We start from the raw sequence: 55,894 nt of genomic DNA on the forward strand, positions 1-55,894 counted from the left end.
CTTGGGTATGAGCATGGGCCAGTGGCTGTGCGTGCCGATGATTGCAGCGGGCGTCCTGCTGTGGGTCTGGGCGCAGCGCCAGCCCGTGGTAAGGCAAAAAATCAAGTAAAAATGGCCTCTAGCGCTTAACTGGTAAGCGCTGGATGCTATGAAAATGGTAGCTATTGCCGTTGCAAGGTAAGTGCTCTGCCGGTGGGTAGGCGGGGCGATGTGTTGACCCGCCTCCGCCGCGCTTCCCATGCGGCTTTTTACCGAAATGAAACGGCCCTCGTGTTGCATCTCTGCACCATGGGTGCACCGTTTGTCGCCCCATCAGCACATTTCAGGGTTTTCCTCTTGTGATTTTGCGTAATTATGAGAAATTACGAGCTATTCAGAGTGATGTTGACGTTTGGCAGCATTTGAAGCCGCGTTGGCAGCAATAGATGCAGGCGTATTGCCTGCGCACCCTGACACCCTGGAGTTTTCCCCGCACCATGCGCCCGGTTCCCAACTCACTGCACGACGAAGCCGCCTCGCGCCTGCGCGAGCAAATCTTCGCGGGCGCCTTGCCACCCGGGAGTTTTCTGGACGAAGCGGCCTTGTGTGAGCGGCTCGCTATTTCGCGCACGCCGCTGCGCGAGGCGCTCAAAGTGCTGGTGGCGGAGGGCTTGCTGCGCCACGAGCCACGCCGGGGATGTTTTGTGGCCGAGATCACCGAACGCGACCTGGATGACCTTTTTCCGGTGATCGCACTGCTTGAAGGCCGCGCAGCGCATGAGGCCACGCGCAAGGCGGTGGCGGCGGATGTTGCGGCGCTTGAGGTGTTGCACCAGCGGCTGCAGCAATTTGCGTCCGAAGGCCTGATCGCCGACTACTACGAAGCCAACTACGCCATTCACGAGGCCTTCATCACACTGGCGGACAACCGCTGGCTGGCCCAGGTGATTGGCGATCTGCGAAAGATCCTGCGCCTGGCGCGAGCGCAAACATTGCATGTGCCGGGCCGCCTGCAGCAAAGCCTGGCCGAGCACCTGGCGGTGTTCGCCGCGCTCAAGGCGCGCGACTGCGACGCCGCCGAAGAGGCCATGCGCAACCATCTGTTGCGCCAGCGCGATGCGCTGCGCGACGTAGCCCGCAACCAGCAATCGAGGCTCACCCCATGATCAACAGCACCCCCGAATGGATCACCCGCAGCGTGTCGCGCCTGCGCACGACAGCGCCCGCCGCAGACAAGCCCGCTGACAAGACCGGCGAGAAGGCAAGCGAGAAGGCGGCCGACAAACCGGTCCGCGCCGGGCTCGACAAATCGGTGACCGATGTGGTGGCCAAGGTCGCCGTACCGCGTTCCACCAACGAGCGGCTGCAGGCCACGCTGCGGCGCGGGCAGGAGGCTCTGTCGCCCCGCGCGCTGCGCCGCCTGCTGGCCGACCTGCAGGAGGTGGTGGCCCCGCAGGTGAGCGAGATCGAAGGCGGCCGCCGCGCCCAGGCCGTGGCCGAGTGGTATGCCAAGGCCGAGCCCGAAGAGCGCCGCGACATGTGGCTGCTGATGTGCGAGCAGTTCGCCCCCGACGCCACGCGCTTCAAATCGGCCCGCCAGCGCTACGAAGCGGCGGCTGGCACGGCCGAAGAAGGCCAGGCCGAGATCAGCCTGCGCCGCGCACTGGTGTCGCCGCGCACGCGGCTGCTGCAGCGTTTTTCTGCGTTCCCTGAAGGCATGCGGTTCTTGCTGGACATGCGTGCCGAGCTGCTGCCCCTGCTCAAGTCCGACAAGCGCCTGTTGGCGCTGGATGCCGAACTGGAGCACCTGTTCTCGACCTGGTTTGACGTGGCTTTTCTGGAGCTACGCCGCCTGTCGTGGGACTCGCCCGCCTCGCTGATCGAAAAGCTCATCAAGTACGAGGCCGTGCACGACATCCGCAGCTGGGCCGATCTGAAAAACCGGCTCGACAGCGACCGCCGCTGCTACGGCTTCTTTCATCCGCGTTTGCCCAACGAGCCGCTGATCTTTGTGGAGGTGGCGCTGGTGGACAAAATCTCGTCCAGCATCACGCCTTTGCTCGACGAAGCGGCGGCACCCGCTGACATCGGGCGGGCCACCACGGCGATTTTCTATTCGATCAGCAACACCCAGACCGGGCTGCGCGGCGTGAGCTTTGGCGATTCACTCATCAAGCATGTGGTGGAGACCCTCACGGCCGAATTTCCCCGGTTGCGCACCTTTGCCACGTTGTCGCCGATTCCGGGTTTCCGCGCTTGGCTGGGCAAGCATGCCGGTGCGATGCTGGAGCGCCTGGATGACAAGCGCCGCACCGAGCTGGGCCGGGCCGTGGGCTTTGAACCCCCGCAGGCCACCCATCTGCTGGCTGCGCTCGACAAGGCCACCGACCTCGATGCCCGATCGCCCGTGCGCCAGATGCTGATGGAGTGCGCCGCACGCTACCTGGCCCGTGAGCTGCAGGACGGAAAGCCAGTGGACCCGGTGGCCCGCTTCCACCTGGGCAACGGAGCGCGGGTGGAACGCCTGAACTGGGCGGGAGACCCGTCCAGCAAAGGACTGAAACAATCGTACGGGCTGATGGTGAATTACCTGTACGACCTCAAGCGCATCGACAAGCACCGCAGCTTGCTCGCGCAAGGCAAGGTGCCGGTGTCGGGGGACATCGACAGCCTGTGCCGTGACTGACCGCAGGCCCCGGTGCCGCGCAATGCCATCATCGTCATCATCGGCGCAGACAATGGCCGATGGACCCCCTCAGAGGGGAGCCAGCCGATGGTGGCAGGTGCCTGGCACGGTTTTGAACGGTGGGGCACCGTAGGCCTGCTTTCCTTTTTTACAACGACGACAGGAGACAAGGAATGAAAGACATGCGAATTCAGCGCCGTGAGGTGTTGCTGGGGGCTGCTGCCACAGGTTTGGGGCTGGCCACGGGCACGGTGCCTGCATGGGCCCAGGCATCGGCCTGGCCCACCAAGCCGGTGAACCTGGTGGTGCCGTTCCCAGCGGGCGGCGGCACCGATGCCTTTGCGCGCCCCTTGGCAGCGCAGTTCTCCAAGGCCACCGGCAAGACGCTGGTGATCGACAACCGAGGGGGCGCGGGCGGCACCGTGGGGGCCAGCTTTGCCTCCAAGGCCGCACCAGACGGCTACACGCTCTTCATGGGGGCCGTGCACCACGCGATCGCCCCGTCGATGTACCCCAAGCTCGACTACGACCTGGAGAAGGACTTCATTCCGCTGTTCTTGCTGGCCAACGTGCCCCAGGTGGTGGTGGTCAACCCCAAGAACGTGCCGGTCAACAACTTCCAGCAGTTCATGGACTATGTGAAGCGCAACCCCGCCAAGCTCAATTACGGGTCTGCGGGCGCTGGCACGTCGCACCACCTGGCGGGCGAGCTGTTCAAGCAGCAGACGGGCACCTTCATCACCCACATCCCCTACCGGGGTGCCGGCCCCGCGCTGCAGGACCTGATTGGTGGGCAAGTGGACATGATGTTTGACGGGCTGGGTTCCTCGGCGTCCCACATCAAAGGTGGGCGTATCAAGGCGCTCATGGTGTCGGGCCCCAAGCGCAATGCCGCGTTCCCAGACGTACCCTGCGCCGCCGAAGTTGGCCTGCCCGACTACACCGTCACCACCTGGTACGGCCTGTGGGCACCCAAGGGCACCCCCGCCGATGTGCAGGCGCGCATCGTGGACGAGGTGCGCAAGCTGGGCAGCGCCGACGAACTCAAAACGATCTGGGCCAACAACGGCGCCGAATACGGCGGCATGACCCAGCAGCAGTTTGCGGGCATGGTCAGCAGCGAGGTCAAGCGCTGGGCGGCGGTGGTGAAGGCCTCTGGCGCAAAGCTTGATTAACCCCCTGTGGCGCTTTGCGCCTTCCCCCTGAAGGGGGACGCCACCCGTGGCCCGGCAAAGCCGGTTCCACGGTGGCACACGCGATGGTGTAGCGCGGGCTTTCAGGGCTGAGTAATGTGCATAACTTGATAGGTTGCCGAGATGTCGGGTGAAGTGTTGATGGAATCGGGTGAGCGTGGAGTGGCGCACGTCACCCTGCGCCACTCCGGGCGGCTGAACGCCATGTCGCGTGGCATGTGGCGGCAGCTGCGTGTGGTGTTTGAAGACATCCAGCAGCGCAGCGATGTGCGCTGCGTGCTCATTGCGGGGGAGGGCGATGCCTTCTGTGCGGGCGGTGACATTTCGGAGTACCCCGGCTTTCGGTTTGACGCCGCTGCCTTGCGCGACTTTCATGAGAACGATGTCTGGGGTGGGCTCAACACCATGCTCCAGTGCGACGTGCCCATCGTGGCGCAGATCCGTGGCGCCTGCATGGGTGCCGGGGTGGAGATTGCCAGCTGCTGCGACATCCGCGTGGCGGGCAGTGGTGCGCGTTTTGGCGCGCCGATTGCCAAGCTCGGTTTCCCGATGGCCCCGCGCGAGGCGCAGCTGGTGGCGGGTGCTGTGGGTGACGTGACCGCACGCCAGATGCTGCTGGAGGCCGCCACCTTCAGCGCCCCTGACATGCTGGCACGCGGCTTTCTGAGCCGTGTGGTGGCCGACGACATGGTGGCCACCGAGGCCCTGGGCAGCGCACAGCGGATCGCCGCATTGGCGCCGCAGGCAGCCCGTATGAACAAACAGACATTTCGGGCATTAAAAATGCATCTGGCGCTTGATGGTAAAGCACAAGCAGCTATGAAAAATATAGTAAACGGGGCGCCTGACCCCTATGCCTACGCGGACAGCGCCGAGCACCGCGAAGGCATCACCGCGTTCCTTGAAAAACGCGCGCCGTTGTTTTGACGGGCCCCGCCCGCCTTGTTGATCCAAACCTTTAAAACCGTCCAACTGCCATGAGCCAAAACAACCTCTTCAGCGCCCTGCGCGCAGCCTTCCCGTCTGACCTGGACAGCACCGCCGTCGAGACCATGGCGGCAGACGGCACCCCGCTGTTCTACACCTGGCGCGACCTGGACCGCGCCAGCGCCCGCATCGCCAACCTGCTCGCATCGCTCAAGCTGCCCCAAGGCAGCCGCGTGGCCGTGCAGGTGGAAAAGTCCGTCGAAGCCATGGCCCTGTACCTGGCCACGCTGCGCGCGGGCTACGTGTTCCTGCCACTCAACACCGCCTACCAAAGCGCCGAGATCGAATACTTCATCGGCAACGCCGAGCCCGCGGTGGTGGTGTGCTCGCCCGGCAACTTCGGCTGGGTCAGCAAGATTGCCTTCACGCTGGGCACGCAGCATGTGTTCACCCTGGGCGACGACCGCACCGGCAGCCTGCTCGAGCGCGCCACCCACCACAGCGATGAGCACCAGGCCGTGGCCCGCAGTGCCGACGACCTGGCCGCCATCCTCTACACCAGCGGCACCACCGGCCGCAGCAAGGGCGCCATGCTCACGCACGGCAACATGCTCAGCAACGCCGTGATGCTGAAGGATTACTGGGGTTGGAAGAAGGGCGATGTGCTCATCCACGCGCTGCCCATCTTCCACGTCCACGGCCTGTTCGTCGCCATCCACGGTGCGCTCATCAACGGCAGCAAGATGATCTGGATGGCCAAGTTCGACCCCAAGGCCGTCATCGGCGCCATGCCCCGCGCCACCGTGTTCATGGGCGTGCCCACGCTGTACGTGCGCATGCTGGCAGAGCCCGGCCTGACCAAAGAGGCCGTGAAGAACATGCGCCTGTTCATTGCAGGCTCTGCACCGCTGCTCATCGAAACCTTCAAGGAATGGCAGCAACGCACCGGCCACACCATTCTGGAGCGTTACGGCATGAGCGAAACCATCATGCTCACCAGCAACCCCTACAGCGCCGACAAGCGATACAAAGGCGAGGATGAGCGCCGTGGTGGCACCGTCGGCTTCCCCCTGCCGGGCGTGAGCCTGCGCGTGCAGGGCGACGACGGCAAAGACCTGCCCGTGGGCGAGATCGGCGGCATCCAGGTCAAGGGCCCCAACGTGTTCAAGGGCTACTGGCGCATGCCCGAGAAGACGGCGGAAGAGTTCACCAAAGACGGCTACTTCAAGACCGGTGACGTGGGCAAGGTCGATGAGCGCGGCTACGTCCACATCGTAGGCCGCAGCAAAGACCTCATCATCAGCGGCGGCTACAACGTCTATCCGGCAGAGATCGAGGGCTACATCAACGACATGCCCGGCGTGGCCGAAAGCGCCCTGGTCGGCGTGCCGCACCCCGACTTTGGCGAAGTGGGCGTTGCTGTGGTCATCGCCAAGCCCGGTGCCAAACTGGATGCCGATGCCATCGTGGCCCAGCTTAAGTCGCAGCTGGCCAACTTCAAGATTCCCAAGAAGTGTTTTGTGGTGGCGGAGCTGCCGCGCAATACGATGGGGAAGGTGCAGAAGAACTTGTTGCGGGATCAGTACAAGGGGTTGTTTGCCTGAAGTTGAAAGGCTGACATCCAGGCCCGCCTTGGCGGGCCCGATCAGAACAAGCATCGGAATGCGTCCATCCGCAGAATTTTAGGTTTGCCTAAAAGGCGAGGGCATGCATACTGCCAGCGAAATAGCCGTGTCGAAATGCGTTGTCAGACTTCTGTTGTTTTGATTTTTTCGCCTAAATCTAGTTAGGCATTGCAATGGAGAATTTCGTGAGCCAAGAAGCACCGGTTCAAACTAGTGACCCATTCATTCAAAAACTTCATGAGTTCTACGGCTCCACCCTTTTCCAGCAGAAGGTCAGCTTTTGGAGCAGTGTCGTTGCTTCTGCGGCGGGCCTAATCGTTGTGATTCTTGCGTTCATTGCCTATTTCTACGACCGGAATAAATTGAGCGAATCCGTAGTTCTTGGGGTCGCTGGCGTAGTCGCGCAATTCATTTCAGCTGCATTCTTTTACGTACACAACAAGAGTACTTCGCAAGCCCTTGAAGGCTTCGGCAAGCTCGTGAAACTTCAAGATACAAAGCTTGCAGTTGATCTCGTCGCGCGTATGGACCCCAAGAACCACGACTATATGTATATGAGCATCATCAACGTCCTCATTCTTCGTAATGAACCAAATCGTGACCTCACTCCAGACCTTGTCCGAGCATTGCAGGAGACTGGTAAACAGAACAAGCCCTAACAATTTATTCAAGCCGATGCCGCTTTGCGTCTCGGCTTAACTCAGGCGTTAGGCCATGAAGAATCGCATCCCCTTCGCAGTGATCGCCTTGGCCTTGGTTACTGGCCTCGGGTACTTTGTGGCCGGCGAAAAAATCGATAGACAGCTTTGTGGTGTTCGAAATGGAAAGTGGGCATCCGTCGATGGGGTGTGCATAGCGCGGACTTGTTTTAAAAATGGAAGCTGTGGATCTTGGGCCAACCCGGTTGCTTCCTGCAAAAATCTTAGCGCGGGCTCTCCAAGATCAGCGGTGTATTTCCAATTGGGTATGCCAGAAAGCTCAACCGAATCTTTGGCGACATGGAGTGCAGCCAAGGGAAGTGACAAGAAAATTACCGCCGATTTTAAAGGAGACCGTCTTGCTTCGCTCAGTTGCCCCGCCTAACCCGGCAGTCAAGCTGACCCGCCAAAGGCGGGCAGCTTACTTTGTCCGTTATGCTTCAGCGAACCAAGTCAATGATTGAGCGTCTGGCGGAACTTCTGGATCTTCCCGATGCGGACTATTGGTCTGATGTTGGGTGTATCGAGGCGCGTTCCATCATTGATGCAGACCCGCAGTTGGTTATGTGCCAGATCAAAAGCCAATGGAGATCGTGGCCGGAACCACGACAGGAGCACCTGGCTTACATACTTGGCGAGGGAACGCATCCACTGGAAAGGGAAGTCCTCCTCGAGATGGCATCCTCTAGTGCTCCCGGCGTCGTTATGTCCGCCCGAGAAGCGCTACGTGGAATTCCTGGCAGTGAGGCATAACCTGGCAGTCAACCGGACACCCAAATGCTGCGCATTTGGGTTCCCTTCGCTGGCGCTTCGGTGCCGGTTACTTCTACGTTATGCCTCATGAGGTGGCCGCAATGAGCGTCTGGCAAGTACTTGGCATCGGCGAAGGTTTCGTCCGCTCCGGAAAAGTTGACTCGTTCGATTTGTCCGGATTTGTTCAAGCTCCCAGCGTACGTGAAGCGGCGAGCCGAGCCCTGTCAATTGCAAAGCAGCAGGTCGCTGAGCTGACTCAGATGAACGAAGCGGCTCAGCGCTGGCCGCCGATCAACTGGAACGAAATCCAAGAAGCGGACGCGCTCGCATTGAGCCCAGGGCAGCTAGACAAGGTTGAACTTCACTGGGCGAGCGATGCGGCATAACCATTCATTGCAGCCGACCTGCGCCAGCTTCGCTGGCTGGTCGGCTGAATTCAAACGTTATGTTTTATTAAAGTAATATCGTCATCCGAAATATGGGGAGTCTATGAACACTGGTCGCAATACACTTTTGATATTTATCGTTTCTGTACTTCTTAGCGCCTGTGTTGCGCCAACAACAATCGCTTCCAATAAGGCGGAAAATTACACTAAAGAGCCCAAACGTATTTTTGTACTGACCGATGTAGGTAGTGAATTTGGGAAAGATTTTTTCGATTCCTTCCAAGCAAAGCTGGGTGCTATTGCAAGAGATTGCGGTGCTGCTTTGGAGGTGAGTAGAATTTCTTCATTAGAGCTGGATGAGAAAGTTCATCTCAATAAAATGAAAACGTTTAAAGCCGATACTATTATGAGTGTTCGCCGAAATGGTGGAACAAGAAATGAATACGGCATTTTTCATGCAATCTATAATGTCAAATTGGTTGATGTGCAAACCAATAAAACGGTGTGGAGGGCAGATACGAATTTTTATCGCGGTGGAACTGCTATTCCAATAAAGGAGCGTGGTGAAGCTCTTGCCGTTGATATAACTAATAAAATAAAGGAAGACAAAATATTTCGCTCCTGCGAAATTATAAAATCTAAAACATAACAGGTCGCTCAACCTGACTCGCATATCCAGGCCGCCATTAACTCCAGCGCTTCGCCCTTCTCAAAGGTTTCTCTTTGGGGGTTTTGGCGCTCTGCTGGGCTCCGCCTGCGTTCGCTTCGTCAGTTTCAGGCTTTTTTGGCCTCTGGGTGCCTGTGCTGCAAGCGCTAAAAGCTATCAATATTGTAGCGCCGTGCACCCTTCGGTACCCAGCGCTTTTGCGTGGGCTGCGCCCTTCTCCAATTCAGGGCGCTCCCTTTTGGCCTTCGGGTCTCAATGTTCGTCGCAGCCGACCGCTACGCGGCGGCTGAACTCAGAGCGTTGGAGAGAATTCGATGCGCTTTGAGAGGTTCATGAATTGGTTTTGCTGCTTGGCCGTCGTTGACAGCATAAAGCTGTGTGCATCGTCATATGCGGTCCGTCAAATACCATCGGTAGCAATGCGGAATCAGTCCATTTCAGCCTCGTCAGACCCCATCAATGAATCGCCGCATCCTCGCCGTCGCCCTCGCAATTGCCCTGTTTGCGATTATTGGGGCATCCCTTGCACCCCTATTTTTGACTCCTCCGGTTCCCCAATGTGCCTACTTGAGCACACCGGTGCGGTTTACCAAAATTGATAGTCGCCCAGTGCAAGTACGTAGAGGAACGCGCCAGTTCATCGCCCAGTTTCCGGTGGTGGAATACAGCTACGTCGTTTCCGGCAAGGGCTACACCAGCACCAGGATGTTCTGCTCAGACAGTGATGGTTTCAGAGCGGATTGGTCCAAGGTGGACCGCTTCTTTCACATTGCCAGAAATGGCGGTGAACTGGTGGCGTGGTTTCCGCCGTCATCACCCGAGTCGGCGTGCATCTCCATCGATGCAGACTTCGATTACTCCGTGGTTTCCAGCACCTCTTCGCAGTGCCGGGCGCATTGAAATTTGCCCTTGGGTGGGTGGGTGAGGGGGCTTCGTGCCCGCGCGGGCGGATGCTGCCGAATGCTTCGTTGGCAGCTGGGTCGTGCAAACAGTGGTTGCTATATTGTTGATAGCTGTTTGCGCTTGATGGATAAGCGTCAGAGCCCTATTTGATTAAAAAATGTTCGCGCCGCGCCATAGGCTGCTATCCCACGCGCAGGCCTGCCAGCGCACGGATCTGGCTTTGTCAACCCGCCGTGACCTTGGCCGTGGTGACGGTGTTGGCGCTCCCCAGTCCTTGCGGTGGCGCGCAAAAGATGCAGCCCGCCCCGGCCTCTGCAGCCACAGGCGCAGCAGCCCCATCCCCATGGTTGCAGCAATGCTCCAGCCACCCGGCCACCAGCCGGTACACCGACAAGTTGGTGCGGGCCGTGGGCGCGCACAGGTAGTAGCCCAGGGGGCTGTCAAAGCGGTCTTTCAGGGGCTCTACCAGCGTGCCTGCCTGCAATTCGTCTTCCACCAGGCACGTGGGCACGATGCCCACGCCAAAGCCTGAGACTGCCGCGCGGATGATGAGCGAGTAGAGGTTGAAGCCCGGCCCGAAGCGGCTGGCGCTGGTGTCCAGGCCGTTAGCCTCCATCCAGTCTTGCCAGGCCAGGGGTACTTCGATGTGTTGCAGCAGCGTGGCGCGCACCAGGTCTTGCGGGGTGCGCAAGGGCAGGGCGTCGCGCAGTTGGGGGCTGCAGACGATGCTGGTCTCTTTGCCGATCAGGTAGCGCGCATTGGCGCTGGGCCAGTTGCCGTAGCCGTACTGGATGGCGGCGTCAAACTCGTGCGGCGTCGCAAAGTCGTGCGCGTGCTGGTAGCGCACAAAGTTCAGCGACACCTGCGGCAGCGTGCGCTTGAAGTGGCCCAGGCGCGGAAACAGCCACTGCGCCGCAAACGTGGGCGGCACGGACAGGTTGAGCGAGCCGCCATCGCCCCCGTACGACATGAGCTGTGCCGTGGCCGATTCCAGCGCGGCCATGGCGGGGCGGGTGGCGTTGAGGTAAGTGGCGCCCGCCTCGGTCAGCTCCAGCCCCGTCGCCTTGCGGATGAACAGCTTCTGGCCCAGGTAGTCCTCCAGCGCGGCAATGTGGCGGCTGATGGCGCTTTGCGTCACGCACAGCTCGCGCGCGGCCATGGTGAAGGCCTGGTGCTTGGCGGCGGAGTGAAAGGCGTTCAGCTCAGAGATGGTGGGGCACAGGCGGCGCATGGGTGTGACTTACAGGGTATGAGTACAGCTCATGGGATGGTGAGATTTTAGGCGTTGCGGAGAAGGGCAATTGGCCCGATAAATGCGTCCTGTGACAGCAACGTGTCAAGTGTCTCACTCTGTAGAGGCTGCATTGCACCAGATGGATGCTTGATGGTGCTCATGCCCCCAGTAAAGCCGGGCTATGAGTAATTTGAAGCCATGGCGCCCACTTTGACGAATCTCATGACCTCTTTGTTGATTGAAAACAGCCGTGTGCTGGATGTTCATGCACTCACCCTGCGCACCGGCTTGTCCGTTTTGGTGCAGGACGGCCGCATTGCGGCGGTAGGCACCGACCTGCAGGTGCCAGAAGGCATAACCACGCTCGACGCCAAGGGCATGACCCTGATGCCCGGCCTGATCGACTGCCACGTGCACGTGGTGGCGTCGTCGTTCAACCTTGGCGCCGTGGCCAAGATGCCCAATGTGTTCACCATGATGCGCTCGCTGCCCATCATGAAGGGCATGCTGGAGCGGGGCTTTACCACCGTGCGCGATGCGGGCGGGGCGGATTGGTCGCTGGCCGAGGCGGTGCGCACGGGGCTGGTGCAGGGGCCGCGCATCTTTCCTGCGGGCAAGGCGCTGTCGCAAACCGGCGGGCATGCGGATTTCCGGCCGCGCAACGATGACCTGGATGTGTGTTCGTGCGCCTACAAGCTCGGCAACATCGGCCGCGTGGTCGATGGCGTGGATGCTTGCCGCCTGGCGGTGCGTGAAGAAATCCTGAAGGGCGCCACGCAGATCAAGGTGATGGCATCGGGCGGCGTGGCGTCGCCCAACGACCCGATTGGCAATCTGGGCTATTCCGAAGCCGAGCTGCACGCCATTGTGGAAGAGGCCTCCAATGCCAACACCTACGTCATGGCCCACGCATACACGCCCCGCGCCATTGCCCGCGCGGTGCGCTGCGGGGTGCGCACCATCGAGCATGGCAATCTGGTGGATGCGCCTACGGCAGAGTTCATGGCCGAGATGGGGGCTTTCATGGTGCCCACGCTCATCACTTATGAAGGCCTGGCCAATGAGGGTGAGCGTTATGGCTTGCCCGCAGCCTCGGTCGCCAAGATTGACAGCGTGCGCGGGCAGGGCAAAGAGGCCATCAAGATTTTGGCTAAAGCGGGCGTGAAGATGGGCCTGGGCAGCGACCTGCTGGCCGAAACGCATTACCTGCAGTCCGACGAGTTGCGCCTGCGCGCGGAGATTCTGGGCAACGGCCCCGTGCTGCAGCAGGCCACGCTGATTGGCGCCGAGATTTTGGGCCAGCAAGGCCAGCTGGGCGAGATCACGGCGGGTGCCGTGGCCGATCTGTTGCTGGTCGATGGCGACCCGCTGACCGACGTCACCTGCCTGTTGAACCAGGGCGAGCGCATTCGCGCCATCGCCAAGGACGGCGTGTGGGTCAAGAACACGCTTTGATTTCCTCTCAACCCCATCCCACCCCCTCACCGGAGAACACCATGCAACGTAGAAATTTCGTCAAACTCGGCGGCGCGGCTGCTGCCCTGCAGTGCCTTCCCTCCATCAGCTTCAGCCAGCAAGGCGATGTGTTTCGCATCGGCTCGCTCACGCCCATCACGGGCGCAGGCAGCCCCTACGGCCCTGGCATGCAGCAGGCCATTCGCCTGGCGGTGGATGAGGTCAATGCCGCTGGCGGGGCCGGTGGTCGAAAGCTGGAGTTGTTCACAGAAGACTCGCAAACCAAGCCCGACGCGGCCGTGCTGGCCGCCAAGAAACTGATCGAAGTGAACAAGGTGCAGGCGGTGCTGGGCACCTGGGCATCGGGCGTGTCGCTGGCGGTGATGCCGCTGACCGATGCCGCAGGCATCATCGAGATGAATGTGTCGGGCGCGCCCGCCATCTCTACGCTGGACACCAAGGACCTGGTGTGGCGCTTTCAGGCCACCAACGACCGCTTTGGCGCGGCGTTTGCCGAGATCTGCACCAAGCGCGGCTTCAAGCGCCCGGCCACCATGGCGTTCAACAACGCATCCGGCCTGGGCAATGTGGAGGGCTTCACCAAGGCTTGGGAAAAGCGGGGTGGCAAGGTGGCGGCGCATGTCACCTACGAGCCCAGCCGCCCCAGCTACCGCAGCGAGCTGCAGAAGATTCTGGCGGCCAAGCCCGATGTGATCGTGATGGGCTCGTACCTGCCCGACACCACCATCATCCTGCGCGAGTGGTTCCAGTCGGGCGCCGATAACAAATGGGTCATCCCCGGCTGGGCGGCCAATCCCGATCTGGTGAAGGCCCTGGGCGCTGAGGTGTGCGAGGGCATCATTTCGGTGGAGACGGTGTCCAACGAAAAGAGCGCCTCCTACGCCCAATTTGATGCCGCCTTCACCAAGGCTACGGGCAAGGCGGCCTCCACCAACATCTACGCCGCCATGGCGTACGACATGGTGATCTCGCTGGCGCTGGCCATGGAGGCCGCTGGTCCCAAGGCCACGGTAGAGCAGATCAACGCCAAGCTGCGCGATGTCTCCAACGCCCCCGGCACGGCCGTGTTCACCTTTGCCGAAGGCAAGGCGCAACTGGCCAAAAAGGCCAAGGTGAACTACGAAGGCGCATCGAGCAAGCTGGACTTTGACAAGGCGGGCGATGTGACGCCGGACTTTGGCGTGTTCATCATCGAAAAGGGCCAACTGGTGCGGCGCGACGTGGTGTCCATCATGATGTGATGGACAGCGCCCGGTGCGCCTGCCAGGTGCAGGCCCCGGGCATTTTTTTGCGGCGCACAGCGCAGATGTGCATGGGATGACGGAATGACGCAATGACCTGGATCGACTTTGTAAACCTGCTGATCAACGGATTGATCGAAGGCCTGGTGGTGGCACTGCCTGCCCTGGCCATGACCCTGGTGATGGGCGTCAACCGCTTTCCCAACGCAGCCACGGGCGACATGCTCACTACTGGCGCCTACGCTGCCGTGGCGGTGCAGCTGCTGGGGGGCTGGCCGCTGTGGGCTGCGGCGCTCATCTGCATGGTGGTCACGGCTGTGGTGTCGGCGGGCTCGTACACGCTGATCTTTCGCAAGCTGGCCGGGCGGCCCATGGTGTCGTCCATGCTCGCGGCCATTGGCCTCGGGTTTTTGCTGCGCAGCCTGATCGGCTTTTTTGCCGGGCATGACCAGCGCACGTTTGACCTGCCCCTGGTGCGCGCCTGGAACTTTGGCGGCATTCGCGTGTTGCCCACCGACCTGGCCATTGCGGCGGTGGCCGCCGTTTGCCTGATGGTGGTGTTTGTGCTGATCTACCGCACCAGCTTTGGCCGCCAGCTGCGCGCCGTGGCCGACAGTGCGGACTTGGCGCGGGCCAGCGGCATTCGCGCCAATGGGTTGATGCTGAGCCTTTGGTTGCTGGTGGGTGCATTGTCCTCGCTGGGCGGCGTGCTGCTGGGCATGAAGGCCGTGGTCAGCCCCGAGATGGGGTGGGAGAGCCTGATCCCCGCGTTTGCCGCCATGGTGCTGGGTGGCATCGGTAGCCCGGTGGGCGCGGTGCTGGGTGCGCTGCTGCTGTGCGTGGCGCAAGAGCTGGCGGTGCCACTGATGGGGCCGTCGTACAAGCTGGTGCTGTCGTTTGTGGTGTTGGCCCTGGTGCTGCTGGTGCGCCCGGCGGGCATCATGGGCCGCGTGCAACTGGTGCGGTAAGGAGTTCGACCGATGATTGCCTACCTGTGTGCCATTGGCATCGTTGCGCTTATCTATTGCCTGCTGGCGCTGGGCCTGAACCTGCAGTTCGGCCTGACCCGGCTGGTCAATTTTGGCGTCGTGGCGTTCTTTGCCGTGGGCGCCTACACCTCGGGCTTGCTGGCGCTGCAAGGCGTGCCGCTGGTGCTGTGTTTTGTGGCGGCGGCTGTGCTCTCGGGCTTGCTGGCGCTGCCCATTGGCCTGCTGTCGCTGCGCCTGCGCGATGATTACCTGGCCATCGTGACGCTGGGTTTTTCGGAGGCGGTGCGTATTTCCATCCAGCAAGAAAGCTGGCTCACCAAGGGCGTGCAGGGCTTGCCCGGCTTGCCCAAGCTGTTTGCGTCCTGGGGCAGTGGTGTGTCGGACATGGCGATTTTTGCCACGCTGCTGGCTGTGGTTGCGGTGGTGGCCTGGGGCACGGTGCGCCTGGCGGCCAGCCCGTTTGGGCGGCTGCTCAAGGCCATTGGCGACGATGAGCCCGCGTTGTCGGCCCTGGGCAAGGACCCTGCCTGGTTCAAGGTGCAGGTGTTCATGCTGGGGGCGGCGCTGGCGGGTGTGGCGGGGGCGTTCTATGCGCACTTCATCACCTTCATCACGCCAGAGCAGTTCATCCCGCTCATCACGTTTTATGTGTGGATGGGGCTGGTGATGGGCGGCTCGGGCACGGTGCGTGGTGCGGTGTTTGGCTCGCTGCTGCTCATGGTGTTTCTGGAGGGCTCGCGCTTTGCCAAGGACTGGGTGCCGGGCGTGTCAGAAGTTGGCATGGCCAGCCTGCGTTTGGCTGCGGTGGGCCTGGCGCTGATTCTGGTCACTCTGTACAAGCCCAACGGCCTGTTCGGTGGCTCGGGAGTGAGCAAATGACAACGATGCTGAAAGTAGATGCCGTCACGCGGCAATTCGGGGGCTTCAAGGCGGTGGACGGTGTGTCGCTGCAACTGGGCACGGGCGAGATTCTGGGCATTGCAGGCACCAACGGTGCGGGCAAAAGCACATTGTTTGCGGCCATTGCCGGGCAGCAGCCAGCGGATGCAGGGCAGATCCACTTTGAGGGGCAGGACATTACCCGCATGCCCCCCTATCGCCGCGCGCGGCTGGGGCTGGTGCGCACCTTTCAGATTCCGCGCGAGTTCAAGAGCCTCACGGTGCACGAGAACCTGATGGCGGCTGCCGCCAACCCGCAAGGGGAGCGGCTGGTGAATGCCTTCTTCCAGACGCGCAGCCTGCGCGAGCACGAGGCGCAGTTGTCTGCCAAGGCGGACCGCATCCTGCAGTTTTTGAACCTGGCGCGGGTGCGCGATGTGAAGGCGGGGGGCTTGTCGGGCGGGCAGAAGAAGCTGGTGGAGTTGGGCCGGGTGCTGATGCTGGACCCGCGCTGCATCTTGCTGGACGAGCCGTTTGCCGGGGTGAACCCGGTGCTGATCGAAGAGATCTGTGACCGCGTGCGCGAGCTGAACGGGCAGGGCATCGCGTTCATCGTGATCGAGCACCACCTGCAGGCGCTCAAGTCGCTGTCCAATCGCATGATCGTGATGGACCGGGGCTCCATCCTGGCCGAGGGGGACCCGCACACGGTGCTGGACGACCCGCGCGTGCAGGAAGCCTACATGGGAGGGGTGGTATGAGCGGCGCAGACAACTTGCTGCAGATCGCGCAATTGCGCGGCGGGTATTCCGAGGTGGACATCATCCACGGCATTGACTTGGCCGTGGCACCGGGCGAGATCGTGACCATTGCAGGCACCAACGGCGCGGGCAAGTCCACGCTGGTGAAGGCCCTGCTGGGCCTGCTGCCACGGGTGGCGGGCACCATCCACCTGGGCGGGCGCGACATCACGGCCTTGTCGGCCGAAGACCGCTTTGACGCAGGGCTGGCCTATGTGCCGCAGGTGGCGAATGTGTTCCCGTCCCTCACCGTGCGCGAGAACCTGCAAGTGGTGCGGGGCGTGAAGCACCTCAAGCAGCGCATGGATGAGGTGCTGGCGGACTTTCCGGCGCTGGTGGAACGATTGCCTCAGCCCGCCAGCAATCTCTCGGGCGGCGAGCGCCAGCAGCTGGCTTTTGCGCGGGCCCTCATGCCTTCGCCCCGCATCATGGTGTTGGACGAACCCACGGCAGCGCTGGCGCCCTCGCTGGTCGGCAAGGTGTTCGACATGGTGCAAAAGCTGCCCGCCGCAGGCGTGGCGGTGCTGATGGTGGAGCAGCGCGCGCGCCAGGCGCTGCAGATCAGCCAGCAGGGCTACATCCTGGACCAGGGGCGGTGCGTGCTGCAGGGCCCCGCACAGGGGCTGCTGGCCGATGAGCGCATGGCGCAGCTGTATCTGGGCAACCACTGAGCTGTCGGCAATCCAGCCGGGAATGAAAAAACCCCGAGAAGGCGTCTTGCCTTTTTGGGGTTTGCTATGTATTTAATAGCTTTCAGTGCTTTGTGGATAAGCGATAGGCCCTGTTTTGATGCTCAACGCAGCACCAAAACGGGGATGTGCGAGTGCGTCAGCACATGCTGCGTCTCGCTGCCCAGCAACAGGCGCTTGAGGCCCTTGCGGCCGTGCGATGCCATCACGATCAGGTCGCACTTGTGCTTCTTGGCGGCCGAGATGATGGCTTCGGCCACGAGGTCGGACTTGGCGATGACGGCCTTGACTGCCACGCCTTGGGCGTCGCCCTGGGCCTTCACGCCATCGACCATGGCCTGTGCCGCATCGCCCCATTGGGTTTCGATGCGCTTGACGTCGTTGGTATCGACGGGCATGCCGCCCTCGAAGTAACTGCGGGGGTAGCGGGGCACCACCTTGAGAGCCACGGCAGAGGCGCCGGTGAGCGCGGCCAGCGACAGTCCGTGTTCCACGGCCTTGTCGGAAAGGGGTGAGCCGTCCGTTGCGATCAGGATGCGTTTGTACATAAAGGTCTCCTCAAAGTGATGGAACAAGCTTAGGATGAATCATGTTCTGGGACTTGATGCAGGTCAATGTACCTGTCATGCCCGAACGATAGGCTTGAACCATGTCAATGTTTCGACCCGGTGCGCCGGCCTCCTCCCCGGCACATCCGCCCGATGCTGTTTCCAATGCGGAGCCTGCCGCGCACGCCGTGCTGCTGGACGACCCGCAGGAGTGGTCGGCGTTCGGTCGGCCTGTGGGGCCAACGGGCCAGGCTGCCGAAGATCCCGCCAGCTGTGCCTGGGACTCCCAGGTGGTGCTGGACGGCATGCACTGCGCGGCCTGTGCCCTCACCATCGAAGATGCCCTGCGCAGCGTGCCCGGCGTGCTGCAGGCGGATGTGAGCGCTGCCACGCGCCGTGCGCGCGTGGTGTGGCAGCCTTCGCAAGTTCGGCCCTCTCAGTGGATGGACGCTGTGCACAAGGCAGGCTACCGCGCCATGCCCGCCATGGATGCCTTTGCGCGCGAGCAGCGCCAGCGTGAGAACCGCCGTGCCCTGTGGCGCTGGCTGGTGGCAGGCTTTTGCATGATGCAGGTGATGATGTACGCGTGGCCCGCGTACGTGGCGCAACCTGGCGACCTGACGGGCGAGATGGAGCAGTTGCTGCGCTGGGCCTCGTGGGTCATCACGCTGCCCATGGTGGTGTTCTCGTGTGGGCCGTTCTTCAGCAGTGCGCTGCGCGATATTCGCCTGCGCCGCGTCAGCATGGACCTGCCCGTGGCGCTGGGCATGGCCATCACCTTTGTGGTGAGCACGGCGGGCACCTTCGACCCTGCAGGCATCTTCGGCAAGGAGGTGTACTACGACTCGCTGACGATGTTTGTTTTCTTCCTGCTCACGGGCCGCTGGCTGGAGCTGCGCCTGCGCGACCGCACCGCCGGTGCGCTGGAAGCTGTGATGAACCGCCTGCCCGATAGCGTAGAGCGGCGCACGGCCGATGGCAGCTTTGTACGCGTGGCCACGCGCCGTGTGGTGGCGGGAGACACCATTCGTGTGCTGCCGGGCGAGGCGTTTCCGGCCGATGGGCGCATCACGCTGGGCAGCACGCACGCCGATGAATCCCTGCTGACGGGCGAGTCCACCCCCGTGGCGCGCCCCGTGGGCAGCACGGTCACGGCGGGCAGCTACAACCTGCAGGCGCCGGTGGAGGTGCATGTGGAAGGCACGGGCGGGCAGACCCGCTTCGCCCAGATCGTGGCGCTGATGGAAAGCGCGTCGCTGCAAAAGCCACGCCTTGCCCAATTGGCGGATCGCATTGCGCGGCCGTTTCTGGTGGCGGTGCTCGTGGCAGCGGGCCTGGCTGCGGTGTACTGGTGGCCGTCCGACCCGGGGCATGCCCTGATGGTGGCGGTGGCTGTGCTCATCGTCACCTGCCCCTGCGCGCTGTCGCTGGCCACGCCGGTGGCCATGCTCACCGCCGCTGGCACGCTGGCGCGCCATGGTGTGCTGGTGCGCAACCTGCAGGGGCTGGAGGCACTGGCCCATGTGGACACCGTGGTGTTCGACAAGACCGGCACGCTCACGCGGGACGGCATGGCCTTGCAGGCCGTACACACGGCCCATGGGTGGAACACGGAAGAGGTGTTGGCTCTGGCGGCGTCTCTGGCGCGCCACTCGATGCACCCTGCATCGCGAGCGGTGGTGGCTGCGGCTGCTGCGCTGGACGATGGTCGCTGGGCGGTGACCGATCTGCAGGAAGAAGCCGGGCAGGGCCTGGTGGCCAGGGTGCACGACAGATTGGGGGCCGGACAGCCCGCGCGCCAGGTCCGGCTGGGGTCTGCGCACCATGCAGGCGTGGCGCCTGAAGAAGCGGGGTCGGCGCTGCAGGTGGTGCTGTCGGAGCAGCATGTCAGCGGCGCAGTGTCCGAGCTGGCCCGCTTTGATCTGGTGGAGGACCTGCGCGCAGAGGCACCGGCTGTAGTGACTGCGCTGGAGCAGGGCGGCGTGGCGGTGCAACTGCTGTCGGGCGACCGCGTGGGCGCGGTGCAACGTGTGGCGGCGCAAGCGGGCATTGCCCAGGCTGCGGGCGAGTGCACGCCCCAGGGCAAGCTGGCTGCGTTGCAGTCCTTGCAGGCCGGTGGCCACCAGGTGGCCATGGTGGGCGATGGGCTGAACGATGGCCCGGTGCTGGCAGGGGCCCATGTGTCGTTTGCATTTGGCCGTGCGGTGCCGCTGGCGCAGTCGCAGGCCGATTTTGTGGTGCTGGGCGACAGCTTGGCACTGGTGCCCCAGACCGTGCTGCTGGCGCGCCGTACCTTGCGTGTGGTGCGCCAGAACCTGTGGTGGGCTGCCGGCTACAACGCGTTGTGTGTTCCGCTGGCGGTGGTGGGCTGGATGCCAGCCTGGTTGGCCGGGCTGGGCATGGCGCTCAGCTCGCTGCTGGTGGTGCTCAACGCCGCGCGCCTTGCGCGCGACCTGCCGGCTTTGCCTGCGCAAGGCGAAGACCTGCGGCCACAACAGGGCGCTGTGCCGATTGATATCTCAAAAACAAGCTGGCTGGAGGCTGCCTGATGGACATTCTTTATCTGCTGATTCCACTGTCCGTGGTGCTGGTGCTGATGATTCTGGCGGGCCTGTGGTGGGCGGTCTACCACGGCCAGTTCGAGAGTGTCGAGCAAGAGGGAGAGCGGATTCTCCGAGACGGTTGACTTGTGTCAATGCCCAAAAAAGCTGACTGCAACAAACTCTTACTGCATTACAAAGAGGTGCCCGATGGATTCTCCAAAAACAAATGCTGCGCACTACAACGATACAGTGGTGCGGCAGTTTTCTATCCTGGCCGTGGTTGTGGGGGTGGTTGGCATGCTGGTGGGCGTCATCATCGCCGCCCAGCTTGCCTGGCCTGAACTCAACTTTGGCATTCCGTGGCTCAGTTATGGCCGCTTGCGACCCTTGCACACCAATGCGGTGATCTTTGGGTTTGGTGGCAGTGCGCTGTTCGCCACCAGTTACTACGTGGTGCAACGCACCTGCCAGGTTCGCCTGTTTGCCGGGCCCCTGGCGGCCTTCACCTTCTGGGGATGGGTGCTGGTCATTGCCGGGGCCGTCATCAGCCTGCCAATGGGCTACACCCAGGGCAAGGAATACGCTGAACTCGAATGGCCGATTGACATCCTGATAACGCTGGTCTGGGTGTCCTATGCCATCGTGTTCTTTGGCACCATCGGTGTGCGCAAGGTCAAGCACATCTATGTGGCTAACTGGTTCTTTGGCGCGTTCATCCTGGCTGTGGCATTGCTGCACGTGGTCAACAGCGCTGCGATCCCGGCTGACCTCATGAAGAGCTACTCGGCCTACGCCGGTGTGCAGGATGCCATGGTGCAGTGGTGGTATGGTCACAACGCCGTGGGCTTCTTCCTGACCGCAGGCTTCCTGGGCATGATGTACTACTTCATCCCCAAGCAGGCGGGACGACCCGTGTATTCGTATCGCCTGTCGATCGTGCACTTCTGGGCCTTGATCTTCACCTACATGTGGGCCGGCCCTCACCACCTGCACTACACCGCGCTGCCTGACTGGACGCAATCGGTGGGCATGGTGTTCTCGCTGATCCTGCTGGCACCCAGCTGGGGCGGGATGATCAACGGCATCATGACCCTGTCGGGCGCATGGCACAAGCTGCGTGACGACCCCATCCTGCGTTTCCTGATCGTGTCGCTCTCGTTCTACGGCATGTCCACGTTCGAAGGTCCGATGATGTCCATCAAGACCGTCAACGCCCTGAGCCACTACACCGACTGGACCGTGGGCCACGTGCACTCTGGCGCGTTGGGCTGGGTGGGTCTGATCTCGATGGGCTCGCTGTACTACCTGGTGCCCCGACTGTTTGGCCGCGAAAAGATGCACTCCATCAAGGCCATTGAGCTGCACTTCTGGATGGCCACCATTGGCATCGTGCTGTACATCGCCGCGATGTGGATTGCCGGTGTGATGCAAGGCCTGATGTGGCGCGCCATCAACCCCGACGGCACGCTGACCTACACCTTTGTGGAAAGCGTGAAGGCGACCTATCCGTTCTATGTGATCCGCGTGGCCGGTGGCCTGCTGTATCTGGGTGGCATGTTGGTCATGGCCTGGAACGTGTGGATGACAGCGATCTCGGGCCGTTCGGTCAAGGTGGCGATTCCTGCCGTGAATGCGGCCCACGCCTGAGCCGAAGGAGATAACTCATGTCTAACAACAACCCATCGAATTCGACCGGCTTCTCCCATGAAAAGGTGGAAACCAACAACTTCCTGATGATCGTGCTGATCCTCCTGGTCATCGCCATCGGCGGCCTGGTAGAGATCGTGCCACTGTTCTTCCAGAAGTCCACAACCGAGGCGGTCAAGGGCGTGGAGCCTTACAACGCCATGCAACTCGTGGGCCGCGACGTCTACATCCGTGAAGGTTGCTACAACTGCCACTCGCAGATGATCCGCCCCTTCCGCGCTGAAACCCTGCGCTATGGGCACTATTCGGTGGCGGGTGAGTTTGTGTACGACCACCCCTTCCAGTGGGGCAGCAAGCGCACAGGCCCCGACCTGCACCGCGTGGGAGGCAAGTACAGCGACGAATGGCACCGCATCCACCTGAACAACCCGCGTGATGTGGTGCCCGAGTCGAACATGCCTGCCTACCCCTGGCTGGAGAAGAACGCCGTGGACCCCGCCAGCGTGGCGCCGCGCATGAAGGCCCTGCGCACTGTGGGTGTGCCGTACACCGACGAACAGATCGCTGCGTCTGCCGCTGATGTCAAGGGCAAGACGGAAATGGAAGCGCTGATTGCGTACCTACAAGTCATGGGCCGCGCGCTCAAGTAAAGGAGATATCCCCATGGACATCACCACCATGCGCATTGTGGCCACGTTGGCTTCAATGGCCTGTTTCATTGGCATCTGGGTCTGGGCCTACCGAGGCCGCAATAAGGCCCGGTTCGACGAGGCAGCCCAGCTGCCTTTCGAGCAAGATTGACCTTCACCAGAACGAGAACACCCCATGAGTGACTTCACCAGCAATTTCTGGTCGGTCTTTGTGACCACGCTGACCCTGGTCGGCATCATCGCCTGCGGCATTCTGCTTTGGATGGCAGGCCGTAAGAAGGTGATGGCCACGTCCGACAACACCACCGGCCACGTCTGGGACGAAGACCTGGTCGAGATGAACAACCCCCTGCCACGCTGGTGGGTGTGGCTGTTTGTCATCACCATCATCTTCGGCCTGGGCTACCTGGCCGCCTATCCTGGCCTGGGTAGCTTTTCCGGCAAGCTCAACTGGACACAGAAGGGTGAATACGAAGCTGAGATGGCCAAGGCCAAGGCCGAGCTGGAGCCGCTGTATGCCCGCTTTGCCTCGATGAAGCCGGAAGACATTGCCAAGGATCCTCAGGCCCAGGCCATTGGCGAGCGCCTGTTCATGAACAACTGCGCGCAGTGCCATGGCTCGGACGCCCGGGGTAGCAAGGGTTTCCCCAATCTGGCTGATGGCGATTGGTTGCATGGCGGTGCACCCGAGAAGATCCGTGAAACCATCGAGAAGGGCCGTATCGGCAACATGCCTCCCATGGCTGCCGCAGTGGGCTCCCCCGAAGATGTGCGCAATCTTTCGCACTATGTGTTGAGTCTTTCGGGCAGCCCGCATGACTCGCTGCGTGCTTCGTTGGGCAAGTCCAAGTTCACGGCGTGTGCAGCCTGCCACGGAATGGACGGCAAGGGTAATCAGGCACTGGGTGCACCCAACCTGACCGACGACATCTGGCTGCATGGCTGGGGTGAGGCGGCCATCACTGCCATGGTCAACAACGGCAAGGTCAACCAGATGCCCGCACAGGCGGACAAGCTGACAGAAGCGCAGATCGGTGTGCTGTCGGCCTATGTCTGGGGCTTGTCGAACGGCACCCAGGCCGCTGCACGCTGAGCCTTGGCCACTTGGAGCAGTGCCCAGGCACTGCTCCAGGGGGCAGCGCAAACTGAGAACCACGAAGCAAACGGACCGATACCATCATGAACCCACCCAGCGAGCCTGCTCGCAAGGTCATCCCGATAGCGCCGGTTGCGTCCGATGCCTCATCACAGGGCGAGATTGTTTCCCTGTACGAAGCGCAAAAGAAGATCTACCCGCGTTCCATCAGTGGCCTGTTCGCGCGTTGGCGCTGGGGGATGGTGTTTCTCACGCAGATCGTTTTCTACGGGCTGCCCTGGTTTGAATGGGGGCAGCGCCAGATGGTGCTGTTTGATCTGGGGGCTCGGCGGTTCTACATCTTCGGCCTGGTTCTGTACCCCCAGGATTTCATTTACCTTACGGGCCTGCTCATCATCTCGGCGTTGTCGCTGTTCCTGTTTACGGCAGTGGCGGGGCGGCTTTGGTGTGGATTTGCGTGCCCGCAAACGGTCTACACCGAAATGTTCATGTGGATCGAGCACAAGATCGAAGGCGATCGCAGTGCGCGGCTTCGGCTGGACAATGGGCCCTGGACCTTCGAGAAGGTTCGCAAGAAGTTTTTCAAGCAGGTCATCTGGATTGCCGTGGCGTTGTGGACGGGGTTCACGTTCGTGGGCTATTTCGTGCCCATCCGCGAACTCGGGGCAGAGCTGCTGGCGGTGCAGGGTGGCTGGCAGATTTTCTGGGTACTGTTCTATGGCTTTGCCACCTATGGCAATGCCGGCTATATGCGCGAACAGGTGTGCAAATACATGTGTCCCTATGCGCGCTTTCAGAGCGCCATGTTTGACAAGGACACGCTGATCGTTACCTACGACCCAGAACGCGGTGAGCAGCGTGGGCCGCGCAAGAAGAACATCGACTACAAGGCCCAGGGGTTGGGCGATTGCATTGACTGCTCGCTGTGTGTGCAGGTGTGCCCCGTGGGCATCGACATTCGCAAGGGCTTGCAGTACGAATGCATCGGCTGCGGCCTGTGCGTGGACGCCTGCAATACCGTGATGGACAAGATGCAGTATCCGCGCGGGCTCATCCGGTTTTCTACGCAGAACGGCGTGGCCAAACGGTGGAGTCAGTCGCAGATCCTGCGCCGCGTGCTGCGGCCGCGTGTGCTGATATACAGCGCGGTCCTGGTGGCCCTGTGCGTAGGCATGATGGCCAGCCTTGTCACACGCACGCCCTTGAAGGTGGATGTGGTGCGTGATCGGGCGGCGCTGTCGCGCATCGTGGCGGGTGGAAAGCTGGAGAACATCTACCGCCTGCAGATCATGAACGCCACTGAAGGCCCCCAGCGCTATCGCATCAGTGTGCGTGGCCTTGAAGGGCTGGAAGTCGCTTCTGATGCCGAGGTGGACATCGGTGCGGCGGAGTCCCGGTGGGTGGCCGTCCGTTTGCAGATACCCTATGGATCAGCCCCTTCAGGATCACATGCCGTGCAGTTCGATGTCCAGGCTTTGAGCGCGGACGCCCATGTGAGCGAGAAATCCGTGTTTCTGGTGCCGCGATAACGCAGCGCGCGCCCGGGTGCAAGACCTTCGCGGGTCTTGCTTTGAGCAAGATAATTTTTGAGGAGTAAGCACCATGCCATCCAGTTCCGCCCTCGGCACTGCCCCTTCTGCCGCTGCACCCTGGTGGAGGTTTGGCCATGTGTGGCTGATCATCGCCGGTCCCGTGATCGTGATCATTGCAGGGTTTGTGACCCTGTGGCTCGCGATATCGCGCCCCGACCCTGTAGTCGCGGAAGATTATTACCGCCAGGGCATCGAGATCAACAAGACACTGGCCACCCCAGAAAAAAGCCTGTTGCCAGCCATGAAGGGCCGCAACCACGCTGCCACCCCGGTCCAGGACCAGCCGCGCTGAACCCACCTGGCCGGGCGGCATGCCTGCACGGCCTTACCAGGAGACAAACCAATGTGGATGCAACGCGTGATGTGGATTGCCTGGCCGGCCTTTTTGATGGCCGGTGTGATGGAAATGCTGGTTTTTGCGATGGTGGATCCGCAAGACCTGCACTGGTTTGGGCAGCCGTTGGCATTGTCACGGCAGGGCGTGTACACGCTTGCCTTTTTTGCGTTCTGGATGATCACGATGGCATCCAGCGCGTTGACCACGCTGCTGGCGATGTCACCGTTTGAACTTAACCGTTGCCCGGTTCCCGAAGGCGAACGTCCCGATGACTGCCGCAAGACATCATCGTGCCCTTGAGCGGTAGTGCCACCTATTGGCTAAGGTCAATGTGGTAAGGACTGCCAGGATGGCAGACCACAGCAGGTTCAGTGGCAGGCTTGCTGGTTGTTCACGATGCGCTTGAGGGCCTCGGTCTCCAGGATGCGCACATGGCGCTGCTTGACCTCGACAATGCCTTCTTCCACAAACTTGGAGAAGGTGCGGCTCACGGTTTCGAGCTTGAGGCCCAGGTAGCTACCGATCTCTTCGCGGGTCATGCGCAGCACGAGCTCGGACTGCGAGAACCCCCGGGCGTGCAGGCGCTGAACCAGGTTGAGCAGGAACGCAGCCAGGCGCTCCTCAGCGCGCATGCTGCCCAAGAGCAGCATCACGCCATGCTCGCGGACAATCTCGCGGCTCATGATCTTGTGCACATGGTGCTGCAAGGCGGTGACTTCGCGGGACAGCTCTTCGATGCGGTCAAACGGCATGACGCAGACTTCCGCGTCTTCCAGGGCCACCGCATCGCAGGTGTGGTGGTCATTCACGATGCCATCAAGGCCGATGATCTCGCCTGCCATCTGAAAACCCGTGACCTGGTCACGCCCGTCTTCGGTGGCTACACATGTTTTGAAGAAGCCGGTTCGAATGGCATAGAGCGAGGTGAAGGATTCGCCGTTGCGGAAAAGGGTTCCACCGCGTTTGATCTTGCGGCGAACGGCAACGACCTCGTCAATGCGTTGCAGCTGTTCCTCGCTCAGCCCCACCGGCATGCACAGCTCGCGCAGGTTGCAGTTGGAGCAGGCGACTTTGATGGTGAGCGGGTTCATAGGCACAGAGGCTGGGTAAGGTTTGAGCATATCGCCCCATATGCCTAACAGGCTGGGCCTTTGGTTGCGGGTGGGCGACTGATGTGCATCAAATTGTCGCTGTTCGTCCCGGCCCATCACTTGATGCAGGTCAAGGACATGGAGTGCAGCTTACGGCACAGTCGAAGTGTACGCAAGGAATTTGCCCATGACCGCTGTTTCGCCCGAGCTGCTGCGCCGTTTCGACGTGCCAGGGCCCCGTTATACCTCTTACCCAACAGCTGACCGTTTCGTCGAGGCCTTTGGGCAGGACGACTACGCGCTTGCCTTGGAGCAGCGCAGGCTGGGCTCCATGACGAAGGCCTTGCCGCTGTCTTTGTACGTGCACATCCCCTTTTGCGAGTCCCTTTGTTACTACTGCGCCTGCAACAAGATCATCACCAAACACCATGATCGGGCAGAGGTGTATTTGCGGTATTTGAGCCGCGAGATTGACTTGCACACAGCACACTGCGGCACGGGGCAGGTGGTGAGTCAGCTTCACCTGGGTGGTGGCACGCCCACTTTTCTATCGGACGAGGGCTTGCGGGAGCTGATGGGCATGCTCAAACGCAGCTTTTCGTTGGCGCCGGGCGGGGAGTATTCGATTGAGGTGGACCCTCGCACCGTCAATGCGGACCGCCTTGCAGTGCTGGCGGAACTGGGGTTCAACCGACTGAGCTTTGGGGTGCAGGATTTCGATCCCGAGGTTCAAAAGGCCGTTCACCGCATACAGCCTGCCGAGCAGGTGTTTTCGCTGGTGGAGTCCGCACGTTCGCTGGGTTTTGAATCCATCAATGTGGATTTGATCTACGGCCTGCCTCGGCAGACGCCAGAGTCGTTTGACCGCACGCTGGCCCAGGTTACGCAGCTGCGGCCTGACCGTATCGCGTTGTACGCGTATGCCCATCTGCCAGAACGTTTCAAGCCTCAGCGCCGTATTGTTTCGGCCGAGTTGCCAGCGGCTGCAGGCAAGGTGTCGATGCTCTCCCGTTCGCTGGACGCCTTCATGGATGCTGGGTACGTGTATGTGGGCATGGACCACTTTGCATTGCCTGAGGATGCATTGGCAGTCGCCAAGCGCCAGGGGCGTCTGCACCGCAACTTCCAGGGCTACAGTACGCAACCTGATTGCGACCTGATCGGCCTGGGGGTGTCTGCGATTGGCCGGGTCGGAGCCACCTACAGCCAAAATGCCAAGACCCTGGATGAGTATTACGATTTTCTGAATCAGGGGCGCCTGCCCGTCGTTCGTGGGTTGGCCCTGACGCGCGACGATCTTGTGCGCCGCGCCGTCATCATGGCCTTGATGTGCCAAGGCGAGCTGTTGTTTGAGCCCATGGAGCAAGCGTGGTTGATCGACTTTCGCCACTACTTCTCTGCGGAGCTGGCGCAACTGGAAACCATGGCCGAGCAGGGGCTTGTGGTGGTGCGGCCCGATGGGGTCGAGGTCACTGCCATGGGCTGGTTCTTTGTGCGTGGCATTGCCATGGTCTTTGACCGTTACCTGCAGGCTGACCGCAACCGCGCCCGTTTTTCGCGCATCATCTGATCCTCATGATTGCTACGGTCGCCTCAACCGCCTTGCTGATGGGGCTCGTTGGCGGGTCCCATTGTTTGGTCATGTGTTCTGCGCCTTGTGGGGCATTGATCGGGCAGGGCGGTGTGGGCATGGCGTCCACAGCCGGTGGCGATGCGCAGCCACAGGCAACTCCCCCGACGGTGCAGACAGTGCAGTGGGTGCCCCGTGGCGGTGTCATTCGGCGCGCCGTCGCTTTTCATGCTGGCCGCTTGGCCGGGTACGCTGTGGCGGGTGGCTTGGCTGCATGGGCCATGGACAGCCTGGCATGGTTGACCCAGCAAACCGTGGCACTTCGCCCTGCGTGGACCCTGATGCATGTTGCGGTGATGGCGTGGGGTTTGATGATGGTGATCCAGGCGCGCCAGCCCCTGTGGGTAGAGCAGGCGGGCCGTACCGTATGGGCGCGTGTGCGGCCTCTGGTCAGTGCACCAGGCGGGGTTCTGGTTGCTGGTGGGCTTTGGGCCTTGATGCCCTGTGGCCTGCTCTATTCCGCGCTGCTCGTGGCTGCGCTGAGCGGAGGGCCTCTGGAAGGGGCGCTCAGCATGGCGCTTTTTGGCCTGGGCAGTGGTGTGTGGCTGGTGGGTGGGCCCTTGGTGTGGATTCGGCTGAAAGCAGGGGTCAATGCGAAACGTGCGGACTGGGGAACGCGCATCGCAGGAGGTTTGCTGTGCGCAGTGGCCAGCTGGGCACTCTGGATGGACCTGATCTACAAACCGTCGTTGTGGTGCCGCTAGCCAGCAGTTCCCCGATTCGCAAGCTGCGGTGCGACGGGGTTCGGGAGGCCTCGTAAATCCATGTCTATACAAGGGTGATCAACGCTTGCCCTTGGTGAGAAAGGCAAGTGTTGCCGTGCCGCTGCGGCGCAGGCGCACTCCTTCGACAAGACCCTCGATCTGGCGATAATCTGTGTAACTATTGGTGGCATTGACGTCGCCATGTTTCACACGCCTTGAAGTGAACTCCTCCATCCTCATCGACATCAGCCAACTGCGTGTCGGCATGTACATCCAGCTCGACGTGGGTTGGTTGCACCATCCGTTCCCGGTGAGCAGCTTTCGTGTGGCGGCAGCGGAGCAGATTGCCACCTTGCGTGAGCTGGGGCTCACCGAGGTGCGGTACTTTCCCAAAAAGAGCGATCCAGAACTGAGGGAACTCGTGCCTGCAGCCTGGAGCGTGCCGGAAATGAAGGCATCGTCTTCGAGTGCTCCTGAGGCTGCGACAGCTACTGCCACGGTGGACCCAGAGGCGCAGCGCAGGCGTGAATTGCTGGAGGCCCAGAACCGGACGCTGGCGGCCTGCAATCAGCGGTTTGGGGAGGCCACGCGGCAATACCAGGCGCTGGAGCGTGTCGTCTCGGAGCACCCCGACCAGGCCCGGACCAAAGGCGAAACGCTGGTGTCAGGTTGCGTGGCCGAACTCCTGGAAAACGGTGATTCTGTCATCCGGCTGTTGTCGGAAGGTGTGGGCGAGCGCAATGCCCTGCACCCGATCAACGTGATGGTGATCTCTTTGCTGCTGGGCCGTGCGTTGGGCATGAAAAGCGCCGAGCTGCACGACCTTGGCATTGCCGCGCTCATTCATGATCTGGGTAAGCTCAAGCTGCCGCCGAATCTCAGGCAACCTACGCCCTCCATGATTCCGATGGAGCGTACGCGTTACGAGACCCATGTGGCTGAGTCCGTGACACTGGCCACGCGCATGGGGCTGCCCGAACCTGTGATTACCGCCGTTGCTCGGCACCATGAGATGGCCGATGGCAGTGGGTTTCCACTGCGGTTGTCGGGGTCCGATCTGGGGCGCGCGAGCCAGGTGCTCGCCCTCGTCAATCGCTACGATCGCATGTGCAATCCCGCCAATGGAGTGGATGCGCTCACACCCCACGAGGCTTTGTCGGTCATCTTTGCACAGCTCAAGGCGCGCTTCGATTCCGTGGTGCTCGGGGCGTTCATCCGCATGATGGGGGTGTACCCGCCGGGCTCCATCGTCCAGCTGGTGAACGACCGCTATGCGATTGTTGCCTCGGTCAACTCTTCGCGCCCGCTGCGGCCCAAGGTCATCGTCCATGACTCCCGGGTGCCCAAGGATGAGGCTCCCATCCTGGACCTGGAAACTGTGCCCGAGCTGGGTATCCGGCGCAGCCTCAAGCCTGCGCAACTGCCGCGCGATGCGCTGGACTACCTCTCTCCGCGGCAGCGTATCTGTTACTTTTTCGAGCGTGCGGTCAGCCCCGGTCCCGAAGAGGCAGGGTCGTGACCGTTTCGCAGTCCCACGGCTGGCTCGACGGTTTACAGGAGGCCGTCTGGCTGGTCGATGAGACCAGCCTGCTCATCCTTCACGCGAATGCCGCCGCGCAGCGGCTGGTGGGCTTGCCTGTGGCCGAGATGGTGGGTACGCCCGTGTTGCGTCTGGCCTCCACACCGCAGGACATGGCGTTCTGGGGGGAGTCGGCCCAGGTGGTTGCAGATGGCATTCATTCCCACACCAGCCTTTTGCGCGCTGACGGCACCCTGGTTCCGGTCAATCGTCAGGTGACGCGCGTTCCTTCAGAGGTCGCTTCTGGCACGGTCTTCATGCTGACCATGCTGGATCGCAGTGTCCAGGAATCGACCGAGCGCGAGCTGGAAACTTTGCTGTCTGAGCTGCGCGCCACGCTGGATTCTGCCGCTGACGGCATGCTCGTGTGCAGCCTCGATGGCCGGGTGCGGGCTTTCAATCAGCGGCTTGCGCAACTGTGGAATATTCCGCGCGATTTGCTGGTGCGGCGCGACGATGCGGCTGTCTATGCGCACATGGAGGCCCAGGTTGAGGACGCACGTGCCTACGCGGAGCGTTTGGCTGCCATCGCCCGAGAACCGATGCAGGAGAGCACCGACATTCTGGTGTTGCGAAATGGCTTGGTGCTGGAGTTGCGCACCGTACCGCAGTTCAGCCAGGGGCGGCCCGTGGGGCGGGTGTATTCGTACCGGGACATCACCCGCCAGACCGAGATACAGGCCAGCCTGAGACTGGCCGCACGGGTGTTCGAGTCCAGCCTGGACGCCATCTTCATCGCCGACAGCCAGCACAGGGTCTTGCGCATGAACCCAGGCTGCGAGCGGCTGGTGGGGCCGTCTGCCAAATCGTTTGAAGGGTGCCTGGCGGCGTCGTTGTTCGGTGGTGGGTCGGACGCGGCTTTCATGGAGCAGGTGCTGCAGGGGTGGGCCAAGGAGGGTTTCTGGGAAGGCGAGCTGTGGCTGCCCCGTGACAACGGCACCTATTGCGCAGTGCAGTTGTCATGGGTGGCGCTGCGCGACGACGAACAGCGTCTGGTGCAGAGCATCGGCTTCATGCGGGATCTGACGCTGCAGCACGCCGCCCAGAAGCGCATTGAGGAGCTGGCCTACAGCGACGTACTCACGGGCCTGCCCAACCGTCTGCTGTTGTCGCAGCGTGTGGACACTGCCATCCAGGGGGCGCGCCAGAGCGACACGGGCTTTGCCATCCTGTTTCTGGATCTCGACCGCTTCAAGATCATCAATGACTCCCTCGGCCACCCTTTCGGTGACCGTGTGCTGCAACTGGTGGCCGAGCGCCTGCAGGCCTGCCTGCGCCAGACGGACATGTTGTGCCGACTGGGTGGCGATGAATTTGTCATCTACCTGCATGGCGGTGATGCCGTGGTGGCTGAGAGCGTGGCGCGCCGCATCCTGGAAGACATGCTCAGGCCCTTCATGCTTGACGGCATGGGCTTCTCCATCCAGTGCAGCATTGGCATGGCGCTGTACCCACAGGACGGTGCGACGCTGGACGATCTCATCAAGCAGGCTGACACGGCCATGTACCGTGTCAAAGAGCGCGGCCGGGGTAGCTATGGCTTTTACCAGCCGCAGATGAATGCCAATCTGCTGTCGCGCATGCAGATGGAGCATGCGATGCGCCAGGCGCTGGGGCTTGACCGCATGGCAGTGCACTACCAACCACAGGTCAACATGGCCACCGGGCGCATCACGGGGGCCGAAGCGCTGATACGCTGGACCGACCCGGAGTTCGGTGCAGTATCACCTGGGCAGTTCATCCCCCTGGCGGAGGAGTCTGGCTACATCGTGACGCTGGGCGCGTGGGTCATGGAGCAGGCCGTGCGTGAGGCGGCGGTGTGGATGCACAGTGGCATGCCGATCATGATTTCGGTGAACGTGTCGGCGCTGGAGTTCCGGCAGCCTGATTTCGTGGACCGCATCACCCGGCTACTGGCGGTGCACCAGTTGCCGCCCACGCTGCTGGAACTGGAGCTGACGGAAACCATCCTGCTGCAGGATGCACAGGAAATGGAGCAGCGCCTGCGTGTGCTCGCCGGGCTTGGCATTGGACTCGCCATCGACGATTTCGGCACCGGGTATTCCAGCCTGGCGTACCTGAAGAAGCTGCCGATCCACAAGCTCAAGATCGACCAGTCCTTTGTGCGTGGCCTGCCCGACGATGATGGAGACCGGGCCATCGTGAGTGCCATCATCAGCATGGGGCGTGCCATGCACATTGAGGTGGTGGCAGAGGGGGTGGAAACAGAAACCCAGCAGGCGGTGTTGCTGCAGATGCAGTGCGACCACTACCAGGGATTTCTCTGCGCGCCAGGGCTTCCTGCCCAGGAGTTTCGCGCCATGCTTGCCAGGCCCTTGCCTTTGAATGCGCGGGGGCGGCGCAGTTCGGTCCAGAACTAAGGCAACCTGGTGCTAGGGCCCCCCGGTAGCATGGAGGTCGGTCCAGAGACGCTTAAAACGCCGCGATGCCCTTCCAGAGCATGTACGCCGCCAGCCCGAACAACAGCGATGCGAATACACGCTTGAGCTGCTTGACTGGCAGGCTGTGTGCTGCTTTGGCGCCCAGTGGCGCGGTGAGCACGCTGCAGGTCGCTATCACGGCCAGGGCGGGGAGCCAGATGTAGCCCAGCGAGGCGGTTGGCAATCCCTCCACGTTCTGCCCTCCGATCACATAGCCCACCACGTTGGCCAGTGCGATGGGAAAACCCAGCGCCGCACTGGTGGCTACCGCGTTGTGGATGGGCACGTTGCACCAGGTCATGAATGGCACGCTCACGAACCCGCCACCAGCACCCACCAGGCCCGACAGGAATCCGATCACGCCACCTGCCGCCACCTGGCCTGCACCACCGGGCATCTGGCGCGTGGGGGCGGGTTTTTTGTCCAGAAACATCTGTGTGGCCGAAAAACTCACGAACAACGCGAAGAAGATGGCTAGGAACGAACCCTTGAGCAGCGCAAACACGCCCAGGCTCGCAATGAAACCACCGAGCACGATGCCAGGCGCCAGCCGCTTGACGATGTCCCAGCGCACGGCGCCGCGCTGGTGGTGGGCCCGCACACTGGAGATCGACGTGAACATGATGGTGGCCATCGAGGTGGCAATCGCCATCTTCACCGCCAGATCGGGTGCGACCTTTTGCGCGCCCAGGATGTAGGTCAAGAACGGGACCAGCAGCATCCCGCCGCCAATGCCCAGTAGGCCCGCCAGAAAACCTGTGGCCAGGCCCAGGACACCGAGTTCAACAATCAGCAGGGGATCGAGCATTGCGCGACGTCAGACAAAGGGGTGGAAAGAGGGGAGGGAAGGCGGGGAGATGCCCTGTCGGAGATGCTGCAGCGTGGGGTTGCGTGGACAGGGGCATGGGGAAGAAGGTGTCTGCGAATGCCACCGGACTCTCATCCTGAACCGGGGGTTCAGGTGGGCGAGGGCAGCCAAGCGTTGGGTTCATCTGACGCGAGATGATCACGCTCACCGGGCAATGTACCAAGCCCGAGCTCGTTGAGCATTGGTTCAAGGAAATATAAAGCCCGGCGGCTTCGCAGACACCGCCATTGTAGGCGCTGCCTGCACGGGTTGAGTGTTTGGGGCCATGTAAAGCCCGTAAGCTTTGAGGGGTGCAGATCGGGGGCAATCCGGCAGGCTTGGCGCTGTGCTGGGGGGCTGTCAAAGAAGGCGGCCGTCGTCGCCCAATGCCTGATCCAGGCGCTGCACCAGGGCATGAAGGCGCTGCTGGTCTTCGTCGGGTAGGAGGGTTTCCTGCGTACCCGTGCTGGCAGCGGTTGCGATGGTGGGGCTGGCCGTTTTGGCGGCGGCACCTGCTGCCAGGTCGGCAGCCTCGCGGTCGGCGATTTCGAAAGCCAGGTTCAAGGCCGCCAGCACCGCAATGCGTTCGCGGGCGCGGACCTTGCCCGCATCGCGGATGCGGATCATCGCGGTATCGACACGCTCCACAGCATCCAGCAGGCGGCTTTCGTGGCCCTCGGGGCAGGTCAGCAGGTAGCTTTGCTGCAGGATCTGCACCTCGATTTGCTTCATTCGACTTCCTTGGTGACAGCGGCAGGGGCTGCGGCGGGCAGGCGCTCCAGCAGTGCATCCACGCGGGCGCGGGCGGCACTGAGGCGGGATTTGAGGGAGTCCCGTTCTTGCGTCAGCGCGGCCACCTGATCGGTCAGCAGCGCGTTGGTGCGTTGCAGTTCTGCGTGGCGCAGCAGCAAGCGGTCGACGCGCTCGGCGATCTGGTCGGTGGGGGACGGTGTTGCCATACAGCCCCCGATTGTAGGGTTGCAGGCTGTAAACAGCCGTAAAATCGCGCGGTTGGTGCTCGCGGTGTGGTTCACATGCCGCAGTTCAACGGGAAGCAGGGAGGCGCAGTACCACCGGTACACGCCCAGCCTGCGCTGCCCCCGCAACGGTCAGCGGACGAGTCTTTCGACTCTCTCTCCATCCATACGCCACTGAGCGCCTTGAACAAGCGCATGGGAAGGCATTGGGGGGTGTTCCGCCAGCCCGGATACCGGCCAACACGGTGGCTGCGTGCGCCCTTTTTTGGAGCTGCGCGGCTGTATCACCCACATGCTGGCGGGAGGCCGGCCCGGGTTGTTTGTTGACGATGATCCCCATGAAAATCCGTACCCTTCGTGCGCGCCCCGTGGCGCTGCTGCGCCTGCCTGCCCACCGTGTGGCCCTGTTGACCCTGGCGGTTGGCAGCGCCTGCAGTGCGCTGGCCCAGAGTGCCCCGGCAACCGGCGAACTGCTGGCCCAGAACCTGCGCGCGCCCTCGCTCGCCGAAACCGTGGTGGCCGCCACGCGCACGCCGCAGCCGCTGTCCGACCTGGTGGCCGACATCTCCATCGTGGACCGCGAAACCATCGAAAGCAGCGGCGCCACCGGCCTGGCCGACCTGCTGGCCCGTCTGCCGGGTGTGGAGTTCTCGCGCAATGGCGGCCCGGGTGCCACCACGGGTGTATTCCTGCGCGGTGCTGAATCGCGCTTCACAGCGGTGTATATCGACGGGGTGCGCATCGATTCGCAGTCCACCGGGGGGGCGCCGTGGGAGAGCATTCCGCTCGGCCTCATCGATCGCATCGAAGTGCTGCGCGGCCCCGCAGGCGCCGTATACGGATCGGATGCCATGGGTGGCGTGGTGCAGATTTTCACCAAGCGCGGCGAGAACGGCACGGCGCCGTATGTGGGCGTGGGCATTGGCAACCACAACACCACCAAGGTGGAGGCCGGCATCAGCGGGGCCAGCGGCACCGTGGACTACGCGCTGGGCTTTGCGCGCGATGACAGCAAGGGCTTCAACGCCCGCACGGTGGCCACCCAGAACCCTGACCGCGACGGCTACCGCACCACGGCAGGCCATGCCCGCGTGGGCCTGCAGGTCGATGCGGCGCACCGGCTGGAGGGAACGCTCATGGTCAATGACTCCAACAGCGGCTACGACAGCGGGCTGGGCAAGGACGACCGCAACCTGCACACCATGCACGCCCTGGGCCTCAACTGGATCGCCCAGTGGAGCAGCGCCTACAAGACGCGCCTGTCCATCACCGACTCGCGCGATGAATACGAAACCCGCCCCTCGCCCTACCTGAGCGACACGCGCCTGCGTGGCTACTACTTCCAGAACGAATGGCGCCAGGGCGCGCACCTGGTCACGGCCGCGTTGGAGCGCCGTGAAGACCGCCTCGAAAACGCCCCCATCGATGCCAAGCGCTCGCAGGACGCGCTGGCCCTGGGCTACGGCTACAACGCTGCAGGCCACACCGTGCAGCTCAACCTGCGCCACGATTCCGACAGCGAGTTTGGCGGCAAGAGCACCGGCAGCGTGGCCTACGGCTATGCCATCACACCGCAGTGGCGCGCTACGGCGTCGGTGGGCACGGCCTTCCGCGCGCCCACGCTGTACCACCGCTTCAGCGAATACGGCGTGGCCACGCTGCGCCCCGAAAGCAGCCGCAATGCCGAAGTGGCGCTGCGCTATGCCCAGGGCAACAGCACCTTCTCTGCCACGCTGTTCCGCAACCGTGTGAGCAACCTGATTTCGTTCTCTGGCCCCGGCACCTGCCTGTCGGACTTTGGCTGCTACGCCAACACGGCCCGGGCCGAATACAAGGGCGTGACGTTTGCTGGCTCGCACCGCCTGGGCGATGTGCAGCTGCACGGCTCCATCGACCTGCAGCGCCCGCGTGACCTGGACACCGGCAAGCAGCTGGCGCGCCGTGCCAAGCAGCACGCCACCTTCGGCGCCGACACCCGCCTGGCGGGGTGGACCGTGGGCGCCGAAGTGCAGGCATCCGGCCGCCGCTTCGACACCGTGGCCAACACCAATGTGCTGGGTGGCTACACGCTGGTCAACCTGTACGCCAGCACCCGCATTGCGCGCGACTACACGCTGCTGGCCCGCATCGACAACCTGGCCGACAAGGACTACCAGCTGGCCCGCACCTACGCCACCGCAGGCCGCACGGTGTACGTCGGTGTGAAGTGGGCACCTCAATGAAGCCCCCCCTGAGTCGCTGCGCGCCTTCCCCCCGGAGGGGGGACGCCACCCGTGGCCTGGCGGAGCCAGTTCCACGGTGGCACTGGCTTGGGGCGCGCCAGTTTCGTCGGCCGCTGGGTGAGTACCGCACTGGGGGTGGGGTGTGACACGCTGTCCCGCGCTGCTGATTGCAGCCCCGGCCTCGGGACAAGGCAAGACCACCGTCACCGCCGCCCTGGCGCGCCTGCACACACGCCAGGGGCGGCGCGTGCGGGTTTTCAAGTGCGGGCCGGATTTTCTGGACCCGCACTGGCACCTGCTGGCCAGCGGGGCGCCAGTGCACCAGCTCGATTTGTGGATGAACGGTGAGGCCGACTGCGCGCAGCGACTGCACGACGCCGCCGTCGAGTCGGACCTGATCCTCATCGAAGGCGTGATGGGCCTGTTTGACGGCAGCCCCAGCGCGGCCGACCTGGCCCGGCACTTTGGTGTACCGGTGCTGGCGGTGGTCGATGCCTCGGCCATGGCGGGCACGTTTGGCGCGCTGGCCTATGGCCTGCGCCACTACCGGCCGGGCCTGCCCTGGGCGGGGGTGCTGGCCAACCGCGTAGGCAGCGCGCGCCATGCCGACATGTTGCGTGACGGCTTGCAAGATGCCGACGACTGGATGGGCGCGCTGATGCGGGTGCAGCCAGGCAATGCGCCTTTAGCCGCCAAGGCCGGTGCGGCGCTGCTGCCCGAGCGCCACCTGGGCCTGGTGGCCGCGCACGAGCTGGACGACAGCCTGCAGCGGCTGGACGCAGCGGCCGATGCGCTGGCTGCTACGCCGCTGGGCCAGATGACGCTGGAGGACCTGCAGCGCTGGGCCGTGGACTTTCCGGCGCCTGCATCCACGGTTGCCGTGCCTGCTTTGCTCGCAGGCCGTACGGTGGCCGTGGGGCGTGATGCGGCGTTCTGCTTCATCTACGCTGCCAACGTGCAATGCTTGGAGCAGATGGGCGCGAGCGTGGTGTTCTTCTCGCCCTTGCACGATGCGGTGCTGCCCGATTGCGACGCGGTGTGGCTGCCCGGCGGTTACCCCGAGCTGTACACCGCGAAGATCGCGGCCAACACCGGGATGCAAGCCAGCCTGCGCGCCCATGTGGCCGCAGGTAAACCGCTGTGGGCCGAGTGCGGCGGCATGATGGCGCTGTTTGAATCCATCACCCTGGCCGATGGCAGCACGGCCACTTTGTGGGGCCTGCTGCTCGGTCACGTCACCATGCAAAAGCGCCTGGCAGCGCTGGGGCCGCAGCAACTGACCGTGGCAGGACACACGTTGCGCGGCCACACCTTCCACTATTCGACCAGCGACAGCAGCGCCCCCGTGGTGGCCCGCACGGCGCGCCCGAACGAGGCGGTTGCGCGGGATGCTGGCGAGGCGCTGTACCAGCAGGGCAGCATCCACGCGAGCTATTTCCACGCATGGTTTCCGTCCAGCCCCGAAGCCGTGGCGCAACTGCTGGGGGGCGCATCGGTATGACCATCACCACCGAACTGATTCTGGGCGGCCAGAAAAGCGGCAAGTCCCGCCGCGCCGAGCTGCTGGCGCGCGACTGGCTGGCGCAATCGACCGACCACCGCGCCGTGCTGATCGCCACGGGGCAAGCCTGGGACGACGAGATGCGCGAGCGCATCGCCCGCCACCAGCGCGATCGTGCCGAGCGCGTGCCCGGCCTGCAGACGGTGGAAGAGCCGCACGACGTGGCCGCAGCCCTCACGCGGCTCAGCACGCCGCACACCCTGCTGGTGGTGGACTGCCTCACGCTGTGGCTCACCCACTGGACCATGCCCCTGGGCGCAGAGGCGATGAATTTTGAGCAAAAACAGGCTCTTGCGCGCGACTGGAAGGCGCAGGCTGCTATGTTTTTGGAAGCGGTTCGGAAATCCCCTGGCCCCGTTGTTCTGGTGGGCAACGAAATTGGCCTGGGGGTTATCCCGATGGGGCGCGAGGTGCGCGCTTTTGTGGATGCACTCGGCACGCTCAACCAGCAGGTGGCGCAGGTGTGCCCCCGCGTGACGCTCATGGCGGCTGGCCTGCCGCTTACCTTGAAAGAACCTCGCTGATGAAACCCACCCCCGTGCGCCGCATCCTCTGGGTGATCGCAATCGTGATTGCGCTGGGCCTGCTCATGGCTGGCCTGGCGCGTGCACAGCCCGTGCACATCAAGGACGACAAGGGCCGCGAGGTCTCGCTGCCCCGTCCGCCGCAGCGCATCGTGAGTCTGCTGCCCTCTTTGACCGAAAGTGTGTGCGAGCTGGAGCAATGCCACCGGATCGTGGGGGTGGACCGCTATTCCAACTGGCCGGAGGCCGTGATTGCCAAGCTGCCCAAGGTGGGCGGCGGGCTGGACCCGAGCATCGAGGCCATCGTAGCGCTCAAGCCGGACCTGGTGCTCATGTCCGTCAGCTCGCGTGCCAGCGACCGGCTGGAGGCGCTGGGCCTCACGGTGGTGCAGCTCGAGCCCAAGACCCACGCTGACGTGCGCCGCGTACTGGGCACCGTGAGCGACCTGCTGGGCGTGCCTCGCGCACAAGGCTCTGACCGCCTCTGGCGGGTGATCGATGCGGGCGTGCTGGCGGCGGCGCAGTCCCTGCCACCCAAGGCCAAAAATGCGCGCGTGTACTTCGAGGTGAGCCGGGGGCCCTATGCGGCGGGCGAGGCGTCGTTCATCGGCGAATCGCTCACCCGGCTGGGGGTGCGCAATGTGGTGCCCGCATCGCTGGGCCCGTTTCCGCGCCTGAACCCCGAGTTCGTCGTGCGCGCCAACCCCGACATCATCATGATCGGCAACCGCAGCATGCAGGCTATGGTGCCGTACCCCGGCTGGGCCACCATGCGCGCAATCCGCGAGAACCGGCTGTGCGTGTTTGGTCCTGGCGACTCCGATGTGGTGGTGCGCCCTGGGCCGCGCATGGCCGAAGCCGCGCGCATCATGGCACGCTGCCTGGTGGAAAAGGCCCCATGACCGGCGCTTCCATCGGTGTGCCCACCAGTTCCGCCACCCGCCGCGCCGCTTGGTGCGCTGCCTGGTTGCTGCTGGCCAGCGCCTTGCTGGCCCTGTGTGGCGCCAGCGTGGGCAGCACGGGTTTTGACAGCGTGCTGCGCATGCACGGCGACCCCGTGGCTTGGCAGATCGTGTGGGACATCCGCCTGCCGCGCACGCTGGGTGCGTGGCTGGCGGGTGCGCTGCTGGGCCTGTCGGGTGCGGTAGCGCAGGGGTTGTTTCGCAACCCACTGGCCGACCCGTACCTGCTGGGCAGCGCCTCGGGCGCAGCGCTGGGCGGGGCTGTCGCCATGGCGCTCTTCGGGGTGTCACCGGTGGCGGCGCAGTGGATGGCCCGCATCGGCATCACGGGCATGGCATTTTTGGGCGCGGCGGGGGCGGTGGTTCTCACGCTGCTGCTCGCCAAGGGCGTGCAGCACACGCTGCGCTTGTTGCTTGCGGGGGTGATTGTGGGCGTGGTGCTGGGCGCGCTGCGTGACCTCGTGGAGCTGGCCTCGCCCGACATCCTGCAGGCCATGCAGGCCTTCACGCTGGGCAGCACGGCTTTTGTGGGCTGGGCGGCCTGCTTGCTCATGGCCGTGGCCTGGGCGCTGTGCTCGGTGGTTGCCTGGATGCTGGCACGTGCGCTGGACGGCCTCACGCTGGGCGAGGCCACGGCCGCCAGCCTGGGCCTGCCGCTCATGCCCATGCGTGTGGGGCTGGTGGCTGCCATGGCGCTGGCCACGGGCACGGCGGTGGCGCAGACGGGGCTCATCGCCTTTGTGGGGCTGGCGGCCCCGCACCTGGTGCGCTCCATCGTGCGCGTGACGCACGAACGGCACATCGTGCTCTCCAGCCTGATGGGCGCGGTGCTGCTCATGGCGGCCGACATCCTGGCGCGCTGGCTGCTGGCGCCGCAGGAGCTGCCCGTGGGCGTGCTCACGGCGGCGCTGGGCGGCACCTATCTGCTGTGGCTCATGCACCGGCGCACCTCGCAAGGGGGTGCACTATGAAATCAATAGCTATCAGTGCAAATGGAATAAGCGCCAGCATCGGGAATCGCTCGATATTGCAGGGCATTGACCTGCAATTGCCTGCCGGGCGCTGGACCAGCATCGTCGGCCCCAACGGCGCGGGCAAGTCCACCCTGCTCAAGGTGCTGGCGGGCCTGCTGTCGCGCGCCGCCGTGCAGGGCGAAGTGTTGCTGCTGGGCCGCCCGCTGGCGCAGATCCCCGCGCGCGAACGTGCCCGCCAGCTCGCCTGGCTGGGGCAGAACGAAGGCTCGGCCGACGACCTGACCAGTTATGACGTGGCCATGCTCGGCCGCCTGCCGCACCAGCCCTGGCTGGCCCCGCCAAGTGCTGGCGACCATGCCGCCGTCGAGCAGGCGCTGCGCACCACGCAGGCCTGGGACTGGCGCCACCGCCCGTTGTCGCAGCTGTCGGGTGGCGAACGCCAGCGCGTGCTGCTGGCCCGCGCCCTGGCGGTGCAGGCGCAGGTGCTGCTGATGGACGAGCCCCTGGCCAACCTCGACCCGCCGCACCAGACCGACTGGCTGCACACCATGCGCGCGCTGGTCGATGCGGGGGGCACGGTGGTCAGCGTGCTGCACGAGGTGTCGCTGGCGCTGCAGGCCGACGACATGGTGGTGATGGCACAGGGCTGCGTGCTGCACCAGGGCGCCTGTGATGCGCCCGATACCCACGCCGCGCTGGAGAGCGTGTTTGACCACCGCATCCACGTGCGGCATCTGGATGGCATGTGGATGGCGCTGCCCTCCCTGCAACGCAAGAACAACGATCAAGGAATGAAGGAAGTGCAAGCATGAACATCGAATCGGGTTTTTCGCAGGTCGCGCAATCGCTGCTGTGGCCGGTGCTGGTGCTGGTGGGGCTGGCGTTTGTCTACGCGCTGTGGGCAGGCGGCGCCACGCTGATGGAAGCCTGGCAGCGCTGGCGCCAGCCGCAGTACCGCTCGCTGCGCGTGGCTCCGGGTTTGTCGATGGAAGAGCTGGAGCTGCAACTGGTGCGCCAGGTGGAGCCCGTGCGCCTGCTCAGCCGCCTGTCGCCCATGTTGGGGCTGATCGCCACGATGATCCCGCTGGGCCCCGCGCTGCAGAGCGTGGCGGCGGGCAACGGCCAGCAGGCCCTCGCCGTGTTCAGCGGCGCCTTTGCGGGTGTGGTGCTGGCGCTGGCTGCCGCGTCGGTGGGCCTGGTGGTGTACTCGGTGCGCCGCCGCTGGCTGCTGGCCGAGCTGCTGGTGGTGCGCAAGGAGCGCGGGGTGGCGCAATGAGCTTGAAGCACCTGAATGTGCTGGCGGAGGACGACGACGACCCGATGCTGTCCGCCGTCAACCTGGTGGACGTGTTTCTGGTGCTGGTGGTGGCCCTTCTGACGGCCGTGGCCGTGCAGAGCCAGACCAGCGCCAACGAGAGTGTGACCATCATCCGCAACGCGGGCCAGCCTGACATGGAAGTGGTGGTGCGCGAGCAGGGCAAGGAAGTGCGCTTCAAGGGCGCGGGCAGCGCAGCGCAAGGGCAGGGCGTGCGCGCAGGCGTGGCCTACAAGCTGGAAGACGGCAATATCGTCTACATCCCTGAAACGGGCGCTGCTCCTGCCGGCGCTTCGGCCGGTGGCGCGGGTGGCGCCGCCACGCCGGCACCCGCCAAGCCATGAAGGCACTGATCTTGCGCGCGGCACTGTGGTGCCTGCTGCTGGCTGCGCCGCTGGTGCATGCCGTCCAGGCTGAGAAAGCCTTGGCAGCGGGCGGCGCCGATAAAACAGCGCCGGTGCTGCTCTGGCTCACGTCCGACATCACCACCGCCCCGCGCACGGCCATGGTGCAGCGTCTGGCCTCCGAGGCGGGTCTGGGCTTTGTGCACATCGACTACCCGTTGGGTGGCCCAGCGGTGCTGGACGCGGCACAGGCCCAGAAGCTGGAGCGCGCGCTGGCGGGCGCTGCGCTGGTGTGGGTGGATGCGCCACATGCCAGCGTGGAGGCACGCTTGCGCCGCATGGCGGGGGCGCAGCTCGATGCGCGTGCGGTGCGCACCCCTGGCCGCGTGGTCTGGGTGCCTGCGGGCACCCCCGCCGCTGACCTGACCGCGCTCGATGCGTCCGGCCACATGGTGGCCTACCTGCAGGCCGGCGGCCCGCGCAACCTGAAGAACGCCATCGCCCTGGCGCGCGCCACGGTGGCAGGTGTTGGGATGCCGACCTTGCCCGCGCCCGATATCCTGCCCCCCCGGGGCATCTACCACCCCGACGCGCCCCGCCTGCTGCCCAACGCCGCTGCGCTGGAGGCCTGGCGCCAGGGCCAGCCCGCACTGCGCGGCCTGCCCGCCGTGGCCGTGTTGATGCACCGCCACCATTTTGTGGATGGCAGTACCGAATGGCTCGATGCCTGGCTGCACACCTTCCGCCAGGAGGGCCTGTTCGCCTATGCGGCCTTTGGCCAGCAGGTCACGGCGCAGACCCTGGCCGAGGTGCTGGAGCTGCCCCCCGAAAGCGGCGCCGGCCCGGGCCGCCTGCATGCCTCTGCCCTGGTGCTGCACCAGCTCGTGCCTCAGGCCGCCGCGCTGCAGCCCTTGCTGGCCCGCTGGGGCGTGCCCCTGCTGGGCACGCAGCCTTACCGCGCGGGCGATGCCTCCGCGTGGGAGGCCAGCGACACGGGCCTGTCGCTGTCCGATGTGCCGTTCTACCTGGCGCAGCCCGAAGCGGCCGGTGCCATCGACCCCATCCTGGTGGCAGCCCACGGCGCCGAGGGCCGGGACTTCCGCCTCATCGAACGACAGGCCCAGGCCGTGGCGGCCAAGGCGCGGCGGCTGATCGCACTGCAGACCAAACCCGCCGCCGACAAGCGCCTGGTGGCCATGGTCTACAACTACCCGCCGGGTGGCACCAACTTTGGCGCCTCGTTCCTCAACGTGCCGCGCAGCCTGGAACAGGTCTCTGGCGGCCTGGCCCAGGCGGGCTACCGTACTGAGCGTGTGCCCGAGCAGGGCTGGATTGATGGGCTCAAACCGCTGCTCGCCGCCTACTACCCCGGCGCCGATGTGCGCGCGCTGCTGCAAAACGGCCAGGCCGCCGCGCTGCCACTGGCGCGTTATGAGCAGCACTTGGCCACGCTGCCGAAGGCCGTGCGCGAGCGCATGAACGCGCACTGGGGCACTCCCGCAAAGAGCCGCTACGTGGTCGAGTGGCAGGGCGAAAAGGTGTTCGTCATCCCGCGCCTGCAGGTGGGCAAACTCTCGGTATTGCCCCAGCCCCCGCGCGAAGAAACACTGCGCCTGGGCCAGAACCCGTTCATGCACAAGTCCAAGGCGCCGCTGTCGCACCACTACCTGGCCGTGTACCTGTGGGCGCAGCTGGAGGCCGATGCGCTCATCCACTTCGGCACCCATGGCACGCAGGAATGGGCCGGTGGCAAGGCGCGTGCGCTGGATGTGCACGACGACGCGCTGCTGCCCCTGGGCGATCTGCCCGTGGTCTATCCCTACATCGTGGACAACCTGGGCGAGGCCCTCACGGCCAAGCGCCGGGGCCGCGCCGTGCTGGTGAGCCACCGCACGCCCGTGTTCGCCCCGGCAGGTTTCGAGGCCCGCATGGCCCACATGCACGAGGTGATGCACGAATGGGAAACCGTGGACGAAGGCCCCACGCGCCGCGCGCTCGAAAAGCAGCTGGTGGCGCAGTTTGTAGAACACCAGCTGCACCGCGACCTGGGCTGGAGCGCCGAGCGCATAGCGGCCGACTTCCACGGCTTTTTGGAAATCCTGCACCCCTACCTGGACCAGCTCGCGCAAAGCTCGCAGCCCAAGGGCCTGGCCGTGTTCGGCCGCGTGCCCGCGCCCGAGCAGCGGCGCGAGACCATCCTGCAGGCGCTGCGCAAGCCGCTGATCGAGGCGCTGGGTGAGGACATCGATGAGGCCTTTCTCATCAAGCACGACGCGGTGCTGGCTGCACGCCCTGCGCGCTGGCTGGAAGTGGCCTTGAAGGATGCGCAGGCCGCCAGCGTGCTGGACCTGCGCCCCGTGCTGCCTGACGCACCGCCAGCACAGGACGGCTTGGTGCGCGCCGAAGACCATGTGCCCAACCGCGCCGCGCGCAAACCCATCGACACGCCCGCGCTGCTGCAGCTGGCCCAGCGCGCGCAGGAGCTGGAGCGCCTGCTGGCCACGGAGGGCGAGCTGCCCGGCATGCTGGCTGCGCTGGAAGGTCGCTACCTGCCCGCTGCGTACGGCGGCGACCCCATCCGCAACCCCGACAGCCTGCCCACAGGCCGCAACCTCACGGGGCTGGACCCGAGCCGCCTGCCCACACGCCAGGCCTATGCCGTGGCGCAGACGCTATTCAACGACTGGTTCAAGGACTACCAGGCGCGCCATGGCGGCCAGGCGCCAGAGCGCATGGCGCTGTCGCTGTGGGCGGGTGAAACGCTGCGCCACCAGGGCATCATGGAAGCCCAGGCGCTGGTGGCGCTGGGCGTGCGCCCGGTGTGGGATGACTCGGGCCGCCCGGTGCGCGTCGAGACCATTGCCGCAGAAGAGCTCAAACGCCCGCGCGTCGATGTGCTCATGAGCATCACCGGCTCGTACCGCGACCAGTTTCCCGCGCTGATGGCGCTGCTCGACCGCGCGGTGGCCCAGGCCGCCACGGCCGAGCCCGGCAATGTGATCGCACGCAATACCGCGCAGATCGGCCAGGAGCTGCGCAAGCAGGGCGTGCCCCGCGCGCAGGCCGAGCAACTGGCGCGCGTGCGCTCGTTCGGCAATGCGGTGGGCGACTATGGAACCGGCCTGTCGGACGCGGTGCAAAGCGACGGCTTGCAAACCAACGATGCGCGCCTGGGCCAGATGTTCCTCGAACGCATGAGCCAGCCTTATCTGGAGGGCGAACCGGTGACGGGCGTGGCGGGCGGTGTGGCGGCTCAGGCATTGGGTGCCCACCTGCGCCGCACTGATGCCGCCATCCTGTCGCGCAGCTCGCACCTGTATGCCATGGTCAGCTCGGACGACCCGTTCCAGTACCTGGGCGGCCTGTCGGCGGCCGCCCGCGTGGCCGGGCGAGCACAGGGGCTGGAGCTGCATGTGGCCCAGCTGCAGGATGCAGGCGAGCCCACCACCGAGACTGCGCAGCGCGCCATTGCGCTGGAGATGCAGTCGCGCTACCTGCACCCGGGCTGGCTCCAGGCGCAGAAGGCCGAGGGCTATTCGGGCACGCTGCAGGTGCTCAAGGCCGTGCAGTTCGCCTGGGGCTGGCAGGCCGTGGCGCCCGACACGGTGCGCAGCGATCATTGGCAAAGCTTTTATGACGTGCTGGTGCGCGACAAGCACCAGCTGGGCCTGCCCGAGTGGCTCAAAGAGCATCCGCAGGCCTATGCCCAGTCGCTGGAGCGCCTGGTGCAGGCCCAGCGCCAGGGCTATTGGCAGGCCGATGCCGACACGCAAAAACAACTGGCGCAGATGTACCAGGAGCTGACGCGTGCCGCGCCGCTGGCGGCCGAGCTGCCCAGCGTGCGCCGCTGGGTGGAGCGAGCGGCGCGTGGTGAGTCCGTAGAGCTGACCCCGCCTGCTGGCATGGCCATTGCCGCGCCGCAGTCGCCAGCCCTGGCAGCGCCACAGCCTGCGCCCCCCGCCGCTGACCTGCCCGCGCCGCCCGCCCAGGCAGAAGCACCACCTTCTGCGCCCGCCGTGCCTACCATGGGCGTGTTGCTGGAGCGGCAGCCGGAGCCAGCCCCTTCTGACAGCGCCACCGAACCCAGCCCCGTGGAGCGCATGGCCGGCATCGTGGCCCTGCTGGTCATGGCCCTGGTGGCGATGGCGGGTGCCGCGTGGCAGGCGCGCCGTCCGTCCTCGCTGTCTTCCCCGTTGCAACCGGCCGGCGTTTGATGCCCGGTCTCTCTGAAAGAATCGACACCATGCAGATCGAAACCCCGCCCACCGAAAAACGCTACGAAAAACCCGAGGGCGAACGCCGGGGCCTTGTCATCGTCAACACCGGCGACGGCAAGGGCAAAAGCACGGCCGCCTTTGGCCTGGCGCTGCGCGCCCATGGCCGGGGCAAGGCTGTGAAGATCTTCCAGTTCATGAAGGTGCCCACGGCGCGCTTTGGCGAGCACCGCATGTTCGAGCAGATTGGTCTGCCCATCGAGGGGCTGGGCGACGGCTTCAGCTGGAAGAGCAAAGACCTGGAGCACTCGGCCCAGCTCGCGCTCGACGGCTGGGAAAAGGCGCGCGCCGCCATCCTGTCGGGCGAGCATTTTCTGGTGGTGCTGGACGAGATCACCTACCCGCTGATCTACGGCTGGCTGCCGCTCGACGGCGTGTTGCAGACCCTGCGCGATCGGCCCAAGGACGTGCACGTGTGCCTCACCGGCCGCCGCTGCCCCCCCGAGATCATCGAGCTGGCCGACACCGTGACCGAGATGCAGCTGATCAAGCACGCGTTCAAGGCGGGCATTCCCGCGCAGCGCGGCATTGAAGATTAGTGAGGCCGCCGTGTCTGACCACTGGCTTTTGTTGCTCACACCCGCCGGGGGCTGGCCCATGGTGGCGGTGTGGATCGGCGTGCCGCTGCTGGCGCTGGCGGTGGACTGGTGGCTGGGCGAGCCGCCCGCTGCCTGGCACCCGGTGGTCTGGATGGGGCGGGCGCTGCAGTGGTGGGGTGAGCGCCTGGCGCCCCGGATGCCAGTGGCCCGAGATTTCAAGCTATTTTGGCGCGCAGCGCTTGTCTGGTGTGCGCTGGCTGCTATTGTTTTTATACTCGGTTGGGCGGCGCAGAAGCTGGTGCTGATGCTGCACGGTTTTGTGGCGGCCGCGTTGCTGGCACTGCTGCTCAAGCCCCTGCTGGCCTGGCGCATGCTGCACGATGAAGTGCTGGCGGTGGAGGTGGCGCTAGGCCAATCGCTGCCCGCCGGGCGTGCGCAGCTGGCCCGGCTGGTGAGCCGGGATGTGAGCGCACTCACTGCCGTGCAGGTGCGCGAGTCGGCTATCGAATCGCTGGCAGAAAATCTCAACGACTCGGTCGTGGCACCGCTGTTCTGGTTTGCTCTGCTGGGATTGCCGGGCGCTGCGCTGTACCGCTTTGCCAACACGGCCGACGCCATGTGGGGCTACCCCGGCATGCGCGGCGGGCGGTACTGGCAATGGGCGGGCAAGTGGGCGGCGCGGGCGGACGACGTGCTGTCGTGGGTGCCTGCACGCATCACCGCCTTGTTGTTGGCGGTGGTCGCCAAGGGCCTGCCTTTTTCCATTCTGGCCCGCCAGGCGCGCAAGACGCCATCGCCCAACAGCGGCTGGCCCATGGCGGCCATGGCACTGGCGTTGAACGTGCGCCTGGCCAAGCCGGGTGTGTACACGCTGCACAGCAAGGGCCACCGGGCTGGGCCACTCGATACGCGTCGTGCCGCGCGCCTGGGCACTCAGGTGGTGCTGGCGATGGTGCCGGTGGCGGCCGCCCTTCAGCTGCTGGTCCTGGTTGCCTTTGCCTGGGTGCATGCATGACATTCCCAGGTCCTTTTTGCTTGCCTGTGCAATTGCATGGTGGGCCGGACGCTGCGGGCATCCCGGTGTTTGATTTTTCGACCAACAGCAACGCCTGCGGGCCCTGCCCGGAGGCGCTGCACGCCCTCCAGTCGGCCGATGCCACGCGCTACCCCGACCCGGCCTACACGGCCCTGCGCGAGGCCCTCGGCGCCTTCCATTGCGTGGTGCCGGGGCGCATCGTGCTGGCTGCGAGTGCCAGCGAGTTCATCCACCGCATCACCGCGCTGGCCGCACAGCAGGGCGCCGTGCAGGTGGCGGTGCCGCCGCACAGCTATGGCGACTATGCCCAGGCTGCGCAGGTGCGGGGGCTGGATGTGCTGCGCAGCGGCGGTGCTGCGGCGGGTTTGCAATGGGCGTGCGAGCCGTCGAGCCCTTTGGGGCAAGAAGATCCCGCGCTGGGCGCTTGGCGGCCGGGCGATGCTGCTGCCTGGCGTGTGCTCGACTGCGCGTATGTCCCACTGAGGTTGGACCCCGAGGGCGCATGGACGGGCGCACCGCAGCCGTACCTGCCATCGGCCTGCTGGCAGCTCTGGACCCCCAACAAGGCCCTGGGGCTGACGGGCGTGCGCGCGGCCTATGCGATTGCGCCGCCAGACTCTGAAGGGCAGGCGCTGGGCCTGACGGCCCTGGCGTCTTCCTGGCCTGTGGGCGCCCACGGCGTGGCACTGCTGCAGGCGTGGACGCAGGCCACCGTGCAGCAATGGCTGGTGCACAGCCTGCGCACCCTGCGCGACTGGAAGGCGCGCCAGCAGACGCTGTGCACCGATCTGGGCTGGGCCTTGCACGCAGGCAGCCTGGCCAACTATTTCTGCGCGCAGCCCGCCACCAACACGTTGCAAAGCGATCTGGCCGCGCTGCGAGCCAGCGGCATCAAGCTGCGGGATGCGACGTCGTTCGGCCTCCCCGGCACCGTGCGCCTGGGGGTGCTGGCGCCCGCGGCACAAGATGCGCTGCAGGCCGCATGGCAGGCGCTGCCGGGCCGTACCATCCCGCATTCCATCGGATCGAGGGAGACCTTGTGAGAACCATCACCGTCAATCGCTACGTCACGCCGCTGCGTGAAGGTGGCTCCATGCCCGCCATCGTCGAAGGCGACGACCTGGGCACCTACGTGCTCAAGTTCCGGGGCGCAGGGCAGGGCGTGCGCGCCCTGCTGGCTGAAATGATCGCGGGTGGCATCGCCCGTGCGCTGGGCCTGCCCGTGCCCGACATCGTGCTGGCCCTGCTCGACCCCGCCCTGGCGCAGACCGAGCCCGACCCGGAGATCCAGGACCTGGTGCGCGCCAGCGGTGGCCTGAACGTGGGGCTGGATTACCTGTCGGGCGCGCTCAATTTCGACCCGGCGGTGGATGTCGTGTCGGATGATTTTGCCTCGCGCCTCGTGTGGTTCGATGCCTTGGTGGGCAATGTGGACCGCACTGCGCGCAACACCAATCTGCTGATGTGGCACCGCCAGCCCTGGCTCATCGACCACGGTGCGGCGCTGACCTTTCACCACGCCTGGAACGGCACGGTGGCCCTGCCCGCCAAACCTTTTGCGCCCATTGCCGACCATGTGCTGCTGGCCCGGGCCACGCTGCTCGCGCAGGTGGATGCCGAGCTGGCCGCGCGCCTCACGCCCGAGGTGGTGGCGGGCATCCTGGCCGAGGTGCCCGACGAGTTTTTGGTGCTGGCCGGTGCAGATCACGAAGAAGGCCTGCTGACCGCTGCCGCCACCCATCGCCAGGCCTATGTGGACTACTTCTGCGCCCGCCTGGCCGGGCGCGCCACCTGGGTGAATGCACTGAAGGAGGCCGTCGATGCACGCGCCTGAGGTGTATGACTACGCCATCGTGCGCGTGGTACCGCGTGTGGAGCGCGAAGAGTTCATCAACGCAGGCGTGATCCTGTCGTGCCAGCGCACCGGCTTTCTGCAGGCTGCCATCGCGCTCGATGAAGCGCGCCTGCTGGCCATGGATCCGCACGCCGACATCGACACCGTGCGCCGCCACCTGTCCGCCATCGTGGCCATCTGTGCGGGCGACGAAGGCTGTGGCCCCATTGCGCGCCTGCCGTACCGCCAGCGCTTTCACTGGCTCACCGCCAAACGCAGCGCCATCATCCAGACCTCTCCCGTGCACACGGGCCGTTGCACCGATGCGGCCGCAGCACTTGAACACATCATGGACCGCATGGTCCGCCCACTGCCTTGACTGAAAACTCTGCTCCCCAATTGGCCCGTTGCGTGATGGTGCTGGGCACCACCAGCGGCGCCGGCAAAAGCTGGCTCACCACGGCGCTGTGCCGCTATTACAGCAACCTGGGCCTCAAGGTGGCGCCGTTCAAGGCGCAGAACATGAGCAACAACGCGCGTGTGGTGCCCGGCCCTGCGGGTGTGATGGGCGAAATCGGCAGTGCCCAGTATTTCCAGGCCCTCGCAGCCCGCACCGAACCCGAGGTGCGCATGAACCCGTTGCTGCTCAAGCCCGAGGCCGACACGCACAGCCAGGTCGTGCTGATGGGCCAGGTGAGCGCCGAGCTGACCGCCATGCCCTGGCGCGGCCGCAGCGAAAAGGTGTGGCCGCAGATCGCTGCTGCGCTGGATGCACTGCGCGCTGAAAACGATGTGGTCGTGATCGAAGGTGCAGGCTCGCCCGCAGAGATCAATCTGCACGCGAGTGACATCGTCAACATGCGCGTGGCCCGCCATGCCAACGCGCGCTGCCTGCTGGTGACCGACATCGACCGGGGCGGCGCGTTTGCCCACCTGTACGGCACCTGGGCACTGCTGCCCGAGGACGAGCGCGCGCTGATCCATGGCTTTGTGCTCAACAAGTTTCGCGGTGATGCCAGCCTGCTGGCCCCTGCGCCGCAGATGCTGCAAGACCTGACCGGCGTGCCCACTGTGGCCACCATCCCCATGCAATGGCGCCACGGCCTGCCCGAGGAAGACGGCGTGTTCGATGACCGCACGTTGTCAGCGGGCGCGGTGCACACCACGGTGGCCGTCATCGCCTACCCCCGCATCAGCAACCTCGACGAGTTCCAGCCGCTCAAGAACGTGCCCGGCGTGCGCCTGCTGTGGGCGCGCAGCCCGGCCGACCTGGGCGGGTTGAAGCCCACCGATTGGGTGGTGTTGCCCGGCTCCAAGGCCACCGCCGCCGACCTAGCCTGGCTGCGCGCGCAAGGGCTGGACCAGGCTGTTGCCCATCACGCGGAGCAGGGCGGCACGGTGCTGGGCGTGTGTGGCGGCCTGCAGATGCTGGGCGAGGCGCTGATTGACACCGCAGGTATCGACGGCAATGCGCCGGGCCTGGGCCTGCTGCCGCTGGTCACCACCTTCGAGGTTGCCAAGACCGTGCAACGCACCCAGGCGCAGTTTGGCGCGGTGTGGGGTGCCTGGGCCGCGCTGGCGGGTGTGTCCGCCACAGGCTACGAAATCCACCACGGACAAACCGCCCAGCACCCGGCCATGGCTGCCAAGGGCGATGTGGCGCGCGAGGTTATCCCCGGCATCGCTTGGCAGAACCCGGCGGGCAACGTGCTGGGCGTGTACCTGCATGGCTTGCTGGAAGACCCCGCTGCGCTGCAGGCCCTGTTTGGCCGCGTGGGTGCGGCGCCCGTGCCCACGCTCGATGCGGTGTTTGAAGGGCTGGCCCGCATGGCGGACGCCAGCTTTGCGCCCGGTGCGCTGCGGGCGTTGATCGCCCCAGATCCGGCCACCGCCTGAGTGCAGTTGCCCACGGCCTTCAGCCCTTCCTGTTTCCTTTTTCATTCTGTTGTCTCACACACCATGCACTCCCTGGCCCAGTTCACCGTCCCCGCCATCGCCGATATTTCCGACGCTCCGTTGACCGCCCGTCTGCAGCACCTGCTCGACAACAAGACCAAACCACTCGGTTCACTGGGTCGGCTGGAGTCGCTGGCCCTGCGCATCGGCCAGGTGCTGGGCACCGAGGCCCCCGCGCTGCTGCAGCCGCAAATGCTGGTGTGCGCGGGCGACCATGGCCTGGCGGCCAAGGGGGTGTCGGCCTTCCCCAGTGACGTGACTTGGCAGATGGTGGAGAACTTTCTGGCCGGTGGCGCTGCCGTGAGCGTGCTGGCTCGCCAACACGGCCTGGCCCTCACCGTGGTGGACTGCGGCGTGGCCAAGCCCATCGCGCCGCGCGATACCGCCCCGGGAGCGCCCCAGTTGCTGCTGCGCAAGGTGGCGCCCGGCACGGCCGACGCATCGGTCGGCCCAGCCATGACTGCGGAGCAATGCGCTCAAGCGATCACTAACGGTATAGAGGTGGTGCGCGCCTTGCCCGGCAATGCGCTGCTGCTCGGCGAGATGGGCATTGCCAACACCTCGGTCGCATCGCTGCTGCTGGCGCGCCTGGCGGGCCTGCCCCTGGCGGACGTCACGGGCGCTGGCACGGGCCTGGATGCTGCAGGCATCGAGCGCAAACGCGCCGTGTTGCAGCAGGCGCTGGACGCGAATGCCGAGGCCACCACGCCGCTGGCCGCATTGGCCGCGCTGGGCGGCTATGAGGTGGCCACGCTGGTGGGCGCTGTGTTGCAGGCAGCGCTTGAGCGGCGCGTGATTGTGGTGGATGGCTTTATCACCAGCGCTGCCGTGCTGGTAGCCAGCCGTCTGCAGCCTGCGGTGCTGCAGCGCTGCGTGTTTGCGCACCGCTCGGGCGAGCGCGGCCACAGCCTCATGCTGGCGCAAATGCAGGCCGAACCGCTGCTGGACCTGGGCCTGCGCCTGGGCGAGGGTTCGGGCGCTGCGTTGGCGTGGCCGCTGTTGCAGTCCGCCTGCGCGGTGCTGGCGGAAATGGCGAGCTTTGAATCGGCCGGTGTGGCCACGCAGACGGCTTGAACCTGCTGGACTTCCCTGCGTCGTATCAAGCGATGCAGGTCCGGTTGCGCCCCTCGTTCTTGGCGCGGTACAGCGCCGCATCGGCACGCGACAGCATGGCATCCAGCGTTTCGTGGGGGCCGGTCCAGCTGGTCAGCCCGATGCTGACCTCGCAGTCCAGGGGATGGCCGGCGGACAGCGTGGCGTGGATGCGCTGGGCCACGCCCTGGGCGGCGGCAGTGTCTGCGTCGGGTAGCAGCACCAGAAACTCCTCGCCGCCGTAGCGCCCTAGCCGGTCCGCGCGGCGCAGCACCTGGCGGGTGCATTCTGCAAAATGCACCAGCACCGCATCGCCATGCTGGTGGCCTCGGGTGTCGTTCACGGCCTTGAAGTTGTCCAGGTCCACCATCATGATGGACGGCCCGTTGCCGTAGCGCTGTGCGCGCTCCAGCTCTTCATCGCAGCGCTGCAGCAGCGCTCGGCGGTTCAGGGTGTTGGTAAGGGAGTCGTGGGTGGCCAGGTGTTCCAGCTCGGTACGCAGGCGGTCTGTGGCCATGAGCACCGCGCCGATGGACAGCATGAGCACTGTGATCACATAGGCCCCGATGTACAGCGTCTGGAACAGCGAAGGCTCCATCAGGTCGGCACCGGCATTCCCGGTCACGATCGAGATCAGCCGCACGGCCAGCACCGCCATGTGCAGGGCCAGCACCACCTCCACCAGCCGCACGGGGAAGTTGCGCCCACCGTGGCGCAGCATGAAGCGCATCTGTGCGATGTAGATCACCTCCATGACCACCGTGAAGAAGCCGACCCGCATGGCGTAGTTGGGCGCCCAGTAAGTGAGCACGATGAACACCAGGGTGGTGCCCACCATCAGCCAGTTCCAGGGCCGCCAGACGGTTGGCTGCCCCATGAAGCTGCGCGTGCCCATGTAGTAGGTGACGGTGCCCAGCACCAGCAGTTGGTTGGCGAGCACCAGGCTGAGCCAGTCTGGGATGAGCCCGCGCGCGCCGAACAGCACGGTGGACACCAGCCACAGCAGCGGCGCTGCGGCCCAGGCGCCCACGCCGCGGATGGAAGGCGGGTAGTAGCGCCGCATGAACAGCAGCACGATGGCCATGATGGCGGACATGAAGCCCGCCATGGCAATCATCGAGCGTGGGTCGAGGTTCATGCGGCGAGCGCGGAAGGGCTGTACGTAAGAAATTGTTTCTTGATGCCGAGGCCAGTATAGCCACGCACCTGCGTGCGGACGTAGGGTGATTTACTAAATCCCGCAGTGCACCGTGTGCACCATAACGAGCTGCGTCTGGGCCTACTGTGGTGCACAAGCGCTTTGGTGCAGGTGTGGCCGCGCACAGTGGTGGTGCATTTTGTATGCAAAACAAATAAAACATTGTGTACAAAGTTGGCACAGGCTTTGCGTACGGCAAGTTCATGCAAAGCCTCACCCCCGAGCAGACTCCGGCCGCCATCGAGATCGTCGCCCTCACCAAACGCTACGCCCAGGGCAAGCCGGCGGTGGATGCGATCAACCTGCGCATTGCCAGCGGGAGCTACTGCTGCCTGCTGGGCCCCTCGGGCTGCGGCAAGAGCACCACGCTGCGCATGATCGCAGGGCATGAGTCGGTGACCAGCGGAGACATCCTGCTGGAGAACCGCAACATCACTGACCTGCCCGCCGCCGCGCGCGGCACGGCCATGATGTTCCAGAGCTTTGCGCTGTTCCCGCACCTGTCTGCGCTGGACAACGTGGCTTTCAGCCTCAAGATGAAGGGCGTAGCCAAGGCCGAGCGCCAGGCCAAGGCGCGTGACCTGCTGGAGCGCGTCGCGATGGGCCACCTGGCCGAGCGAAAGCCCGCCGAACTCTCTGGCGGGCAGCAGCAGCGCGTAGCGCTGGCGCGGGCCCTCATCACCCAGCCGCGTGTCTTGCTGCTGGACGAACCTTTGTCGGCACTCGACCCCTTCCTGCGCATCCAGATGCGCGCCGAGCTGCGTCGCTGGCAGAAGGAACTGGGCCTGACGTTTATCCATGTGACCCACAGCCAGGAAGAAGCCATGGCCCTGGCCGACACCATGGTGGTGATGAACCACGGCGTGATCGAGCAAGTGGGCAGCCCGCATGAGGTCTACAACCGGCCCGCCAGCGAATTCGTGGCGCGCTTCATGGGGGGGCACAACGTGATCGACACGCCCGAAGGCAAGGTGGGCGTGCGCACCGACCACCTGCAGATTGCCCCCGCCAGTGCCGAATTGCCCGGGGGTGCCCAGCGCATGCAGGCCGTGGTGACCGACGTGGAGTACCAGGGCACCTATGTGCTGCTGGGCTTGCAAAAGCAGGGCGTGGCCCTGTCGGCCAACGCCACGGCGGCGTATTCGGTGATGGTGTCCGAGGCCGCCTTTGCCGCGCAGCCCTACCAGGTGAGGCAGGGCGTGCAACTGCACTGGACGCTTGACCAGGCGCACCCGCTGTCTGTGCCCGCTCCCGCA

The 55,894-nt window shown here is 64.5% G+C and carries 56 protein-coding genes and 1 riboswitch (2 of these 57 cut by a window edge); of the genes, 48 read left to right on the forward strand and 8 right to left on the reverse strand.

What is annotated here, in order from left to right; genetic code table 11:
• The 12 genes from lgt to ACT89O_RS09450 form a co-directional block, all read left to right on the forward strand.
• On the forward strand, positions 1–109 hold the 3' end of the coding sequence (lgt, locus tag ACT89O_RS09395; RefSeq protein ID WP_218299405.1) for a prolipoprotein diacylglyceryl transferase. It extends 719 nt beyond the left edge of the window; only the last 109 of its 828 coding nucleotides appear in the window; the start codon falls outside the window, past its left edge; the stop codon is at positions 107–109.
• Positions 110–476: 367 nt separating this feature from the next.
• On the forward strand, positions 477–1,145 hold the full coding sequence (locus tag ACT89O_RS09400; protein WP_487256438.1) for a GntR family transcriptional regulator: 669 nt from the start codon (positions 477–479) through the stop codon (positions 1,143–1,145).
• Positions 1,142–2,665 (forward strand): malonyl-CoA decarboxylase, encoded by a 1,524-nt coding sequence (locus tag ACT89O_RS09405; protein WP_436130894.1) that lies wholly within the window; start codon positions 1,142–1,144, stop codon positions 2,663–2,665. Before ACT89O_RS09400 ends, ACT89O_RS09405 begins: the two co-directional genes overlap by 4 nt.
• A 173-nt stretch (positions 2,666–2,838) precedes the next feature.
• The gene (locus ACT89O_RS09410) at positions 2,839–3,840 is read left to right on the forward strand and encodes a Bug family tripartite tricarboxylate transporter substrate binding protein (RefSeq protein ID WP_055401430.1); all 1,002 of its coding nucleotides are present in this window, start codon (positions 2,839–2,841) and stop codon (positions 3,838–3,840) included.
• 141 nt (positions 3,841–3,981) lie between these two features.
• A complete protein-coding gene (locus ACT89O_RS09415; RefSeq protein WP_487262437.1) occupies positions 3,982–4,785 on the forward strand; it encodes an enoyl-CoA hydratase/isomerase family protein in 804 nt (267 codons plus the stop codon).
• A 50-nt stretch (positions 4,786–4,835) separates the two neighbouring features.
• Entirely contained in the window at positions 4,836–6,389 is a 1,554-nt protein-coding gene (locus ACT89O_RS09420; protein WP_121419619.1) for a malonate--CoA ligase, read from the forward strand.
• A gap of 206 nt (positions 6,390–6,595) precedes the next feature.
• Entirely contained in the window at positions 6,596–7,069 is a 474-nt protein-coding gene (locus tag ACT89O_RS09425; RefSeq protein WP_147433216.1) for a TRADD-N-associated membrane domain-containing protein, read from the forward strand.
• Between the two features lie 55 nt (positions 7,070–7,124).
• A complete protein-coding gene (locus ACT89O_RS09430) occupies positions 7,125–7,493 on the forward strand; it encodes a hypothetical protein (RefSeq protein WP_487262438.1) in 369 nt (122 codons plus the stop codon).
• A gap of 469 nt (positions 7,494–7,962) precedes the next feature.
• Positions 7,963–8,247: a hypothetical protein gene (locus ACT89O_RS09435; RefSeq protein ID WP_487262439.1), complete on the forward strand. Its 285-nt coding sequence runs from the start codon at positions 7,963–7,965 to the stop codon at positions 8,245–8,247.
• Positions 8,248–8,350: 103 nt separating this feature from the next.
• The gene (locus ACT89O_RS09440) at positions 8,351–8,896 is read left to right on the forward strand and encodes a hypothetical protein (RefSeq protein WP_487262440.1); all 546 of its coding nucleotides are present in this window, start codon (positions 8,351–8,353) and stop codon (positions 8,894–8,896) included.
• Between the two features lie 142 nt (positions 8,897–9,038).
• Complete coding sequence (locus tag ACT89O_RS09445) at positions 9,039–9,239, forward strand: DUF1010 domain-containing protein (RefSeq protein WP_487262836.1); 201 nt, start codon at positions 9,039–9,041, stop codon at positions 9,237–9,239.
• Positions 9,240–9,373: 134 nt separating this feature from the next.
• A complete protein-coding gene (locus tag ACT89O_RS09450) occupies positions 9,374–9,814 on the forward strand; it encodes a hypothetical protein (RefSeq protein WP_487262441.1) in 441 nt (146 codons plus the stop codon).
• Between the two features lie 226 nt (positions 9,815–10,040).
• Here ACT89O_RS09450 and ACT89O_RS09455 read toward each other — a convergent pair whose 3' ends face one another.
• Positions 10,041–11,048: a LysR substrate-binding domain-containing protein gene (locus ACT89O_RS09455; protein ID WP_487262442.1), complete on the reverse strand. Its 1,008-nt coding sequence runs from the start codon at positions 11,046–11,048 to the stop codon at positions 10,041–10,043.
• Between the two features lie 225 nt (positions 11,049–11,273).
• On the opposite strand from ACT89O_RS09455, the gene ACT89O_RS09460 reads away from it, so the two are divergent.
• From ACT89O_RS09460 to ACT89O_RS09485, 6 genes are all read left to right on the forward strand, one after another.
• Positions 11,274–12,506 (forward strand): metal-dependent hydrolase family protein, encoded by a 1,233-nt coding sequence (locus ACT89O_RS09460; RefSeq protein WP_487262443.1) that lies wholly within the window; start codon positions 11,274–11,276, stop codon positions 12,504–12,506.
• A gap of 41 nt (positions 12,507–12,547) precedes the next feature.
• The gene (locus ACT89O_RS09465; RefSeq protein WP_487262444.1) at positions 12,548–13,768 is read left to right on the forward strand and encodes an ABC transporter substrate-binding protein; all 1,221 of its coding nucleotides are present in this window, start codon (positions 12,548–12,550) and stop codon (positions 13,766–13,768) included.
• A gap of 92 nt (positions 13,769–13,860) precedes the next feature.
• Positions 13,861–14,736 carry a branched-chain amino acid ABC transporter permease gene (locus ACT89O_RS09470; RefSeq protein WP_487262445.1) on the forward strand — a complete coding sequence of 292 codons (876 nt, stop codon included), beginning with the start codon at positions 13,861–13,863 and terminating at the stop codon, positions 14,734–14,736.
• Between the two features lie 12 nt (positions 14,737–14,748).
• A complete protein-coding gene (locus ACT89O_RS09475; protein ID WP_487262446.1) occupies positions 14,749–15,636 on the forward strand; it encodes a branched-chain amino acid ABC transporter permease in 888 nt (295 codons plus the stop codon).
• Between the two features lie 5 nt (positions 15,637–15,641).
• On the forward strand, positions 15,642–16,397 hold the full coding sequence (locus ACT89O_RS09480) for an ABC transporter ATP-binding protein (RefSeq protein WP_487262447.1): 756 nt from the start codon (positions 15,642–15,644) through the stop codon (positions 16,395–16,397).
• Positions 16,394–17,107 (forward strand): ABC transporter ATP-binding protein, encoded by a 714-nt coding sequence (locus ACT89O_RS09485; RefSeq protein ID WP_108625129.1) that lies wholly within the window; start codon positions 16,394–16,396, stop codon positions 17,105–17,107. The genes ACT89O_RS09480 and ACT89O_RS09485 overlap by 4 nt, the downstream gene beginning before the upstream one ends.
• 122 nt (positions 17,108–17,229) lie before the next feature.
• Here ACT89O_RS09485 and ACT89O_RS09490 read toward each other — a convergent pair whose 3' ends face one another.
• A complete protein-coding gene (locus ACT89O_RS09490) occupies positions 17,230–17,673 on the reverse strand; it encodes a universal stress protein (RefSeq protein ID WP_055395188.1) in 444 nt (147 codons plus the stop codon).
• A gap of 107 nt (positions 17,674–17,780) precedes the next feature.
• Here ACT89O_RS09490 and ACT89O_RS09495 point away from each other — a divergent pair, with 107 nt between their 5' ends.
• From ACT89O_RS09495 to ACT89O_RS09535, 9 genes are all read left to right on the forward strand, one after another.
• Complete coding sequence (locus tag ACT89O_RS09495; RefSeq protein ID WP_487262837.1) at positions 17,781–20,222, forward strand: heavy metal translocating P-type ATPase; 2,442 nt, start codon at positions 17,781–17,783, stop codon at positions 20,220–20,222.
• Positions 20,222–20,359, forward strand: coding sequence for a cbb3-type cytochrome oxidase assembly protein CcoS (gene ccoS, locus ACT89O_RS09500; protein WP_008906189.1), 138 nt, complete (start codon positions 20,222–20,224; stop codon positions 20,357–20,359). The genes ACT89O_RS09495 and ccoS overlap by 1 nt, the downstream gene beginning before the upstream one ends.
• Positions 20,360–20,423: 64 nt before the next feature.
• Positions 20,424–21,863 carry a cytochrome-c oxidase, cbb3-type subunit I gene (gene ccoN / locus ACT89O_RS09505; protein WP_055395190.1) on the forward strand — a complete coding sequence of 480 codons (1,440 nt, stop codon included), beginning with the start codon at positions 20,424–20,426 and terminating at the stop codon, positions 21,861–21,863.
• Between the two features lie 17 nt (positions 21,864–21,880).
• The gene (ccoO, locus tag ACT89O_RS09510) at positions 21,881–22,513 is read left to right on the forward strand and encodes a cytochrome-c oxidase, cbb3-type subunit II (protein ID WP_055395192.1); all 633 of its coding nucleotides are present in this window, start codon (positions 21,881–21,883) and stop codon (positions 22,511–22,513) included.
• Positions 22,514–22,526: 13 nt separating this feature from the next.
• The gene (locus ACT89O_RS09515) at positions 22,527–22,664 is read left to right on the forward strand and encodes a cbb3-type cytochrome oxidase subunit 3 (RefSeq protein ID WP_055395194.1); all 138 of its coding nucleotides are present in this window, start codon (positions 22,527–22,529) and stop codon (positions 22,662–22,664) included.
• Positions 22,665–22,688: 24 nt separating this feature from the next.
• Positions 22,689–23,606 (forward strand): cytochrome-c oxidase, cbb3-type subunit III, encoded by a 918-nt coding sequence (gene ccoP / locus ACT89O_RS09520; RefSeq protein WP_055395196.1) that lies wholly within the window; start codon positions 22,689–22,691, stop codon positions 23,604–23,606.
• Between the two features lie 86 nt (positions 23,607–23,692).
• A complete protein-coding gene (gene ccoG / locus ACT89O_RS09525; protein ID WP_487262448.1) occupies positions 23,693–25,138 on the forward strand; it encodes a cytochrome c oxidase accessory protein CcoG in 1,446 nt (481 codons plus the stop codon).
• 73 nt (positions 25,139–25,211) lie between these two features.
• Positions 25,212–25,493, forward strand: a complete 282-nt coding sequence (locus tag ACT89O_RS09530; RefSeq protein ID WP_055395201.1) for a FixH family protein — start codon at positions 25,212–25,214, stop codon at positions 25,491–25,493.
• Positions 25,494–25,544: 51 nt separating this feature from the next.
• Positions 25,545–25,838 carry a hypothetical protein gene (locus tag ACT89O_RS09535; RefSeq protein ID WP_055395203.1) on the forward strand — a complete coding sequence of 98 codons (294 nt, stop codon included), beginning with the start codon at positions 25,545–25,547 and terminating at the stop codon, positions 25,836–25,838.
• A 68-nt stretch (positions 25,839–25,906) separates the two neighbouring features.
• Here the strand turns inward: ACT89O_RS09535 and fnr are convergent, their stop codons facing one another.
• Positions 25,907–26,629 carry a fumarate/nitrate reduction transcriptional regulator Fnr gene (gene fnr, locus ACT89O_RS09540; protein WP_218299410.1) on the reverse strand — a complete coding sequence of 241 codons (723 nt, stop codon included), beginning with the start codon at positions 26,627–26,629 and terminating at the stop codon, positions 25,907–25,909.
• A 187-nt stretch (positions 26,630–26,816) separates the two neighbouring features.
• Between fnr and hemN the strand changes: the two genes are divergently transcribed.
• Both hemN and ACT89O_RS09550 read left to right on the forward strand, forming a co-directional pair.
• Positions 26,817–28,199, forward strand: a complete 1,383-nt coding sequence (gene hemN / locus ACT89O_RS09545) for an oxygen-independent coproporphyrinogen III oxidase (protein WP_055395207.1) — start codon at positions 26,817–26,819, stop codon at positions 28,197–28,199.
• A 5-nt stretch (positions 28,200–28,204) separates the two neighbouring features.
• Positions 28,205–28,963 carry a sulfite exporter TauE/SafE family protein gene (locus ACT89O_RS09550; RefSeq protein ID WP_218299411.1) on the forward strand — a complete coding sequence of 253 codons (759 nt, stop codon included), beginning with the start codon at positions 28,205–28,207 and terminating at the stop codon, positions 28,961–28,963.
• A gap of 78 nt (positions 28,964–29,041) precedes the next feature.
• Here ACT89O_RS09550 and ACT89O_RS09555 read toward each other — a convergent pair whose 3' ends face one another.
• Positions 29,042–29,173 (reverse strand): hypothetical protein, encoded by a 132-nt coding sequence (locus tag ACT89O_RS09555; RefSeq protein ID WP_255424283.1) that lies wholly within the window; start codon positions 29,171–29,173, stop codon positions 29,042–29,044.
• Between the two features lie 10 nt (positions 29,174–29,183).
• On the opposite strand from ACT89O_RS09555, the gene ACT89O_RS09560 reads away from it, so the two are divergent.
• Positions 29,184–30,482 carry an HD-GYP domain-containing protein gene (locus tag ACT89O_RS09560; protein WP_121506922.1) on the forward strand — a complete coding sequence of 433 codons (1,299 nt, stop codon included), beginning with the start codon at positions 29,184–29,186 and terminating at the stop codon, positions 30,480–30,482.
• A complete protein-coding gene (locus ACT89O_RS09565) occupies positions 30,479–32,923 on the forward strand; it encodes an EAL domain-containing protein (protein WP_487262450.1) in 2,445 nt (814 codons plus the stop codon). Before ACT89O_RS09560 ends, ACT89O_RS09565 begins: the two co-directional genes overlap by 4 nt.
• Positions 32,924–32,975: 52 nt before the next feature.
• On the opposite strand, the gene ACT89O_RS09570 is transcribed toward ACT89O_RS09565, so the two are convergent.
• From ACT89O_RS09570 to ACT89O_RS09580, 3 genes are all read right to left on the reverse strand, one after another.
• On the reverse strand, positions 32,976–33,791 hold the full coding sequence (locus ACT89O_RS09570; RefSeq protein ID WP_055395215.1) for a sulfite exporter TauE/SafE family protein: 816 nt from the start codon (positions 33,789–33,791) through the stop codon (positions 32,976–32,978).
• Positions 33,792–34,190: 399 nt separating this feature from the next.
• Complete coding sequence (locus ACT89O_RS09575; RefSeq protein WP_121506920.1) at positions 34,191–34,562, reverse strand: cell division protein ZapA; 372 nt, start codon at positions 34,560–34,562, stop codon at positions 34,191–34,193.
• A complete protein-coding gene (locus ACT89O_RS09580) occupies positions 34,559–34,789 on the reverse strand; it encodes a DUF904 domain-containing protein (RefSeq protein WP_218299413.1) in 231 nt (76 codons plus the stop codon). Before ACT89O_RS09580 ends, ACT89O_RS09575 begins: the two co-directional genes overlap by 4 nt.
• Before the next feature lie 36 nt (positions 34,790–34,825).
• Positions 34,826–35,063: riboswitch (cobalamin riboswitch) on the forward strand.
• A gap of 82 nt (positions 35,064–35,145) precedes the next feature.
• On the opposite strand from ACT89O_RS09580, the gene ACT89O_RS09585 reads away from it, so the two are divergent.
• The 16 genes from ACT89O_RS09585 to cobT all read left to right on the forward strand — a co-directional run bounded on the left by ACT89O_RS09585 (position 35,146) and on the right by cobT (position 53,422).
• Positions 35,146–37,029 (forward strand): TonB-dependent receptor domain-containing protein, encoded by a 1,884-nt coding sequence (locus ACT89O_RS09585; protein ID WP_142145092.1) that lies wholly within the window; start codon positions 35,146–35,148, stop codon positions 37,027–37,029.
• Between the two features lie 142 nt (positions 37,030–37,171).
• A complete protein-coding gene (locus ACT89O_RS09590; protein WP_487262451.1) occupies positions 37,172–38,530 on the forward strand; it encodes a cobyrinic acid a,c-diamide synthase CobB in 1,359 nt (452 codons plus the stop codon).
• Positions 38,527–39,114, forward strand: coding sequence for a bifunctional adenosylcobinamide kinase/adenosylcobinamide-phosphate guanylyltransferase (locus ACT89O_RS09595; protein WP_487262452.1), 588 nt, complete (start codon positions 38,527–38,529; stop codon positions 39,112–39,114). The genes ACT89O_RS09590 and ACT89O_RS09595 overlap by 4 nt, the downstream gene beginning before the upstream one ends.
• The gene (locus ACT89O_RS09600) at positions 39,114–40,016 is read left to right on the forward strand and encodes an ABC transporter substrate-binding protein (RefSeq protein WP_487262453.1); all 903 of its coding nucleotides are present in this window, start codon (positions 39,114–39,116) and stop codon (positions 40,014–40,016) included. The genes ACT89O_RS09595 and ACT89O_RS09600 overlap by 1 nt, the downstream gene beginning before the upstream one ends.
• Complete coding sequence (locus ACT89O_RS09605; protein ID WP_487262454.1) at positions 40,013–41,047, forward strand: FecCD family ABC transporter permease; 1,035 nt, start codon at positions 40,013–40,015, stop codon at positions 41,045–41,047. Before ACT89O_RS09600 ends, ACT89O_RS09605 begins: the two co-directional genes overlap by 4 nt.
• Positions 41,044–41,862 carry an ABC transporter ATP-binding protein gene (locus ACT89O_RS09610; protein WP_487262455.1) on the forward strand — a complete coding sequence of 273 codons (819 nt, stop codon included), beginning with the start codon at positions 41,044–41,046 and terminating at the stop codon, positions 41,860–41,862. The genes ACT89O_RS09605 and ACT89O_RS09610 overlap by 4 nt, the downstream gene beginning before the upstream one ends.
• Positions 41,859–42,326 carry a hypothetical protein gene (locus tag ACT89O_RS09615; RefSeq protein WP_121419632.1) on the forward strand — a complete coding sequence of 156 codons (468 nt, stop codon included), beginning with the start codon at positions 41,859–41,861 and terminating at the stop codon, positions 42,324–42,326. Before ACT89O_RS09610 ends, ACT89O_RS09615 begins: the two co-directional genes overlap by 4 nt.
• Positions 42,323–42,709: a DUF2149 domain-containing protein gene (locus ACT89O_RS09620; RefSeq protein ID WP_487262456.1), complete on the forward strand. Its 387-nt coding sequence runs from the start codon at positions 42,323–42,325 to the stop codon at positions 42,707–42,709. The genes ACT89O_RS09615 and ACT89O_RS09620 overlap by 4 nt, the downstream gene beginning before the upstream one ends.
• Positions 42,706–46,923 carry a cobaltochelatase subunit CobN gene (gene cobN / locus ACT89O_RS09625; protein WP_487262457.1) on the forward strand — a complete coding sequence of 1,406 codons (4,218 nt, stop codon included), beginning with the start codon at positions 42,706–42,708 and terminating at the stop codon, positions 46,921–46,923. Before ACT89O_RS09620 ends, cobN begins: the two co-directional genes overlap by 4 nt.
• A gap of 29 nt (positions 46,924–46,952) precedes the next feature.
• Positions 46,953–47,522, forward strand: a complete 570-nt coding sequence (cobO, locus tag ACT89O_RS09630) for a cob(I)yrinic acid a,c-diamide adenosyltransferase (RefSeq protein ID WP_487262458.1) — start codon at positions 46,953–46,955, stop codon at positions 47,520–47,522.
• Positions 47,523–47,580: 58 nt separating this feature from the next.
• Positions 47,581–48,537, forward strand: coding sequence for an adenosylcobinamide-phosphate synthase CbiB (cbiB, locus tag ACT89O_RS09635; RefSeq protein WP_487262838.1), 957 nt, complete (start codon positions 47,581–47,583; stop codon positions 48,535–48,537).
• A gap of 65 nt (positions 48,538–48,602) precedes the next feature.
• Positions 48,603–49,601: an aminotransferase class I/II-fold pyridoxal phosphate-dependent enzyme gene (locus tag ACT89O_RS09640; protein WP_487262839.1), complete on the forward strand. Its 999-nt coding sequence runs from the start codon at positions 48,603–48,605 to the stop codon at positions 49,599–49,601.
• Positions 49,598–50,392 carry a HipA family kinase gene (locus ACT89O_RS09645; RefSeq protein WP_487262459.1) on the forward strand — a complete coding sequence of 265 codons (795 nt, stop codon included), beginning with the start codon at positions 49,598–49,600 and terminating at the stop codon, positions 50,390–50,392. The genes ACT89O_RS09640 and ACT89O_RS09645 overlap by 4 nt, the downstream gene beginning before the upstream one ends.
• Positions 50,379–50,771, forward strand: a complete 393-nt coding sequence (locus ACT89O_RS09650; RefSeq protein ID WP_176885536.1) for a DUF3037 domain-containing protein — start codon at positions 50,379–50,381, stop codon at positions 50,769–50,771. The genes ACT89O_RS09645 and ACT89O_RS09650 overlap by 14 nt, the downstream gene beginning before the upstream one ends.
• A gap of 35 nt (positions 50,772–50,806) precedes the next feature.
• A complete protein-coding gene (locus ACT89O_RS09655; RefSeq protein ID WP_487262840.1) occupies positions 50,807–52,288 on the forward strand; it encodes a cobyric acid synthase in 1,482 nt (493 codons plus the stop codon).
• A 63-nt stretch (positions 52,289–52,351) separates the two neighbouring features.
• On the forward strand, positions 52,352–53,422 hold the full coding sequence (cobT, locus tag ACT89O_RS09660) for a nicotinate-nucleotide--dimethylbenzimidazole phosphoribosyltransferase (RefSeq protein WP_487262460.1): 1,071 nt from the start codon (positions 52,352–52,354) through the stop codon (positions 53,420–53,422).
• 25 nt (positions 53,423–53,447) lie between these two features.
• Here the strand turns inward: cobT and ACT89O_RS09665 are convergent, their stop codons facing one another.
• The gene (locus ACT89O_RS09665) at positions 53,448–54,557 is read right to left on the reverse strand and encodes a GGDEF domain-containing protein (RefSeq protein ID WP_487262841.1); all 1,110 of its coding nucleotides are present in this window, start codon (positions 54,555–54,557) and stop codon (positions 53,448–53,450) included.
• A gap of 284 nt (positions 54,558–54,841) precedes the next feature.
• Between ACT89O_RS09665 and ACT89O_RS09670 the strand changes: the two genes are divergently transcribed.
• A protein-coding gene (locus ACT89O_RS09670; RefSeq protein WP_487262461.1) for an ABC transporter ATP-binding protein crosses the window boundary here: on the forward strand, positions 54,842–55,894 show its 5' portion. It continues 18 nt past the right edge of the window; 1,053 of the gene's 1,071 nt are visible here — the first part of the coding sequence; the start codon lies at positions 54,842–54,844; its stop codon lies beyond the right edge, outside the window.

The organism is Acidovorax sp. NN32 (assembly GCF_057597245.1).

Bases quoted from the DNA above. Each gene is read 5' to 3' on its own strand.
- ACT89O_RS09600 (WP_487262453.1), top strand. From the start codon at position 39,114: ATGAAACCCACCCCCGTGCGCCGCATCCTCTGGGTGATCGCAATCGTG.
- ACT89O_RS09465 (WP_487262444.1), top strand. From the start codon at position 12,548: ATGCAACGTAGAAATTTCGTCAAACTCGGCGGCGCGGCTGCTGCCCTG.
- ACT89O_RS09475 (WP_487262446.1), top strand. From the start codon at position 14,749: ATGATTGCCTACCTGTGTGCCATTGGCATCGTTGCGCTTATCTATTGC.
- ccoN (WP_055395190.1), top strand. From the start codon at position 20,424: ATGGATTCTCCAAAAACAAATGCTGCGCACTACAACGATACAGTGGTG.
- ACT89O_RS09450 (WP_487262441.1), top strand. From the start codon at position 9,374: ATGAATCGCCGCATCCTCGCCGTCGCCCTCGCAATTGCCCTGTTTGCG.
- ACT89O_RS09530 (WP_055395201.1), top strand. From the start codon at position 25,212: ATGCCATCCAGTTCCGCCCTCGGCACTGCCCCTTCTGCCGCTGCACCC.
- ACT89O_RS09665 (WP_487262841.1), bottom strand. From the start codon at position 54,557: ATGATTGCCATGGCGGGCTTCATGTCCGCCATCATGGCCATCGTGCTG.
- ACT89O_RS09410 (WP_055401430.1), top strand. From the start codon at position 2,839: ATGAAAGACATGCGAATTCAGCGCCGTGAGGTGTTGCTGGGGGCTGCT.
- ccoO (WP_055395192.1), top strand. From the start codon at position 21,881: ATGTCTAACAACAACCCATCGAATTCGACCGGCTTCTCCCATGAAAAG.
- ACT89O_RS09515 (WP_055395194.1), top strand. From the start codon at position 22,527: ATGGACATCACCACCATGCGCATTGTGGCCACGTTGGCTTCAATGGCC.
- ACT89O_RS09455 (WP_487262442.1), bottom strand. From the start codon at position 11,048: ATGCGCCGCCTGTGCCCCACCATCTCTGAGCTGAACGCCTTTCACTCC.
- ACT89O_RS09470 (WP_487262445.1), top strand. From the start codon at position 13,861: ATGACCTGGATCGACTTTGTAAACCTGCTGATCAACGGATTGATCGAA.
- ACT89O_RS09490 (WP_055395188.1), bottom strand. From the start codon at position 17,673: ATGTACAAACGCATCCTGATCGCAACGGACGGCTCACCCCTTTCCGAC.
- ACT89O_RS09585 (WP_142145092.1), top strand. From the start codon at position 35,146: ATGAAAATCCGTACCCTTCGTGCGCGCCCCGTGGCGCTGCTGCGCCTG.
- ccoG (WP_487262448.1), top strand. From the start codon at position 23,693: ATGAACCCACCCAGCGAGCCTGCTCGCAAGGTCATCCCGATAGCGCCG.
- hemN (WP_055395207.1), top strand. From the start codon at position 26,817: ATGACCGCTGTTTCGCCCGAGCTGCTGCGCCGTTTCGACGTGCCAGGG.
- ACT89O_RS09485 (WP_108625129.1), top strand. From the start codon at position 16,394: ATGAGCGGCGCAGACAACTTGCTGCAGATCGCGCAATTGCGCGGCGGG.
- ACT89O_RS09575 (WP_121506920.1), bottom strand. From the start codon at position 34,562: ATGAAGCAAATCGAGGTGCAGATCCTGCAGCAAAGCTACCTGCTGACC.
- ACT89O_RS09460 (WP_487262443.1), top strand. From the start codon at position 11,274: ATGACCTCTTTGTTGATTGAAAACAGCCGTGTGCTGGATGTTCATGCA.
- ACT89O_RS09535 (WP_055395203.1), top strand. From the start codon at position 25,545: ATGTGGATGCAACGCGTGATGTGGATTGCCTGGCCGGCCTTTTTGATG.
- ACT89O_RS09435 (WP_487262439.1), top strand. From the start codon at position 7,963: ATGAGCGTCTGGCAAGTACTTGGCATCGGCGAAGGTTTCGTCCGCTCC.
- cbiB (WP_487262838.1), top strand. From the start codon at position 47,581: ATGGTGGCGGTGTGGATCGGCGTGCCGCTGCTGGCGCTGGCGGTGGAC.
- ACT89O_RS09655 (WP_487262840.1), top strand. From the start codon at position 50,807: ATGGTGCTGGGCACCACCAGCGGCGCCGGCAAAAGCTGGCTCACCACG.
- ccoP (WP_055395196.1), top strand. From the start codon at position 22,689: ATGAGTGACTTCACCAGCAATTTCTGGTCGGTCTTTGTGACCACGCTG.
- ACT89O_RS09550 (WP_218299411.1), top strand. From the start codon at position 28,205: ATGATTGCTACGGTCGCCTCAACCGCCTTGCTGATGGGGCTCGTTGGC.
- ACT89O_RS09415 (WP_487262437.1), top strand. From the start codon at position 3,982: ATGTCGGGTGAAGTGTTGATGGAATCGGGTGAGCGTGGAGTGGCGCAC.
- cobT (WP_487262460.1), top strand. From the start codon at position 52,352: ATGCACTCCCTGGCCCAGTTCACCGTCCCCGCCATCGCCGATATTTCC.
- ACT89O_RS09595 (WP_487262452.1), top strand. From the start codon at position 38,527: ATGACCATCACCACCGAACTGATTCTGGGCGGCCAGAAAAGCGGCAAG.
- ACT89O_RS09440 (WP_487262440.1), top strand. From the start codon at position 8,351: ATGAACACTGGTCGCAATACACTTTTGATATTTATCGTTTCTGTACTT.
- fnr (WP_218299410.1), bottom strand. From the start codon at position 26,629: ATGAACCCGCTCACCATCAAAGTCGCCTGCTCCAACTGCAACCTGCGC.
- ACT89O_RS09405 (WP_436130894.1), top strand. From the start codon at position 1,142: ATGATCAACAGCACCCCCGAATGGATCACCCGCAGCGTGTCGCGCCTG.
- ACT89O_RS09610 (WP_487262455.1), top strand. From the start codon at position 41,044: ATGAAATCAATAGCTATCAGTGCAAATGGAATAAGCGCCAGCATCGGG.
- ACT89O_RS09495 (WP_487262837.1), top strand. From the start codon at position 17,781: ATGTTTCGACCCGGTGCGCCGGCCTCCTCCCCGGCACATCCGCCCGAT.
- ACT89O_RS09605 (WP_487262454.1), top strand. From the start codon at position 40,013: ATGACCGGCGCTTCCATCGGTGTGCCCACCAGTTCCGCCACCCGCCGC.
- ACT89O_RS09400 (WP_487256438.1), top strand. From the start codon at position 477: ATGCGCCCGGTTCCCAACTCACTGCACGACGAAGCCGCCTCGCGCCTG.
- ACT89O_RS09620 (WP_487262456.1), top strand. From the start codon at position 42,323: ATGAGCTTGAAGCACCTGAATGTGCTGGCGGAGGACGACGACGACCCG.
- ACT89O_RS09480 (WP_487262447.1), top strand. From the start codon at position 15,642: ATGCTGAAAGTAGATGCCGTCACGCGGCAATTCGGGGGCTTCAAGGCG.
- ACT89O_RS09430 (WP_487262438.1), top strand. From the start codon at position 7,125: ATGAAGAATCGCATCCCCTTCGCAGTGATCGCCTTGGCCTTGGTTACT.
- ACT89O_RS09615 (WP_121419632.1), top strand. From the start codon at position 41,859: ATGAACATCGAATCGGGTTTTTCGCAGGTCGCGCAATCGCTGCTGTGG.
- ccoS (WP_008906189.1), top strand. From the start codon at position 20,222: ATGGACATTCTTTATCTGCTGATTCCACTGTCCGTGGTGCTGGTGCTG.
- ACT89O_RS09570 (WP_055395215.1), bottom strand. From the start codon at position 33,791: ATGCTCGATCCCCTGCTGATTGTTGAACTCGGTGTCCTGGGCCTGGCC.
- ACT89O_RS09580 (WP_218299413.1), bottom strand. From the start codon at position 34,789: ATGGCAACACCGTCCCCCACCGACCAGATCGCCGAGCGCGTCGACCGC.
- ACT89O_RS09650 (WP_176885536.1), top strand. From the start codon at position 50,379: ATGCACGCGCCTGAGGTGTATGACTACGCCATCGTGCGCGTGGTACCG.
- cobO (WP_487262458.1), top strand. From the start codon at position 46,953: ATGCAGATCGAAACCCCGCCCACCGAAAAACGCTACGAAAAACCCGAG.
- cobN (WP_487262457.1), top strand. From the start codon at position 42,706: ATGAAGGCACTGATCTTGCGCGCGGCACTGTGGTGCCTGCTGCTGGCT.
- ACT89O_RS09420 (WP_121419619.1), top strand. From the start codon at position 4,836: ATGAGCCAAAACAACCTCTTCAGCGCCCTGCGCGCAGCCTTCCCGTCT.